Below are 57,671 nucleotides of genomic sequence, written 5' to 3' on the forward strand. Positions count from 1 at the left end.
TGAGCCGCCCCTGCCTCATCAATCACATCAATAGCTTTATCAGGCAAAAAGCGATCGTTTATATGACGTGCTGATAGTTCGGCGGCGGCTGTTAAGGCCGTTTGGGTATAACGGACGCCATGATGCTCTTCAAAGTAAGGCTTTAATCCACGTAAAATCTGCACCGTTTCTTGTACTGTAGGCTCAATTACATCTACCTTTTGGAAACGACGTGACAGAGCATGATCTTTTTCAAAAATACCCCTGAATTCTGTGTAGGTAGTCGCTCCCATACATTTCAATTGGCCAGAAGACAAAGCAGGTTTTAGTAGATTTGAAGCATCTAAAGCCCCACCCGAAGCCGAACCTGCACCAATAATGGTATGTATTTCATCAATAAACAAGACGGCTTTAGGATCTTTATTTAGCTCTTTGAGTACGGCTTTTAAACGTTGCTCAAAATCGCCACGGTATTTAGTACCGGCTAGTAACGCCCCCATATCTAGCGCATACACTTGCATTCCCTTAAGTACTTCGGGAACTTCATCTTTGGTAATGCGTAAAGCCAAGCCTTCAGCTATCGCTGTTTTACCTACTCCGGCTTCACCCACTAATAAAGGATTATTTTTACGCCTTCTGCATAAGACCTGTATCACGCGTTCAATCTCTTTATCGCGGCCAATTAAAGGATCTATACGCCCTTGCTTTGCCTGTTGATTAAGGTTGTTTGTGTAAAGGTCTAAGGGTGATTTTTGCTCTTGTGCCCCCAGTGCCTGCGCCTGTGCGGTAGGCTGCACGGGCTCGGATTCATTAGGCTTTTGTACGCGAGCACTATAAGTGCTGTCTTTTGCCACCCCGTGCGATAAGTAATTCACAATATCTAAACGCGTTACGCCTTGCTGGTGCAAATAGTAAATAGCATGTGAGTCTTTCTCTCCATACATAGCAACCAACACATGGGCTCCATTTACTTCAGTTTTGGTGGTAGAGCTAGATGATACATGCATAATAGCGCGTTGAATAACTCGCTGAAAACCTAAAGTAGGTTGTGTATCTACCTCTTCCTGCCCCTCTACAACGGGCGTATTTTCAGCAATAAACTGCCGTAAGTGCTGGCGTAAATCTGGAATATTGGCAGCACAAGCACGAAGTACATCTACTGCTGCCGCATTATCTAGTAAAGACAGCAATAAGTGTTCTACCGTGATAAATTCATGGCGCGCAGCACGTGCCTCAACAAAGGCCATGTGCAAACTAACTTCTAATTCTTCGGAGATCATGTATCCTCCTTCACGGTAAAAGTAATTTTATAATCATAGTATAAGACATGCCGCTCAATTAAGTTAAGGGGCTTGCTCCATAATACATTTTAATGGGTGCTCTTCAAGCTGGGCGAGCTGATGCACCTGCTGAATGCGAGTGGCCGCTATATCTTTAGGATACACGCCACACAGCCCACGCCCCTGGTAATGAATTGTAAGCATAATGCGCTCCGCCTCATCAGCAGACTTTTTAAATATACCCATTAACACCTCTATAACAAAATCCATAGTGGTGAAGTCATCATTTAACATAATAACCTGATACAAGGGTGGAGGTGCGGTTTTACTCAGCTGCTTATCAAGCAACTTTTCTTTATCAATGGTGGTATTAGTACTCATACTGCTTATAGGTTGATAGTTAAACTAGGTAATTTCCATAGTTGACGTGATAGGTGATTCTTTAGCATTATAAAAGGCATCCGCAAGGCATATATAGGCATACTACCATTTATGTGCCATGCTAGGATTACATACGGTGGCCTTGCGCTCCCGTTATTAGTAATTTTTATCCGTCTAGAGGCAGTAAGCATGTCAGATACCAGTATCAGCAGTCTAAGCAGTGAAAAAATCTCCGGCACCGTAAAATGGTTTAACGATGCCAAAGGCTTTGGCTTTGTTACCCCCGATAGTGGTGGTGAAGATCTATTCGCCCATTTTTCCTCCATCAACATGAATGGTTTTAAAACTCTCAAAGAAGGTCAAAAAATTTTTTTTGAGGTAGCACAAGGGCCTAAAGGCCAGCAGGCGTTAAACATTACAGCAGCAGAATAAACTTCCTCTGACGCCCAAAATTTAAAAATAATATGCATTCGTTTTTCACAGGGCTTTTACGCCCTGTTTTTTACTTTCTATGTTCTCTACTATTGCTCATAAGCGTAAAAGCGCAGGCGCAAGCACAACCACAGCTACCCACCGTAACCCTACAAATAAATAAAAACCTGCTACACGCTGAAGTGGCAGACACAGACTCCACAAGAGCTCAGGGGTTGATGTATAGGCAGTCTTTGGCTCCAAATAGCGGTATGCTATTTGTATTTGATTATTCCATGCCAGCGTGCTTTTGGATGAAAAACACCCCACTGCCTCTAAGTATTGCTTTTATTACCGACGAAGGCATCATTACCAATATTGAAGCCATGCAACCTTTTAGCACGGCTTCTGTATGCCCTCTGCGTCCGGTTAAATACGCCTTAGAGATGGAGCAAGGCTGGTTTGCGAAGCACGATATTTATGCGGGTGATGTGGTGCAGCATTTACCTTAATAGCAAAATCTAAAACCGCTTTCTCTTTTTATTTATGCAAACAGGCCTCATTGCTATTACACACAATGAGGCCTGTTTATGAGTTGCTACAAACCAGTGCAGCTTTGCTTAAACTTTAACTTTTATTCAGCAAAATTTTTAGCAGCAAAATCCCAGTTTGCGAGTTTCCAGAAGTTTTCTAGATACTGCGGGCGAGAGTTACGGCAATCAATGTAGTAAGCATGCTCCCAAAGATCACAGGTTAAAAGCGCTTTGTCTTCTGTGGTCAATGGTGTGGCGGCATTACTTGTGTTCACAATATCTACCGTGCCGTCTGCTTTTTTCACTAGCCACGTCCAGCTTGAACCAAAGTTACCCGCTGCCGCTTTATTGAACTCAGCTTTGAAGTTATCAAAGCTACCCCATTTGGCATTAATGGCGTCTAAAAGAGCACCTTCTGGCTCACCGCCACCGTTTGGAGACAAGCTATTCCAGTAAAACGTATGGTTCCAAACTTGAGCTGCGTTATTAAATACGCCACCAGATGATTTTTTTACAATCTCTTCTAAGCTATCGTTGGCCATATCAGTGCCTTCGATTAGGTTATTGAGGTTGGTAACGTAAGTTTGGTGGTGTTTACCGTAGTGATACTCTAGGGTTTCTTTGGAAATATGCGGTGCTAAAGCGTCTAGTGCATAGGGAAGTTCTGGAAGTGTAAAAGCCATATTTAATTCCTTATTAATAGTTAATATGAAAGGTTAAAGCCAATGATTATAATAAATCATGCTTTTGTTTTAGCTTAACAAGCAGATGGCCTTGTGCCAACTGTATTTGTAACGACTCATTAACGTTAAGCGCTAATGAACTCTTAATAATATTACCTGATTCATCACGCACAATGGCATAACCTCTGTCAAGCACTGCTTCAGGGTTGAAGGCGCTTAATGTTTGTTGCGCTACATGTAAAGTATGCCGCTTTTGGCGCAAAGTGGTCTGTGTAGATTGTAACAAACGCTGTTGCAGCTCGCTAACTCTTTGCTTAGACTCCCAGACCTTGGGAGTACAGCGCTGTAAACGATGCCACGCGTGCTGAAGCTGTTGCTGCTTTTGCTGCAGACGCTGCTGCGGCGATATCAAACGCGCTGTAATTCGGTCTAAGCGCAAACTAGAGCGCTCTATAATTCTAGCCTGACTTTGCTGTAAACGCCTTAATACCCCCAGGAGCTCGGCGTTACTTTGCGCATGGCTAGTACAACAAAGCTCAGCAGCAGCCGTAGGCGTGGGAGCTCGTACATCAGCCACAAAGTCCGCAATACTAAAATCGGTTTCATGCCCTACGCCGCTAATAATGGGAATGGGGCTGGCTTTTATTAACCGCGCTAAACGCTCATCATTAAAGCTCCATAAATCTTCTAAGCTGCCTCCGCCTCGCACTAACAATATCGTTTGCACTTTCGCATCGGCTATCGCTTGACCTAAGGCTTGACACAGCTGTTCAGCGGCTTCTGCCCCTTGTACCGCAGCGGGGTACACATACACCTCCACATGCGGAGCGCGACGACTCATGGTGCTAAGCACATCTCGTAGCGCGGCCGCGGCCAAAGAGGTAATGACTGCTATACGGCGCGGCATAGCCGGCACAGGCAATTTATCTGTAACATCAAATAACCCTTCGGCGGCCAATGCGTTTTTAAGGCGCTCAAACTCAGCGTGTAAATCGCCCACACCAGCGCGCTCCATGCCTTCAACTTGTAGCTGAAAATCCCCACGTGGCTCATACATAGTTACCGTGGCATAAAAACGGTACTTTTCACCCACTTTAGGCACAAAGCCCACCCGCGCGACACGCCCACGAAACATCACCGCTTTAACCGCTGCACGCTCGTCTTTAATTGTAAAATACCAATGACCAGAGACCGCTTGTGTAAAGTTTGAAATTTCACCCTCTACCCAAATACGGCCTAATTGCTGTTCTAATAGTTGAGCCACATGGCGATTTAACTGACTAACCGTTAAACTGTGCGAAGAATTCATTACATTAAAAATATATAGAGAAAATTAAGGGGATACACGTGCTGAGTATTATTCAAGCGGCTGGCTGGCCTATATGGTTTTTATTACTGTGCTCAGTTATTGGTTTAGCGCTTATTATAGAGCGTGGCTTAAGTTTACGCAGTAATCACATTCTTAGCCCCAGTGCTCGTGAGCAGGCGTTTGAACTTGCTAAAGCAGAGCTTATAGACAACCAGCAATTACAACGCTTACAACAAAGCTGTGCTTTAGGCCTAATTTACGCTAGTCTCTTAGCTGTGCGCGAACAACCAGACCTCTTACGCCGCCAAGCCACTGAAGAGGCGGGCTCCATAGTGTATTTTCAGCTCACGCGTTACTTACCCGCCTTGGGCACGGTAGCCGTTATTGCCCCGTTGTTAGGTTTATTTGGCACCGTTGTGGGTATGATTGAAATATTTGCCTCTTACAGTCCTCAAGGCAGCGATCCGTCCCTCTTAGCTAATGGTATTTCCATGGCGCTGTACAATACAGGTTTTGGTATTATTATTGCGGTACCTGCTTTAATTGCCCATCGTTATTACCGTTCTCGTAGTGATTTTCTTCTACACCGTCTAGAAGTAGAGGCCAGTAAACTAAATCGATTTATAGAGCAAACGCATGAACTTCCGCGCTAAACGCCATAATAAAGATGAAATCGCCGTCGATTTCATTCCCCTCATTGATATTTTATTGGTGGTACTCATCTTTATAACAGCTACTACCACTTTTAGTCGTCTACAAGAAATACCCGTTCAACTTCCGAGCGCGGGTGAGCAAAATCTAGCGCAAGACAGTCAAGTGCTTGCTATTAGTCAAGATGGTCAGTACGTGCTTAATGGACGGTATTTAAGTGAGGCCGAAAGCAGCGTGGCAGATGCCCTAGACGCTTTACAAAACAAAGAATCACTTTTAATTTATGCTGATGCCAATGCGCGCCATGCGGCCGTAGTACACGCTCTGGAATCTGCTCGTAACGCCAAATTTGGCAAAATTAGCTTTGCCACGCAACAATGAGTCGTCGCGCCCAACTCGAACACTGGCTGCATCGTCAATGGCATAAGCGTGGCTTATTCAGTGTACTGTTACGCCCTTTTAGCGCCTTGGTTGCTATTTATATAAAAAGAAAAGCCCAGCAGCCTCGTGCTACACTCCATTTTGCCCCCCCTCCCATTATTGTGGTGGGTAATATTATTGTTGGGGGTGCAGGTAAAACCCCGGTGGTATTAGCTATATGTCATTTTCTTAAAGAAAAAGGCTGGCAACCAGGTATTATTAGCCGAGGCTATGGTGTACAGATTGAGGGCGCAGCCCGTATAGGCCAAGGTCAACTCGATGCGTCTCAATTCGGTGATGAGCCTACCCTTTTGGCACAACAAAGCGGTGTACCCATAGCTGTACACCCCAAACGAACCTTAGCCCTAGACGCATTATGTCAATCTCACCCTGAAATTGACGTCATCATTGCCGACGACGGGCTCCAACATCAAGCTTTGCCCAGAGATATAGAGATTATTGTACAAGATGGCCGTGGCATAGCGAATGGCTTACTTCTACCTGCTGGCCCTTTGCGTGAGCATCCAACTAAACTACAACAAGCCGATTGGCTTATTACCCAGTTGTCTGCACAACAAGATTTGCCCTATACTCCTACCCCAGCAAGAGCATCACGCTGTGTGACCATGCAGCTGCTGCCTACCTACTTTGAACAGCTAAGTAGCGGTCAACGGCTTACCGCAGAACGTTGGTTAACGGAGGTACATCAAAATCAAGATTGTATCGCCTTGGCCGCTATAGGGCAGCCAAGCCGCTTTTTCAATATGCTGGAACAATTCGGCATCTCTTTGCAACAGCAAATAACCCTCGCTGATCACAGCCAGTTAGCTGAGTCATCCTTTAGTCAGTTAAAAGCACCTTTATTGCTCATAACAGCAAAAGATGCCGTAAAATATCAATCAATCACAGACTCTCGTATTTGGGTGGTACATGTGGAGCCGCAGTTTTCGCCGTCTACTTGGCTTTATGAATTGCATCAACGCTTACAACACCTTCACGAGATTAAAAATCAAAATAGGGATAAATAACCATGGAATTACACCTACTAGAAGTTTTGGTATGCCCCTTATGTAAAAGTAAACTAGTACGCCAAACTGAGAAAAACCAGCTGATTTGCAAAATAGATAAAATCGCCTTTCCTATTCGTGATGGTATTCCAATCATGCTAGAAAGCGAAGCCACTCCTATCAACCTTGAAGATAGCTAAAATGGCTTTTGTTGCCATTATTCCAGCACGCTTGGCCTCTACACGTTTGCCTAATAAACCCTTAGCAGACATTATGGGTAAACCCATGATTGTGCGTACCGCTGAGCAAGTTAAAAAATCCGGTGCCCGTGCCGTTTATATCGCTACTGATAGCCCACAAGTGGCAGATGCCGTACACGCTTATGATATACCCTACCTACTCACCAAAGCCGAACACCCCACTGGCACTGATCGTTTAGCAGAAGCCATTGAGCTACTAGGCTTAGACGAAGGTGAAATCGTAGTCAATATTCAAGGCGATGAGCCTTTAATCAGGCCTGAGATTATTGACGCTGTTGCTAATCAGTTGCAGCAAAATCCGAACGCAGCCATTGCCACCGTAGCCACCCCTTATCAGCATGATGCCGATTTTTTTAATCCAAATAGTGTAAAAGTAGTATGTGGTCTAAGTGGCCAAGCACTGTACTTTTCTAGAGCCCCTATCCCTTGGTCAAGAGATGCTATGCAGCAAAACCCTCATACCATGGCCTCAGACTTAAATGCTTTACAACATATTGGCATCTATGCGTACAGAGCATGTTTTTTGCGCCAATTCCCTAATTTGCCCCGTGGTCCTTTAGAAATCCATGAATCCTTAGAGCAGTTACGTGCTTTAGAAAATGGCTATAGCATCAGTGTTTATATCAGTCCATCCGCACCTGCACCCGGTGTAGATACCGTAGCTGATTTGAATAAGGTGCGCGAAATTTTTCAAAATCGGTTATAAAGAAAGTTTGCTTATTTTTTATTAACTACGTTCATTAGTAGCTAAATACACCCACAGGAGGACATATGCGTCTAATTTTACTAGGCCCCCCAGGAGCAGGAAAAGGCACACAAGCGGCCTTCATTACCCAAGAATTTAATATTCCACAAATCGCCACGGGTGATATGTTGCGTGCCGCAGTTAAAGCCCAAACGCCTCTAGGCATTGAGGCTAAGAAAGTGATGGATGCAGGTAGTCTGGTGTCAGACGACTTAATCATTGGCTTAGTGCAGGATCGCCTCAAAGAGCCCGACTGTGAAACCGGCTATTTATTTGATGGTTTCCCACGCACTATCCCCCAAGCGGATGCGCTCAAAGAAGCCAATGTAGCTCTAGATTACGTTATTGAAATTGATGTACCTGCCGAAGACATCATTAATCGCATGAGTGGTCGTCGCATGCACCCTGCCAGCGGTCGCTCGTACCACGTGACTTTTAACCCACCCAAAGTGGAAGGTAAAGACGATGTCACGGGTGAGGATTTGGTACAACGCGAAGACGATAAAGAAGAAACCGTACGTCATCGCTTAAATGTATATCAAGAGCAAACCCGTCCATTGGTTGACTACTATTCATCTTGGGCTAAGTCAGGTGATGAAAACGCACCTAAATACTTTAAAATTCAAGGTGTGGGTACGGTAGAAGAAATACGTGCGCGTATTTTAAAAGCTCTGCAGTCCTAAACCTTTTTTAAATCCGGCATTAAGCCGGATTTTCATTACTCATTGCATTACTTTGGGGAAAGCAGATCTGATGATTATTCAAGACAAAGTATTTATTGTTACAGGTGGCGCATCTGGGTTAGGTGCTGGCACGGTTAAAATGCTAGCAGAAAAGGGGGCTAAAGTGGTTATTGCTGACCTCCAAGATGAAGCCGGTAAAGTCTTAGCCAATGAATTAGGCCAAACCTATGTGCACTGCGATGTAACCAGCGCTGAAGACGGCCAAAAAGTGGTGAATACCGCCTTAGAACTAGGCCCACTTTTTGGTTTAGTCAACTGTGCGGGCGTAGCACCAGCTGCTCGTACGGTAGGCCGTGAAGCCCCCCACGATTTAGACCTATTTAAGAAAGTCGTCGATATCAACTTAATCGGGACCTTTAATATGTGTCGTTTAGCCGCCTTTGCCATGAGCAAAAACGAGCCTGAACCCACGACTGAACGTGGTGTTATTATAAATACCGCCTCGGTGGCAGCGTTTGATGGCCAAATTGGCCAAGCAGCTTATGCGGCCTCTAAAGCTGCTGTAGCTGGCATGACACTGCCCATAGCACGTGATTTATCTCGCACGGGTATTCGTTGCGTTACCATTGCCCCCGGAATTTTTGGTACTCCTATGATTTTTGGTATGCCCCAAGAGGTACAAGACTCCTTAGCAGCAAGCATTCCTTTCCCTTCCCGCTTAGGCCGTCCAGAAGATTACGCTAAGCTAGTATTTAGTATTATTGATAACGAAATGCTTAATGGCGAAACGATACGTTTAGACGGCTCCATTCGCATGGCACCAAAGTAATACTATGGGTTTATTACGCTCAGCTGCATTAATTAGCGGCCTCACTTTAATATCGCGCATCACGGGATTGATACGCGATATTTTAATTGCGCGCAGCTTTGGTGCTGGCCCTCTGAGTGATGCGTTTTGGGTGGCCTTTAGAATTCCTAATCTATTACGACGTCTATTTGCTGAAGGCGCTTTCTCTCAAGCTTTTATTCCCATTTTAGGAGAAGTACGTAGTAACGGCACCGAGCCTGAAGTAAGGCAGTTATTAGACCGGGTGGCCCTAACGCTTACTAGCGTACTAATGCTAGTAACAACACTGGGCATATTAGGCGCACCTTGGGTAGTGAGCGCTATGGCTAGCGGTATGACGGCTGCCAATAAACAAACGGAATTTGAAGCCGCGGTCTGGATGACGCGCCTCATGTTTCCTTATATTGTATGTATGTCTTTGGTAGCACTGGCTTCTGGCATATTAAACACATGGAGTCGCTTTGCAGTACCGGCCTTTACTCCTATTTTGCTAAATCTTGCCATGATTTTAGCCAGTGTATTTGCCGCACCCTATTTTGACCCCCCTATTTATGCGCTAGCTGTGGGGGTGATGATAGGTGGTATTGCACAACTAACAGTGCAATGGTTAGCGTTAAGCCGCTTAGGGCTTAGGCCACGTTTTTCATGGCGCGTCTTTCAAGCATGGAGTGATCCTTACGTTAAACGCGTAATAAAGCAAATGTTACCCGCTATTTTAGGGGTTTCAGTCGCCCAAATTTCTTTATTGATCAATACAAATATAGCCACTTGGTTACAGTCTGGTAGTGTGACGTGGCTATCTTTTGCAGATAGATTGATGGAATTTCCTACGGCTCTTTTAGGTGTTGCTCTAGGTACGGTACTATTACCTAAGCTATCTGCAGCCTACGCCAAGGCTGACGTCAATGATTATGAAGCCTTATTAGACTGGGGCTTACGCCTAGTGGTGATGTTCGGTGTGCCTGCAGCTATCGGTTTAGCACTGCTTAGTGATGGTTTAGTGGCCACGCTTTTTAATTATGGCGCCTTTACCGCCGAAGACGTAACACAAACTCAAACCGCGGTGATGGCATATTCCGTAGGCATATTGGCTTTATTAGCGATTAAAATTTTAGCACCTGCTTTTTATGCACGCCAAGATATCAAAACACCCGTACGCATTGCCATTGTAGTGTTAGTATTAACGCAACTTTTAAATTTGATTTTAGTGCCGCGCCTAGCGCATACTGGCTTGGCGCTGTCTATAGGTTTAGGGGCCAGTATTAATGCACTCTGTTTATTATATTTATTGCATAAACGCCACATTTATAGGCCCCAATCAGGTTGGTTACGGTTTATACTAAGGTTAATCCCCGCGCTTGCCGTAATGACCTCTCTTTTGCTGGTGGCCAATCATTACATTGATTGGATAGCACTGGCTTACGCTCCGTGGTTACGCGCTTTATATCTATTAGCAGTAGTAGGTATATGCGCACTGAGCTACGGATTTATGCTTATTTTATTTGGCTTTAGACTGCGTGACTTTACAAGTCATCGCCCCTAATATACAATTACAGTCTTTGCCAATTAAACCTTTTACTTAATTTACTTGATATAAATATGGCTAATACAGCACAAGCTCGTAAACGCGCTCGCCAAGCAGATGCGCGCAACAAACACAACGCCAGCATGCGCTCCATGATGCGTACTTCCATTAAGCGTGTACGTGCGGCAATAGAAGCCGGTGATCAGGCCGCTGCTAATGAGGTTTTCAGCAAAGCGTCCAGCATGATTGACCGCGTTGCTGATAAAAACATCATTCATAAAAACAAAGCGGCTCGTCATAAAAGCCGTCTAGCCGCAGCTATTAAGGCAATGGCCTCCTAAAGTAACTAGGTTTAATTGGCCTAGTTCAAAAAAGGTGCTTAAACATAAGCACCTTTTTTGTATTTAAATTACTCCACCTCTACCCCTGTAGTTTGTAAATCATTATCTTTTGCAAAACCACATACAAAGCTCCACGCTAAGGGCTCTAACTCTCTAAGCCTCACATCTACCACCACACAACGCACGTCATTGATTAAGCGCGGTACCACGTAGGGTGAATATGTGGCATGGCCACCTTTTGAGCCTTCTGGCCTAAATTGAGCCATGACTCCCGCAAGACGCTCTGCCCAATCGCTGGGTCGAAAACGTTGGCCAGAAGATGTTACGCCATGAATTACAAGCTTTGTCGTCATAGGATTCCAAGGTAAATAACGCCAAAAGGCTAATGGATGCAAGCGAGCATTATATCTTATTGCATAGATTGCTCCTACTCATTCTCTATAATAGTCCAACACCTAAGACTAGTCTGCGGGCGGACTTTACTCTATTATAGATCTTTGGCTTATTATTTTTCTTATACAGCTTAAGGTCTAGCATGCAATCAACGGCTTCTATCCGACACTATTTACAGTTTAACGACTTATCTAAAGACGAAACCCTTTATCTATTGGATAGGGCCCGTCTTATCAAAGACCGTTTCAAACGCTACGAGCCCCATCTAACATTACATGACCGTACCCTAGCAATGGTTTTTGAAAAGGCCAGCACACGTACGCGTGTCTCTTTTGAGGCCGGCATGTATCAGCTAGGCGGCTCCGTCATTCATCTCACCACTAATGATTCTCAGCTAGGTCGCTCTGAACCCATAGAAGATACGGCGCGTGTTATTTCACGCATGGTAGATATTGTAATGATCCGCACCTTTGGTCAAGAGCGTATAGAGCGGTTTGCCGAATACTCACGTGTACCCGTGATAAACGGTCTCACAAATGAATACCATCCCTGTCAAATCCTAGCCGATATATTTACCTTTATAGAGCATCACGGTTCTATTGAAGGTAAAACGGTGGCCTGGGTGGGCGATGGTAACAACATGGCATACACATGGCTGCAAGCTGCTGAAACACTGGGGTTTAAGCTACACATTTCTGCTCCAGAAGGTTATAAGCTGGATCGTGATCTTATAGGCAATCCTAAGCCTAACGTTTTTGAAGAGTTTGCTGATCCTATGGAAGCGTGTAGAGGCGCTCACTTAGTCACTACAGACGTCTGGACAAGCATGGGTTTTGAAGATGAAAACGAAGTACGTCGTAAAGCGTTTGCGGACTGGTGTGTGGATGCAGAGATGATGGCGGTAGCAGCACCTGACGCCCTATTTATGCATTGCTTGCCTGCTCACCGCGGTGAGGAAGTGACGGCAGATGTGATTGACGGTCCACAAAGTGTGGTGTGGGATGAGGCTGAAAACCGTATGCATGTACAGAAAGCCTTAATGGAATTTTTAATTTTAGGATTTCAAAACTAAGGTTTTTACGTGTATGTTCGCCACCTTTTTTTTAATTTTGCCCGATTTTTTACTCATGGCTTTAGGGCTTATTTTATTAAGGTGGCAGTTTCTTCCACCTGTTTTTTTTACAAGCGCTGAAAAACTCGTTTATTACGTCTTATTCCCTGCGCTGCTTTTTTCCTCTATGGCTAAAAGCGAGCTCAGCCTACAGCAAATATCCACGCTAGGCTTAGCTACGGCTTTAGTGATGCTTGTGGGTGCCATTGTTGCCTTTTTGGCCCTACCGGCCTTAAAGCCTGATCGCTTACGGCATGCCTCCGTCACTCAATGTGCCTATCGATTTAATTCCTATTTAGCTTTTTCTATTGCCGGCGCAATGGGGGGTCCTACCGCACTTAGCGCTATGGCAGTGATTGCGGTAATCGCCGTCCCCTTAGGTAATCTCTTTGCGGTATCCACATTGGCCCAACAAAACAAAAGTCGCTTATTAGGCCCTTTAGTAAAAAATCCGTTAATTTTAGGTACCTTAGCTGGTTTAGCGTGGAATTTAGCCAATTTACCTTTGCCTGAGTTTATCGCTTTAACTTTAAACCGCTTAGGCTCTAGTGCTTTAGCCATTGGTTTAATTTGCGTAGGCGCCTCTTTCTCTTTATTTGCATTACAAGGGGCGCAACGCTTAGCAGGCTGGATGATAGCAACTAAGCTTCTCATATGCCCCATTGCGGCGTTAATAATTAATATTTTTATGCCCCTAAATGCATTAGAGCAGCAAATGCTGCTGCTCTTTGCTGCTCTACCTTCCGCTTCTAGTACGTACGTGTTAGCAGTACGTATGGGCGGTGATGGCAAGCTAGTGGCTGTTACTATGTCTGTATGCACATTGGCAGCCGCTATTACTATGCCTCTTTGGTTAATGATTACATTCTAGGCATTTTTATCGTTCTTATCATTTTTAAGCTGTGGGATAGCAGAGCCTTCAGCGGGAGCTAATAAACCCACTTGACTGTAGGTAAAGAGCTTATCGCGCGTATCAGTAATGTCTTGATTGCGCATCGTGAGCTGACCAATACGGTCACGTGGGCTAAAGGTGTTATCGCCCTCTTTTTCCATAGTGAGGCGCTCCGGACGGTAAGTGAGATTATCTGAAACCGTATTAAGAATGCTGTAATCATTACCCCTACGCAGCTCTAAAGTCACCTCACCAGTAATAGCGCGGGCAATCCAACGTTGTGCGGTCTCACGCAGCATAATAGCTTGAGGGTCAAACCAACGGCCTTGATAAAGCAGGCGACCTAAACGCAAACCATTTATACGATATTGCTCTATGGTGTCTTCGTTATGAATACCTGACACTAAACGCTCATAAGCAATGTGCAATAAAGCCATGCCAGGGGCTTCGTAAATACCACGGCTTTTGGCTTCAATAATGCGGTTTTCAATTTGATCACTCATACCTAAACCATGGCGACCCCCAATACGATTGGCTTCGAGCATAAGCTCAACTTGATCCGAGTACTCCACTCCGTTTAGGGCTACTGGCACACCTTCGTGAAAACGAATGGTGATTTCTTCTTTTTCTATTTTTACATCATCACGCCAAAATGCCACGCCCATAATAGGCTCTACAATGTGTAGACTGGAGTTTAAAAACTCTAAGTCTTTAGCCTCATGGGTAGCGCCCAACATATTGGAATCGGTGGAATAAGCCTTCTCAGAAGACATTTTATAATCAAAACCGTATTTTTCCATGTACTCAGACATTTCAGCTCGACCACCTAGCTCGTCAATAAACAGTTGGTCTAACCAAGGCTTATAAATTCTGAGTTCAGGATTGGTCAGCAGACCATAGCGATAAAAACGCTCGATATCATTCCCTTTATAGGTACTGCCATCTCCCCAAATGTTAACATCATCCTCTTTCATGGCGGCGACCAACATAGTACCGGTTACGGCACGGCCAATGGGAGTGGTATTAAAGTAAGTAACACCTGCCGTAGTCACATGAAAAGCGCCACACTGTAAGGCGGCAATGCCTTCTGCGGCTAGCTGTTGGCGGCAATCAATCAGCCGAGCTTTTTCAGCACCGTACTTTAAGGCCATGCGAGGAATGGCGTCATAATCAGACTCATCAGGCTGACCTAGATTCGCCGTGTAAGCAAAAGGGATTGAGCCTTTGTTACGCATCCATAAAATAGCGGCGCTGGTATCTAAACCACCGGAAAAAGCAATGCCCACCTTCTGGTTAACAGGAATATTCTCTAAAATCGTTGTAGTCATAATGAGTCCAGGTATACGTAAACAGTACACAAAGTATAAAAATAAATAATCTACCTATTATATCGCTCATTGCTTAGGCTTTCAGCAAAGAATGTTATGCTTAACATTTAGCATGGCATAATGCTAGATATTTTATTATTTTGTTATTGATTTGGGCTCTATAGAGCATGACCAGCACACACATTACTCAAACCACCCATTGCTTTACACTCCAACAATTACGCGCGGCTACCCAAGCGGGCGGTGTAGCTGGCGTATCCTTAAAAGGCCATGGTAATGGTTTTTTTATTCAAATTCAGCTGCGCACCGGCCAACAAGCTGTGTTAGTTACAGCACGCAGTAACGCACCCCGTATGTTTAAAGGTCCGGCTCAAGCATTTAGCTTGTTGCGCGGTGTGGGGATTGTAACGGGTAGCTTTGATGTTACGCATTACACGCCCGAGCAGCAGCAAACGGATAACATCAAAAGCAGTAATAAAATCACAAAAAAGACTGCTAAAAAGAAGCCACGTGCGAAGAAGATTTCTACCTTGGCTCCCACTACGGCCCCAGTAATTACTGAGCCAGACACCGCCCAACCTTCTCTAGTTGATCCTCGTATTCAAATCGACGAAGATGAAACAAAGCGACTCAAAAAAGAGCAAAAAGAAAAACCCATGGTTGTACAACAAAGCCTTATTTAAACTGAGCTCTTTCTTGAGCAAGAGCACGCTGTTTCAGACGTCTAAAGGCAACTAATGCCAACATGGCAAACACAGCCGCCATACACACTGCACTAATAGGGCGTGTTAAAAACACCGTCATATCACCACGGGATAATAATAAAGCGCGCCTAAAGTTTTCTTCCATCATGGGTCCAAGCACAAAACCTAAAAGCAAGGGCGCTGGCTCAAAACCTAAACGTGATGAGACAAAACCAAACAAACCTATGACTAAAACTATACCCACATCAAATAGATTATTATTTGCGCTATATACCCCTATGCATATAAAAAATAATACAGCGGGGTAAATAAGCCTATAAGGCACCGATAACAGCTTAACCCACATCCCTACTAACGGGATATTTAAGAACAACAGCATCAAATTGCCTATCCAAAAGCTCGCAATTAGCCCCCAAAATACCGTAGGGTGATCTGCCATCAGCTGCGGACCCGGTTGAATATTATGAATCATCATGGCACCCAACATCAGTGCCATCACCGCATCGCCCGGAATCCCTAAGCTTAAAGTAGGAATAAAGGCAGTTTGTGCGGCGGAGCTATTGGCAGATTCAGGCCCTGCTACCCCCTCAATCGCCCCTTTACCAAAACGACTAGGATCACGGCTAGTCTTTTTTTCAACGGCGTAAGACATAAAAGAAGCGATGGAGCCACCCGTACCCGGTAAAATACCAAAAAACGCCCCCAGACCGGCACCACGACCTATGGCCGGTATGGATTGCTTCAGCTCTCCCTTTTCTAGCCGCATCGCGCGCCAACCAATTTTTGATTTGCTCACAGCACTGCCTGTACCCAATTGATTAGCATGAGATAACACATCTGCAATACCAAATAACCCCATGGCTACAGCCACCACCACTAAACCGTCTTGCAATTCAGGAATGCCAAAAGTAAAACGTGAGACGCCTGTATTAATGTCAGTACCCACTACCCCCATAATTAACCCTACAAGCACCATGGCTATACCTTTTAATGGCGCTCCAGTCGTTAGTGTAGAAGCAGCTAATAGCCCTAATAACATCAAGGAAAAATACTCAGCGGGGCCAAACTTAAATGACAACTCTACGAGCATAGGCCCAAAGGCCATGATCATCATAATGCCTATAGTTGCTCCGGTAAAAGAAGAAATCATGGCAATAAGTAGTGCGGAACCGGCTCGCCCCTGCTTGGCCATGGGGTGCCCATCTATACACACCACTGCATGGGTGGGTGTGCCAGGAAGATTTAAAAGTATGGTGGTGGTAGCCCCGCCATAACTGGTGCCATAGTACAGACCTGCCAACATCATTAAAGCACCTGCAGGATCTAAGCCGTAGGTGACGGGTAGCAACATAGAAATAGCGGCTAAAGCGCCGATTCCAGGCAGTACTCCTATTAAATTACCTATAAATACCCCAATAAAGGAGTACATCAAATTATTTAATGACAGCGCTGTGTTAAAGCCTAAAAGAATGTTATCTAACATGAATTATTATCCCCAGCGCAGTAAAGGAAATTGCATTTGTAAACCATAATGGAAAACAACTATGGCCATCGCTGTTAGGACCAATGCCACAAGGAGCGCTGTTTTGACTGAGTTTTTTTTGTCGGCTAAAGAGGCGACAAAAGCTAAAACAAAAGTAGCAGGCACCAGCCCCCCATAACGACCTAAAATAATAAACAACAAAATGGCGACAATAACTAAAAGCCAAGCACGGTATTGTGGCACAAATACCGCGGTAGATTCCGTGTTTTGGGGCTCTGGAGGGCTAAGGGCAATGAGCAAGGCCACCAACATGAGACCAGCACCTAATAAAAGCGGAAAATAACCAGGACCCATACGCCCCAATGAGCCCACCTTATAGTTCAAGCTGCCTAGTACTGTGGCCATACCAATAAACAGCATTAGGAGCGCCGGTGCCAACTCCTTTTTATTTATCCCAAATTTCATTGCAAAAAGCCCGATATAATGGCTGAAAAATAGATCATTATATCGGGCTACAGCAATCTGTGCTCTGTCTTCTCCAAGAAAATGAATTGCTAAAGCCGTTAAGCCATAGAAACTCTCGCAGGCTGCACTACAGGAGTTAACGCACTAAGTAAATAATCCATTAGCTCTTTAACTGGAGCAATGGCTTTGCCTAAGGGTAATTTTTCAGAACCACGGAAAAACAATCCACGTTTAACATCACCTTCTAAGGCATAAGCTAATTGTCTATCAATACAAAACTGGCCACTTTTAGCAACCCCATCACGCAGGCCGCAAAAGGCCAAGCAATCAAAGCCTTCGGAACATTCGCGCTCAGTGGCCACTTGTTGTAGTTTAGATTCTTTGTGTAAATAAGAATCTAACCAAGGTGTACGTACAGCGCGGGCGGGTAAACCAGCAACACTCATAAAAGTCACAATGTCTTCGGGCTCCGCTTCAACGAGGACTTTTTTGAAATTTTCATGAGCATCCCCCTCTTCCGTCACCGCAAAAGCACTGCCTAACTGCACGGCGCTGGCACCTGCAGCTAATAAGCGTTGCACTTGCTCGGGACTATGAATGCCACCAGCTACAATCAATGGAATAGGCGCAATACCTAGTTTCTCAAACACCGCTTGCGTTTGACTCAAAGCGATTTCGTATTGGTAATTTTCATTATCAGCCTGCGACATATCGGCTAGGCCTAAATGCCCGGCAGCAAACTTGGGGTTTTCAATCACAATGGCATCAGGTAGACGATTCTTACGCATCCATTTACGTATTACTAGCTGAATGCCTCGCGCGTCAGATAAAATAGGAATGAGTGATATCTCAGGAAAATCCGCAGCTAGCTCTGGTAAATCCAGAGGTAAGCCAGCTCCCACTACCACCGCATCAGCACCACTTTCGCACGCTTGGCGAATGTACTCTGGATAAGCAGATACCGCTTTCATTATGTTAACGGCAATAGCACCATTACCTGCCGCTATGACTTTAGCGGCTTTAATTTCACGGTCTAAGGCCTCTAAATTGCAGGCATTAATATTTTCTTTAGATGCATCTTGAACGGTACGCGCCATAAGATCAGGATGATGGCGACGCAAATCCACACTGGAAATAGTGCCCATTCCCCCTAATTTGGCTACATTACCCGCTAAACGCTGGGCTGACACCCCCACTCCCATGCCGCCCTGCACCAAAGGTAGAAGGGATTTATTTTTCATTTGAAAACGCTGAATTCCTTTATATAACACCGCACTATCCTTAAAATTAGTTAGCTATATCTATAGCTGATAGTGCTACTATGCCTATAAAAAAACAAAGCAACCTTAATGTGCATCAAGGTTGCTTCATTTACATCAAAATAGCGTCAAGAAATACAACTAGTACATACCATGAAAAACGGCGTCTTCCGGGCCAATATGTGAAGGTGGAGACCACGTTACATCGCGCAGTGAATGCTGCACTAAGTTCTCCACACCCAAGAGCACAGCAAAAATCGCCATACGTACAGGAATACCATTATCGGCTTGACGGAAAATCGCTAAGCGCGGATCGTGATTTAAGTCCACGCTAAGATCATGAGCATCTTCGCGGCTATCGCGCGGTAAGGGGTGCATAATAATCACATCTGGTTTGGCATAGGTCTCAATCAATGCTTTATTGATTTGAAACTCTGCACTATACCCTTCTAGTTGCTCTTCACTAAAACGCTCTTTTTGTACTCGTGTGGCATAGATCACATCGGCTTTTTCTAGACTAGCTGTCATAGAATTCGTTTGTTCAATGGTGTGATCACCACGGGCTGCTACGTACTCGATAATTTCCGCTGGCATCTCTAAGCCCGGGGGCGACACCAAAGTAAAAGTAAGCCGCTTGTAAAGACTGAGCATTTTCATCAAGGAATGTACGGTACGACCATATTTCAGATCACCAGTGATGGCAATGTGTGCACCATCTAACAATTTACCTAAGCGTGAGAACTCAGTCAGTATGGTATAGAGATCAAGCAATGCTTGACTAGGATGCTCACCCGCGCCATCCCCGCCATTAACGACGGGGATATTCGTCGCTGCAGCAAACTCCGCCACCGAACCTTGCTCTGGATGACGTATTACCATGGCGTCTACATAACCACTCATCACGCGACTGGTATCATAAATAGATTCACCTTTAGCCATAGAAGAAAAAGTAAACCCGGTGGTATCACACACCGAACCACCTAAGCGACAAAAAGCTGCACCAAAACTTACCCGAGTACGCGTACTGGCCTCAAAAAACAAATTACCTAGCACTGCCCCCTCGAGCACTCGCGACACCTTTTGCCTACGGGCTACGGGCTGCATAATGTCAGCAATACGCACTAGCTCTTCCACAGACTCACGCGTGAACTGCTCTACAGAGAGCAGCTGATGTTTACCGGCAATCGCAATACGATCACGTAAAGGGCCACTTTGGGAGTTCTGTGCATATTTTGCTAATAAAGCTTCGTTTTCTACGATCTCCGTCACAAAACGCTGCACTACCTCGGGCATACCACGGTACTCTTGAGAACCTTCAGGCAACAACCACGTATCTAATGCTCTACGCTTAACACCTATACGCGCAGCAAATACATCGCGCGTTAAATTGAGTCGACGCATCGCGTCACGTAAAAAAACCTGTTGAGAAACAGCCATAACACTAATCCAAAAATATACGCAATGCGTATAGTTTAGCGCGTAGCTATTCTCAACAGGTGATTTTTACTGCTTTATTTTTTGTGTTACTGCACAAAAACAACAATTACATAGGGTTAGCGTCTTGACCAGCAATAATTTGAGCTGCAGTAATAGCATTATCTTTAGTGCCCACCATAAACACTAAACGGCCTTCATCAATGGGCTCCGAATAACCAGGAATAGCTAATAAAGTGCCATCAACCACTAAGGCTAAGCGCTTACCTGGGTTATTTTGTGTGATGAGAGCAAGACGTTGGGCCGCATCCTCTTTTAAGGTTAAGGCGAGTAAACCATCTCCTTCAGCAGATGTGCCTGCCTCTATGCTGGCTAAATCATTGCGTGTGAGAAAAGGCTCTGGCTCCATGTACAATCTGTTTGAGCTATCAAGATCCACTTCTACCCAATCACTTTGGGGATTTACATCAGCTAAGAAGACGAGTAAGGGCTCAGCCATTTGCGCCTCAGGCGCCTGGGTAACTGGCTCTGTACGCTCAGCTTGCTCTACCCCAGGAGTGGTAGAAGGTGCTGCAACATCACCTCCGGACGGCGGAGTTTGACAAGCCGCCAATGCTAATAAGGCCACGGGCGCGAGAATACGACTTAGGGTTTTTAACTTAGGCATATATACCTTCCTCTTCTTTATAATAGTAAATTGTGCTTACCGTAAAAAGTTTAACAGCATATGACGCTAAGCTCTATCATAGCCATCACTTGAAAGCTTAAGTAGTGTGAAAATTAAGGCTTGACTTGAATAAAGACCGTATCTAGCAAACTATTTGTCGATGCTTGTATCAGCTCGATACGATGCAATCCTACCTGTAAAGGCCAAGCAAACTGTGCAGCATTTGATATCAGCTTACCATTTATTTTCCACCGCACGCCATCACCGAAGGCGATGTTTGTACGCAAAACAATACGCTGCTGGGCTGGTGGAATATCAGGATCAAAGGCATAAATAGCTTGATTCAGTGGCGTTATAATACGACTTTTATCAACATTATTTGATGATAAACGTATCTCTTGACGTTCAGTGCCGGCTAAAAAACACTCTTGGCGCGGCGGCTCGCTATGATTAATAAAAGAAACCTGCGTACAAAGCACAGCTTCGGGTAACTCTGGCGCAAACGAACCGCTGCCTGTGTCAAGCACTGTGGATGTGTGCAAAAATTGCATAAGCGCTTGCCAAATAGGTCCCGCCCCACTTACTCCAGATACATCGTGCATAGCGGACCCATCGGTATTTCCTACCCATACCCCTACGGTATACTGCTCACTAAAACCCACGGTCCAATTATCACGCATATCTTTAGAGGTGCCTGTTTTCACAGCTGTCCAAAAAGAGGTGTTTAATACACTATCCAAACCAAAAGTAAGCGCCCTAGCGGTGTTATCGGCCAAGATATTTTGAATAATCCATGTGGCCCCCTCAGGCGCAATTCGTTGCTCGCTAGTCTCACAGCCCAAAGTAAAACAAGCCGCACTATACAGACCTAAATTTGCCAGACTTCTATAGGCATTAGTGAGTTGCCATAAACTCACCTCCACTCCACCCAAAGCTAAACCTAAGCCGTAATAATCGGCGTTATAGGGCAAGTCAAAACCCAGTTGTTGCAAATAATTTTGCAAATCATCTACTCCCACTTGAGCTAATAAGCGCACTGCAGGAATATTCATAGAACTCGCTAAGGCTACCCGGGCAGATACCCAGCCCATAAACTGCTCATCATAATTTTGTGGCACATACATGCCATACGGAGTACTAAATTGTGCGCTGGTATCTGCCAATAATGAGGCGGCGGTAATTCGCTTCTGCGCAATTGCGAGCTGATATAAAAAAGGTTTTAAGGTTGAGCCAGCCTGACGTTTAGCTTGCACATGATCATACTGTGTTGCCTGTGATTGCTCACTACTGCCCACATAAGCGATGACCTCTCCGGAGGGATTATGCAATACCAACACCGCTGCATCCTTTGCATTACTGCCATCTAAGTCTAAAAGGTGGCGTTGCATAATAATTTGCGCTTGCTGCTGTACTGTTTTATCTATGCTGCCATACAGTAAAGGCTGTGCGTCGTGCTGCATAATAAAGCGCGCTGCATGCGGGGCCTCTTGCGGGTTGCCCCAAGCTGGCTGAGCTAGGCGCTTCAGAGCCTGTTTATTGCGCCACTGTTGTGCTTGGCAATCTGCTTGTGGATTAATACTGCGCCATAAAATACAACTCCGTTGCTGCAACCGCTCTAAGGCCGCATTGGGACTAGGTAACATGGCTACCGCTAAGGCCGCTTCAGGCAAAGACAGAGCAAAGGCTTGCTTTTGCCATAACACCCGCGCCATCGCATCTACCCCTACCAGTTCTCCTTTAAAAGGCACCAAATTTAAATAGGCTTCTAAGATTTGGGCTTTAGACCAGTGTTTTTCTAATTGTTGTGCTAACCGGGCCTGCTGCCACTTAGCTGACCAACTACGCTGCCCTACTCTCCGTCCAGACCCTAAATTCAACAAGTCGACTAACTGCATACTAATGGTGGATGTGCCGCGTAAAGAATGCCCTCGTATAGCAGACCAGCCCGTGCCAGCTACAGCATACCAGTCCACGCCCCTATGCTCGTAAAAGCGTCTATCTTCGGCGTGTAATAGCACTTTTGTGAGCGCAGGAGAAATCGCGCCAAGACTTAACCAGTCGCCTTGACGTTGCTGCCAGTTAGTACGCGTGTGCTGCAACAAATTGCCGTGCCTATCAAACAATAACTGGTCAGAGTTGCTATGCTGCGCTTTTACCTCAGTAAAGCTCGGTATAAGCCATGACTCTGACTCTGCCTGCGTTGTGGTGTTTATTATTAATAATAAACCTAAACCCACTAAACAAAGCCATTGCCTAAGGGGCGGCATGAATGGTTATACCCGCTACAGGCAACTGCGCTTGCACACTGGCATCATACAAAGACTCAACGGTAGTAGGAGGCAACTCAAACTGCCCCGCCGTGTTTATTCGCACTTGATAACGTAAAGTAGACTCACCTGCTGGTAAATACTCAATATAAGCTCGGTAACCCGTATATAAACGTTCTATATAACTGGGACTAAGCCGTGGAGAATCCTGACGATTAGAGACGCTATCTAACACTACCGCCCCCGCAGGAATAGCATCGTTAATAACAGCCCACACACTGCTGTGTTCCGCATTGATAGTGAGCTCCACCTCGTAAATATCCCCAACGTGCCATTGCCCCGTTTGCGCTTGCGCTATGGCATTCACCGTGCGCGTCATTTTATAACCATTAAAATTTGGCTCTAGTATGGGTACTGCCGCTTCAGCACGTAATTGCACCCATACAGGCATCTTGGTATCTGAGTTGGCTTGTTCTATGTGAACTGGAGCGTTTTGCTCCCATCTCCAGTCTGTGGTGAAAGGAGGCTGAGCTTGTTTCTGACTCTTATTCCCCACTGCATACAATACCCTAGTGTTAATAGAAGACGGCGGATCCACCTGCTCTAAAGCCAATAAAGCCCAACTGTTTTCAGTAGTCGTACCCCAGCGACCCCTACGTTGCTGCGCTAATAATCCGTGCACTAAGGCTGGTATATGCTGCTCCCATTTCGGGTTATCGGCTACGGCTAAAAGTAAGCGGGCCTGATTAGTAACAGGACTCACCATCAAAACAGACATACGGTTTAGGGCATTGTCATTACTAAACATCAGCGTAGAACCGCGTGACACTAAGCGTGCTAATAATGTTTTTTCAATTTGCTCTAAGCGTGAGGAGTCTTGCACCACGCTTAACCCATCTATAAGCGCGGAAGTAGGCCATTGCGCAATATCCAAAGCTATAACATCTAAGCGATGCGTCGACACCATCTCGTACTGTGCCAAGGCATCTAAAGCGGCCAAATAAAAAGCCACTTGCTCTATGGCATTAGTACGAGGCTGATCACGTCGCCCTTCTACATAATTATGTAAACCTTGTAATAACGTTTGCGCTAGCGGTTTAGGCAGTTGGGTTTTCGCAGGCGCATAAGCACTAAGGCTTAGAACATAAGCATTTAAGCCAGCGCTACCTTGTAAATGCGGACTAGGAAAGTAACGTAAGAGGTTATTTTTATCTAAATAACTGGGTAGCTCTTGCATGAGATTTTGCCATTGTACTTCATCGTGCAAGGCCACATATTTAGACGCTTGCTGCTCAAAGCACGTGTAGGGGTATTGCTCAAACCAGGTTTTTACAGCGCTTTGATCACCCAAGGATTGCTGCACTCCTAATTGCACCTGTCCTAAATAGTTATTTCTGTACTGCATCGCACCATTGGGTAATGGCACGGACATGACTTGCGATTGCTCTGCTAATAAACGCTGCCACAACACTTGCTGCGTTCGTATAGGGACTTGTGCTTGCCACGCTTGAGTAAATTGTAGGCTATCTACCACCTCATCATTAGCTATATTGCGTGCGCTAAGCGTCCACTGCACTCGCCCATCATTTGCTCCTAACTGAGCAGGCATTTTCACTGTTTGCTTGAAAGTATGGCTGGCTTGAGCAGCAATATCTTGAGCGTCAAACGCTAAAGTAAATACTAACTCATCATTAATTCTGGCTTCCGCAATTAAAGCCACCGTCATAGGCTCTTTTTCCCTATTACGCACCGTAAATACCGTTTCATAAGTATCGCCAGTACGCACTACCGCGGGCAACCCAGACATGATTTGCACAGGTTGATGGGTTTGAATTTGTGCCTTAGCCACGCCAAACTGGCTACCCCCACTGTCTACCAATGCCACTAGCTCGAACTGCGTAATACTATGGTTTAAAGGCACCTCTATGATGGCCTCACCTTGAGCATCTAAGAGCACATCCGTGCGCCATACTAACAAGCTATCCAAAATCTCACGGGTAGGAGCACCGCCCCCACCTCCTCCTGCGGGCACGGCTTTACGACCATAATGCCGTCTGCCAATCACCTCTGACTGCATGGTAGCTGTTCGCACCCCGTAGCCCACGGGGGGATACATAGCATCCAGTAAACTCCAGCTATTATTTGTCATCAATTCTAAGAGAGCTTGATCTACACCAACTAGAAGCACAGAAGCTTGAGCAGCGGGCTCACCATTTGCTAAGGTAGCAGCCACGTTAAGCTGAGCCGTCTCACCTACTTGATAAACGGGTTGCTCAGGCTTCAATTCCACCTGAATAGCGTGCGTGGTAGTGGGTACCTTTAACTGAGCGATGCCATACCTAAAACTGGGCTTAGATAAATCAATAGCCGTGGTGGGAGCCGGCGCCACGTCTGCGCTATTTTTATACGCTTTATACCACGCCACAGGAGACTTCCACCCACCATCTAAAAAGCTTTGCCAGGTGGCAGGATAAACACGCCCCCGTAACGCCAATACGGACACATACACATTGGGGCCCCAATTATCGCCTACGGTTAGCTCAAAGAAGGGATCATCCCGTTCTAGAATTACCACTTCGGTATGTAATACCTTGTCTTGCTCTACCGCTACTAAAGCCGTGGCCTCAGCAAAGGGCATGTTGACTTGAAAGCGTACTTTTTGTCCTGGTTCTGCGGTTTTCTTATCAGCGATAACATCTATACGGTCATGATTATCACCATTTATTACTGACTCTTCCCCCCCTAGCCACAAAGACGTTTCTGTAATGTAACGGTGCCCTTGCTTATCTGCACTACTGCTATGCAATATGAGCTGACCACCATCCGCTACAGTTATATCACAATGCCATTCCCCTTTAGCATTTGTTTGGGCTTGGCAAAGCTCGCCTATGTCTTCGATTTGCTCTTCACTATCATAACGATAAAAACCGCCTACCATACGCTGGCGCGTGGTGTAGTAACGCTGCTTTTGCCCTGTGACTTCTACCCGTTGCTCCGCTATAGGCTGCCCTTCTGGATCGATGACTACGCCTTTAACTGTAACGCTATTGCCTTCTTCCCAATAAGGATGGTTTACGCCCACTACCACTCCCGCTGGCCAAAGCGTTTGGCGTTGCTGCACACTTTGTACTTGACCATTGGGGTCCATAAAGCTGGCTTCGACCACTAAATCTTGGACTTCAGCCGTAGGCGCCAACCTAATAGGAAGCTGAGCGGCTCCGTGCTCATTTAAACGTAAAGGCATTTTATCTACGATTACAGTAGGCCGTAAGTGTTCTGCTTTGGTAGTGAAGCGGTATTCTTCGTAAGCGGTAAACGTAGGACTGCTGTTTTGTTTGAGGGCACTAATTTGTACAGGCTGCTCTGCAGCCACGCCACCTGAAATATAGTTTAACTGTAGATCTACTAACGCTTCTTTAGCCGCGATTAAAGCAGCAGACTCTACGCCTGCCACATTAATTTTACCGGTTAAATAAGGACGCTTAAACGCTTCCACATAAAAGGATGCACTATTAAATTGATGCTGTGCTCCCTGTAGCCACACTTGATATTGCCCCAAGGTGGTATTTTTTGCTAAGTCTACTGTGCTAAGAGCATACCAACCACCTGTGGGATTGCGTTGCCACTGCAAATCTTGAGTGATTTCATCGCCACTGCCCACATGCCGAATCACTAAATCAGGCAACATCTGATCTAAAGATTGTGTGGCTGTTGGGCTACCTCGCCAATAATGCTTTAAATGGACGGTCTCCCCCGTTAAAAATAAGGGCCTATCAGTTACGGTATGTGCAACTTCAGATTGATCTGTCCCATAAAAATACGGCAAATTAAAACGCCAAGACTCAATGCCTTGATCTGCATTGCTTAAAACAAAACTGCTGTCATCGCCTTGAGTGGCGGTAATAAACAAACCGCTTAGCCCCGTCTCCGGGCAGTAACTGTCATCAAAAGGGTGATTGTCTGCTATCCAGCGACCTTGCGTATCTGTACGCCCTGAAGCCAACAGCACGCCGTCACAACTTAATACCGTTATATCGGCATTCGGCACCACCTTACCTGTATCTAAACGGGTTACCCACACCAATAATTGATTGGTGGATAATTTACTGTGCACCGCTAAGTTTGTAACCAAAGCCGCTGTAGGCACATACCTCGTACTGTTATCTTCCTCATAAGTTTGTCCGAGCTGAGCCGACTGAGCTTCTACGATATGCAAGCCCGCCCCTTCCAAGGGCACTCCTATGAGCTCTATGTGTTTGTCTTGAACATTAGGAGCAGCGGGTAATATGAGCTGCTGAGTTTGCGCCATGGTATTTGGCTGTTCAAATAAAGAAATAGTTTGAGAATCTGTGTTTTTAACGTGCACATACCAATCAAACATGCTACGTGGCGTATTAACCCGCAATTGACGTACTTGGCCAGCGGATTTTTTTGCATCAGCTGTTAGCAAATTGGGCTCTACACCACGTAGAGCTAAAGGTAATAATGCTGGGGTATCTGCATAACGCTCTAAAACGCCAATGCCTTCATGGGTAAATTTCAATAAAGGCGGTAAGGCTGCTGTTTTTATAGGCTGTTGAAAAAAATCAGGATTAGCAAGGCTGCGTCCGGCATCGTCTTTAAGTTGTTGCCAATCCGTGGGCAACTGCCAACGCAACTCGGCGTGCGGCAACTTTGGGGCGGCAAAACTGAGTCCATCAATAAACGTCTCAGGCTCTATAAGCTCTTCTGGGTTTAAAACCGTATTATCAGGTAATAGCAGCCGCAGCTCGTGGGCTATGTGTGCAGACACAGGCGCCGAAAAACGCAGTTGTAAAGGCCGTAATGGATTGCAATCGGCGGTGCTTTTGGTTTTCTCACAAAGTAGCTGTGCCCGTAAAGGACTACGCACCGTAAACGATAAACCAGTTTGATCGGCGGTAAAAGCCTGTGGTACTAAATTATGCTGAGCCGCATCAAACAACTGTAAACGTACTGTAGAACCGGGAGCCAATCGTTGGGCACACTGCGCCACCACATACTCCTTGGCCGTCTCAGGCCCATAACTATAACTTTGTTCAGTAAGTAATGCGTGAGCAGATTCAGGCGCTAAAGAAATTAAAGGGATTTGTTCACCCACCACACTGCTTTGGCAGTAACTATAGGGTAAGATGCTTGCTTTATTAACCGGTTGATTAAAGCGTAGAATAAACGCTTGATCTTCGGCTACATCACCATAGTAAGGCTGTACAGTTTCGATTTGCACCGCTTCGGCACCTGAGCTGCACGTGGCCCAAAAAGAACCTATCACCAAAGCAGTCATGCGTAACCATGCTTTTAACTGCTGTGTACGCATTGCTTTTCAACCCTTTGGCATACAGTCTCAGGTAGTAAAACCGCCGCTGCCTCATCAATAATAATCATGGCATTGGGGTGCTGTTTAATAATGGAAGCAGGCATGGACTCATTTATAGTACTGTTATAGAGATCTAAGGTGACTTGCGCTTTATTTGCACCTGTTATTAAAAGCAAAATGTTTTTGGCCTCCATAATATCCTGCAAGCCCAAAGTAATAGCATGGGTAGGGACTTGCGCCATAGAGTCAAAAAAACGACCATTATCAATGCGTGTACGTTCAGAAAGCGCAACCACATGCGTACGGCTTTGAAAACAAGTACCTGGCTCATTAAAGCCAATATGGCCATTCGTACCTATACCTAAAAGTTGCAAATCAATGCCACCGGCTTCGACAATATATTTAGAATACATTTGGCATTGCTCAGCTAAGTCTGTGCATAAACCATCAGGCAAAAAACTTTGATGTGGAGCAAAGGCTAAGCGATTAAATAAATGCTCGCGCATATAATAATGATAGCTTTGGGGGTGATCTTCCCCTAAACCTATGTATTCATCTAAATTAAAAGTGGTGAGGCCAGAAACATTAATATTTTGCATCGCCACTTCACGTATAAACTGCTGATACACTGGCTCCATCGTACTGCCCGTGGCCAAACCCAATACCGCATTTGGTTTACGTTTAATCAAATCGATAAGCTGCCCTGTTACGTACTGGGCAATAGAAGCAGGGTTTGGAAAAATAGAAAACATAGCGACGCAGCACCTATTAATCAAAAATTCAAGATAAGATATTACACTCTTACACCCGGAATTGTCTTACAAATAGTTTGTAAGAGGGGTGTATTTCTTTATTAATTACTTTATTTACTACTTAGTTACCACCATGAACCAATCCAGATCCCCTCTTGCGAATTTATTACGTTTTGCCATTTGCCTGACTTACTTTTTTGGCGGCATTTTAGGGTTATATGTATTACTACCCGCCACACAGGGGTTTATGACTTCATGGTTAGCGATTACGTTATTTGGTTTTATGCTAGGTCAAAACATCGTGGCCATTTATGGTTCTTTTACTTTTTTTAAGAATAAACCCAGTGGTGGCCGCTTACTATACTGGCTTTCCTGGACTAGTGTACCCGTCTTTTCCTCCGAATTGATTTCATACCATAGTATTATTGGTCTAGGTCTAGTACCTATGATGAGCTTTGATCCCCATAATTATGGTATGTATTTACTTTTCGAATATGGCTATAACGGTGTGATGAGCTGGTTTCCAACTTATGATTCGTATCAATTAGGCATTAACTTAGTGCCTTTGGTGTTTATAGGAGTGATTAGACAATTAATTAATGTTAATGAAACTTGAGTTTGCTAAACCACTTGGAGTGGAGATTATGACTAAACATGAAGCCGTAAATCGTCAAATAGTATTAGCAAGCCGTCCACACGGTGCCCCTACTGATAGTAATTTCAAGCTACTTGAAAGTCCTATACCTCAGCCTGAAGATGGGCAGGTATTATTGCGTACTTTGTATTTATCTTTGGACCCTTATATGCGAGGTCGTATGAGTGATGCGCCCTCATATGCTCCCTCTGTAGCCATTGATGAGGTGATGGTGGGAGGCACGGTTTCGCGCGTAGAAGTGTCCAAAAACACCAAATTTAACGTGGGCGATTTAGTGGTTGCAGCGGCAGGTTGGCAAGAGTATGCCTTATCTGACGGCGACGATCTAATCAAGCTGGATGCCACCATGAGTCGGCCCTCCACTGCTCTAGGTGTCTTAGGTATGCCTGGTTTCACCGCCTACATGGGTTTACTGGATGTTGGTCAACCCAAAGCGGGTGAAACCGTAGTCGTGGCGGCAGCAAGTGGCGCGGTAGGTTCTATTGTGGGTCAAATAGCAAAAATCAAAGGTTGTCGTGTCGTTGGCATCGCCGGTGGCCCTGAAAAATGTGCCTATGTGGTGGAGGAATTAGGTTTTGATGCTTGTATAGATCATCGTAGTGCGGATTTTGCTACCCAGTTGGCTTCAGCATGTACGGATGGCATTGATGTGTATTTTGAAAACGTAGGTGGAGCCGTCTTTGATGCAGTACTCCCTTTACTGAATATAGGTGCTCGTGTGCCAGTGTGCGGTATGATCGCACACTATAACGATACCGCCCTACCTGAAGGCCCTGATCGTCTGGGCTTATTAACCCGCACTATTCTAACTAAACGCTTGAAGTTACAAGGCTTCATCATCTTTGATTACGCCCCACGTTATGACGAATTTTTCACTCAAATGAATACGTGGGTGAGTGAAGGTAAAGTGCGCTTTAAAGAAGATATCGTTGACGGTTTAGAAAATGCCCCTCAAGCGTTTATAGGCTTACTCGAAGGTAAAAACTTTGGCAAACTTGTGGTGCAAGTTGCTCAACCTTAAGAGTACAAACCGTTAATTTTTCAGAGCTTGGTGAGTGACTGTGGATCACGAATACGATGACGGCGGGAAAATTGACCCGTCTCCGCTTTCTGCGCTTGCTTAAGTGCAGACTCGGCCACCGATGCAGGCGAAGCCAGACCCAGTTCCTGCAACGCGGTTTGCGCCTGCTCTGCCCGTGCCTCGAAGGAGCGCAAGGCTGTCAAGGTTTGCTCATCGAGGCGTCCCTTAGACTCGAAGTATTTCAATCGCGGATAACGTCCTGCTAACGCGACTCCCCAATTAAGTGCGGGATTCCACCATGAGTTAATTTCTCGTCCCTTACCGGCCAGATGCTGTTCTAGCACGTCATCGAGAGCTCCATTCAATAGCTTCAGATCGAAGGCGGCGCCGGGCACCGAATCATTGGGCACAGCACTATAGGCGTCAACGCCCGTGCTCGAAGGTCCGGTTCGGGTATCTCTATAGCGGGCGAGAGTCATCATATCGCTGGCCAGCACCGGTTTATTAACCGGCAGACGAGCCGCCTCGGGATCGCCCATCAGCTGGCCCCAAGACATACGAATGAAGGTGTGTTGGTCTTCCATCCCGGGATGCGTGCATCGAAGTCCAATAGCATAGGCTTCTAGGGGCTCTTGCAGGAACTGAAACCCAGTATAGCGCGCCCAGCGAACCACAAGAAACTCATGTGAAGCGGCACCGGGAAGATGGAAATTAACCTCTTGTAGGTAGTCCAGCACGATCTGCACCTGCTCGTCCGACAGTTCAATGTCTTCGTGCAGCGGGTACATCCCTTCAAAGGTGTTGCGCACCGGCCTGGGGCGCTCGGCAATGTAAGCATCGAGCTCGGCTTGGGTACGTGGGCGTGTTTTCTTAAACATCATAAAACGACTTCCTTTTTCTTCTTGCGAATGATCAGATCAGCTGATTGCGGTCATAGAAATCCGTGTCCTCAAAATAGCCACCGCGACCCTCAAGGATAATATCGTAGCGATTGACCACCTCAATACGCTCCAACCACTTCAGGCTACGAAACCCCGTCGAAGTTTCTAAGCGCAGGCGCACCGGTCCGCCATTTTTGGCCGGAATCTCACCTTCGTCGTTGAGCTCATAGGCAATCAGCGTCTGCGGCATCTTCGCCTCAACCATGGGTGTGGATACGTAGTAGGTGCCCCCCTCGTAGAGAACGTCATCGCGCCCCATGTTCTGGAAGCTGGTGTACACCACGTCCGTTGCGCCGGGCAAAGGCTCTGCTAGCTCCAAAAGGGCTGACACGGGAATACCGCGCCACCGCCCGATGGAAGTGAAACCCTGCACACAGTGGTGAAGCGTGGTCTGCGAATAGCCCGCAGCCAGCTCGCGAAGTTCGGCAATGGTCAACGTCATCGGGCGTTCTACGTAACCACCGATCTCGAGCACGTAGTCGTCTTCGTAGCAATTAGCCATCAACGCCAGATACTCTTCGGTTTCTGGTGGTCGTCCGCTGCCACGGAAGTTCTGCGTGGTGTTTTCCAGACCCACGTCTTTACCCGTGATATTTGAGCGATCGTAGTGCATGCGCGCGGGCAGCTTATAGAGCAGATTCGACCACGGCCGCACAATAATATTATGCAATCGCTCAACGGCACGGCCGTCTGCTAAGGTCCACCGCGTGACCACCACGTGCAGAACGATAATTAAGAGGAGTCCGATGCTAAAAATAACGCCACCCAAAACAGGATTATTGGAGTGTCCCAATACCATTTTTGATGTCTCGTGCAGGTAGCCGTGAAGAAAGACCAAGGGCACGTGTATGACGAAGAAGACCACGTAGCCAACCAAGCATAAAAAGTGCGTACTACGAATCACTTGGCGGCCGCCAAGTGCACGGGTTATACGCGAAAAATGGTTGGCAATGGCAGGCGACTGAAAAGCGCCAGTCAGGATGACTAAAGGCGTCAATATCAGCATCACAAACCCGTAAGACAATTGCTGCAGGGCATTAAACACCATGCCATCTACAGACTGTGGCATGGTGAAGGCAAGGTAGGCCAGCATATCCTGACCCGCCTGAGTAAAAGTGTCCCAGCTGGTGGGCACGTAGCGCCGCCACTGACCGGTGGCCAGCAGTAATACGAAGTAGATGATCCAACAGCTCACAAAACCCGTAACGGTTATGAAATGCCAGTAACGCCCAAGACCAAGCAGGCGACGCCCAGGCAACGAAATACGGGGAGAATAGTCGCTGTCCTCCCCGCCCACCGTATAATATTTGTGTTTTGGCTCATTCTGAACGGTAAACTGCGCCCACGAGCTACCAGGCACGGTGTGCTGCGAGCGGTAAAGTTTAGGATAGGTTCCCAGAATTTCTAGGCCCGAGCGAACAAGGAACGTAATGAAGATGATGTTGAGAAAATGCTCCACACGAAGCCACCACGGAAATCCGAGATCCATTGATAAACCTTTGTTAGTCCATAAAATGTTGATTGTCGGGAGCAGCAACGATCATCCCGTATTGCAGTGCCCAAAAAAGCACAAAATAGGCGATGGAAGCAAGCAGCGTTAGATTCCAAATCGCGGCGGAAACCACACTGGCACCATTCCATACATAAGGAGCGTGGCCCAGCAGGCCACCAATGTAGACTAAAAGGGAGGACAGCGCGATGAGTAATCCCCATTTCCAGATACGCGCAGAGCTCATCAAGCCAGCGGCGACGAACACCACGGCAGCCCCGCAAATAGCCCACAAAACTGGGGTCGCGAAAAGAAATGGCTCATGATTCGAAAACGCAATTGCTGCCGAAGCGGCACCGACCACAGCGATCACTGCAATGAGTAGCAACCGAGTAGTCTGCGGTAAATTGATACGTATGTAGCGCAAAAACGGCGCACGTTTTTTGCCTGACTTAATGTGCTCAAGAACTGGCTGAGTTGCGTTTTTAGTGCCACGAAAGTCCACACCCGCACGCAAAGCGGGAGAATTGTTGTCTTCCATTGCTATATATTGCCTCCATCGAAGATCATTAATCGTCAGTCGGTGTTCAGCACCGCTACTAATGCTACAACAGGAAGAGTGTCTAGTAATAGAAATCCCCGCCATAAATGGCGGGGATTTAAACTTAATCTACTAATTAATATATTGATTAGTATTAGATGTTATCAAACTGATTCATTGTGTTGTCGGCACCGCCTGCTTTCAGTGCAGCATCACCCGAGAAATATTCTTTGTGATCGTCACCGATGTCCGAACCAGCCATGCGCTGGTGGCGTACTGTAGCGATTTCGTTACGAATTTCGCGACGCTGAACGCCTTCCACATACGCCAACATACCGTCATCACCAAAGTAACCTTTTGCCAATGTGTCGGTAGACAAGGCGGCAGTGTGGTATGTAGGTAAGGTAATTAAGTGATGGAAAATACCGGCTTCGCGAGCTGCATCCGCTTGGAAGCTACGAATACGATCATCCGCCTCTTTACAAAGTTCTGTCCCATCGTACTCCGAACTCATTAAGCGATCGCGGTTGTACTCAGACACGTCTTTGCCCTGCTCTGCCCAGTCATCATAAGTTTGCTGACGGAAGCTTAGAGTCCAGTTAAAGCTTGGGCTATTGTTGTAAACCAGCTTCGCGTTTGGTACTTCCTCGCGAATGGCTTTAACCATAGCAGCAATTTGACCAACATGAGGCTGCTCTGTTTCAATCCAAAGTAAATCAGCGCCGTTTTGTAAGCTAGTAATACAATCAAGAACTACGCGATCAAAACCAGTGTCTTTGCGGAACTGGAATAAGCCGGACGCAAGACGACTAGGTTTTAAAAGTTTACCATTAGCTTTAACCACCACATCACCGTTATTAATGTCTTCGGCACTTTCAATGTACTCGCCATCTAGGAAGCTGTTGTACTGATCACCTAGGTCGCCGGGCTCATTAGTCACAGCAATTTGCTTAGTTAAACCGGCACCCAAGGAGTCTGTACGAGCAACAATCACGCCGTTATCTACGCCTAATTCTAAAAAAGCGTAACGTACAGCGTTAATTTTTGAGAGAAACTCCGCATGAGGAACGGTAACTTTACCATCTTGGTGACCACACTGCTTCTCATCCGATACTTGGTTTTCTAGCTGAATTGCACAAGCACCCGCCTCAATCATTTTCTTAGCCAATAGATAAATGGCTTCTTCATTCCCAAAACCAGCGTCAATATCAGCGATAATAGGCACAACATGCGTTTCGAAGTTATCGATCTTATTGAGGATCTCTTTTTCTTTGGTGCTATCACCTGCAGCACGAGCCTCATCTAATTCACGGAAGTAATCGTTGAGTTCAACCGCATCGGCCTGCTTTAAAAAAGTATATAACTCTTCGATAGTGTCAGAAACAGTCGTTTTCTCGTGCATGGATTGGTCAGGTAAAGGGCCAAACTTAGAACGAAGTGCCGCAATCATCCAACCAGAAAGATATAAATAGCTTTTTTTGGTAGAACCAAAATGCTTTTTAATCGAAATCATTTTTTGCTGGCCAATAAAACCATGCCAGCAACCCAAAGATTGGGTGTACTGAGAACTATCCGCATCGTATTCAGCCATATCTTTGCGCATAATATCTGCAGTGTACTTAGCAATATCTAAACCTGTTTGAAAACGATTTTGTAAACGCATACGAACAGCCGACTCTGCGTCAATGGCATTCCAAGTGGAATGTTCACCGATCGTAGAGGAGAGGCGTTCAACGTCTTTCAGATACTGAGACATAGTTTTGTTCCTGTAGAAAGTTAATAAGAAATAAAATCTTTGTTGTTAGATAGTCTAAGCTTATTTTTCCAATTAATGAAACTTTCAGTCTCTTTTTCTGGAGAAAATGCAAAATACAGTTGCTTTTTTGTGAATTTTCCATAATGTGGATATAGCTTTCACTATGGTGACAAAATCCCACTATTTTCTGTACTAATGCAGGATTTTTTCGTATAAATAGAACACATCGAAAATAAAAAGGAAATTCAGGAATCTCATGAAACAATCCAAACTGACTTACTTAGCAGCCATCGTAGCTACTGCAACGCTTGCTGCTTGCTCCACCCCTTTAAGCTCTCTCAAGCAAGTTGAAAAACAAACTGCACTCTCTACTCAGCAAAACTTACAAGCCTATCACTGGGATTTAGTTAGCACTATTAGCTCAGAAGGCGATACCACTCCCGCTTGGATTTCCAATGACCCCGATTTTAGTCAACCACTAAGCCTTAGCTTTACTGAGAATCGTGTGGCAATTCAAAACCTGTGTAATCCGTTAATGGCTGGCTATGCCATTACAGAACGCGATATTGATTTCAGCCAAGTGGCTAGTGGGATGCGTATGTGTGCTGATCCACAACTCATGCAATATGAGCAGCAAGTGGGCCAATTACTGCCTACTGCCACGGACTGGTCTTTAGCCATCGCAGACCAAAACCAAGCAGATGCTCCTGCGCCTATACTCACTTTGCATTTTGAAAATGGAGATAGCTGGCGCTTAAAAGGCGAGCCTACTAATGAAACAAAATACGGTGCGCCAGCAGAAACGGTTTTTTTAGAAATAGCACCTCAACCCGAGACATGCCCTAACAGTGGTGAAAACTGCTTAAAAGTCCGTAATGTTAACTATGATGATAATGGCATCAAAACCAGTGTGGGTGAATGGACATTTTTACAAACCAATGCCATTGAAGGTTTTACACACCAAGCAGGCGTAATGAACGTATTACGTGTGAATCGCTTTCCTATTAAAAATGCCTCCACCGATGCAGCACAGTATGCTTATGAGTTAGATATGGTGGTAGAAACCAGCGGAGCTTTTTGAAGTTAAATTAAATGAAACCTTCTTTAGATGTATATAACCGCATCCCTCATATAGCGGATGCGGTTAGTTATATAAATAAATTAAAAAGCCCTCAGGCTTTAAAATTAGCCGCTCAACTGAGTAACTTTCAACTTGTAGAGCTCTTAGATAATCCAGAGCTCAAGCATGGAGTTGTTCTAACTAATTACTTAACAGAAATTGGTAATTCCGATGTCTTAGACCACGTGGCCGAAGACCGTATGGTGGTGTTATTAAATGATCTGGATGCCCCCCAAAGACAGAAAACACTGGCTTTGTTGAGCCAAGCTTCGCGCTCTTCTATTTTACGCCTGATGAGCTTTCCCGAAAACAGTGCGGGCAGCATCATGACGACGGAGTTCATCCAAGTCCCTATCACATGAACGGTAGGTCAAACATTAACCTATATTAAAAAAGTAGAAAGCACCCGCGAAACCGTTTATGCCATCTACGTAGTAGACGAGCAAGAAAAACTCCGCTTCGTTCTGCCATTACGTAAACTGGTTTGCGCCGATGCTGAGCTGCCCCTCGCCGAATTATGGGCTTCCGATCAAAGCCCTGTCACCATTGATCCTTATGCGAATCGTAAAGACGTGGCCAGACTCATTCGTAGACACGACTTTTTAGCCTTACCCGTAGTAGATGCCGAACAAGTGATCGGAATTGTGACCGTGGATGATGTACTTGACGCCCTTATTGATGAAGCTTCGGAAGATTTAGGACGTTTCGGGGGTGGTGAACATATTGATCAGCCCTATTTAGACGTGAGCTTTAAAACCATGCTACGTAAACGGGGTGGCTGGTTAGCGGTTTTATTTTTAGGTGAAATGCTCACAGCTAGTGCCATGCAGCATTACGAAATGGCCTTGGAACAAGCCGTGATATTGGCGATGTTCATCCCGCTTATTATGAGCTCGGGAGGTAACTCGGGATCTCAAGCCACCTCCTTGCTTATCCGTGGCTTGGCCTTAGGAGAAGTACAACTTAAAGACTGGTGGCGTGTGTTAATACGTGAAATGCCTACTGGTCTCACCTTAGGGGCAGGCCTGGGGGCCATTGGTTTTATACGCATCCTCATTTGGCAACACACAGGGCTCTTTGATTACGGTGAGTACTATCTACTCATAGCCTTTACCATTTGGATTTCCCTAATAGGAATTGTGACTTTTGGGTCGAGTATTGGCTCTATGCTGCCATTTATACTGCAGCGCGTGGGTTTTGATCCCGCCAGTGCGTCTGCACCATTGGTAGCTACCTTAGTAGACGTATTAGGTTTAATTATTTATTTTTCTACCGCTACCTTAGTGTTAACTGGGACAGTATTATAAAAAGGTGGGTCCTCCCCACCTTTTTATTAATCATTAATTAATCACACCACACGCCATGCGCGCACCGCCACCGCCTAAAGGCTTAGGATGATCGGAGTGATTATCACCACCGAAATGCACCATGAGCGAGTGGCCACGCAAATCATCTACATTATCAAGCCGCGGTGCAAGCACAGGCTGTACGGCTTCGCCATTCTCACCCACAAACAGCGGGGGTAAGTCACCCATATGACCTGTGCCCCATGGCTCACCATGCTGACCAGCTCCTTCTGGATCCCAATGACCCCCCGCAGCACCTGCAGGCACTTTCTTGCCATCTACTTCTGATGGCTCACAGCTCGGGTTTTCATGCACATGAAAACCGTGTAGACCGGGTTCTAGATTTTGCATAGCCGGGGTAAATACAAGACCATAATCAGAAACGGTAACCGCTACATCACCTACCTGCTCGGTGGTACCGGTTTCATCAACCAAAAACATAGGCACCATGAGAGTGTCTGCCTGCACCGCTGTGGCGCTAAAACCCATCGCTATAGCCACTAATGACATAGAAAGAATTTTTTTCATACTGTGTACTCCTTAACTATTATTTATTAACAAATGCCGTTCTATCTTAGGATTATTCATTCATCAATGCTACCCTATATATCTCTATTGAGTAATTAATCCTAAAGTAATCCTATAAGATTCGCTTATGCCAAAGAACGCTACCCCCTACTGTACAAAGAATTTAAATCTGCGAGCACCCCTGCTCGCTTTTTTATTTACTTTAATAAGCCTGCTTTTTAGCTCAGGGACTTTTGCGCAGAACGAAACTGCTGCCACTGAAAACCCTGAATCTCAGCTTAGCTATGACGCTCTGGCCGAAGTGCTAGCTAATGACAAAGTACGCGATAAACTCATTAATGAATTACGAACCTTAGCCAAAGAAAATGCTACAGCAGAGCAAGGGACTACTGTAATTACTGAACCAGCAAACGGTCTAGCATATCAACCGGCTATTAACGAACCCAATCGCGTTGTGGCACACCTACAAATGTTTGCTCAAAACCTACGTAGTGATGTGATGAAATCTTGGGAAATCGTACGCCCTTTAGGTAGTGGTGATGTACAACATCTACAAAAAGTGCGCTTTTGGCAAACCGCGCTCTTTAATCTGCTCCTCACCATCATCACGGTTATTTTCGCTTATCTGATTAGCCGCCGGCTGGCGCATCCACTATTTACCCATATTGATAAATGGGCGCAACGCCAACCTTCTCAAGCTCAGTTAGATAAAGTGCAACATGCACAAAACAAACGCCATATTGAGCGTGAACAGCTCGCCGAAGCAAGCAAAGCGCAGCAAGAAAAAGAACTAACTGAGCAGCTAAGTGATAATGTCAGCAGCGAGTTTGCTCACATTCAAACAGAAGAGGAAATCACTACAGACACTCCTCCCATTCCCCAAGCTTCTGACACACATCGCGTCTTAAACCAGTTCAAAGTGCGCTATCAGCAAATGCGTAAGCTCGCTGCTGTGATCTTTGCTTTTGCTATTGATGTGCTCACTTTTGTAGTAGCTGCTTTAGTGGGTTATGTGGCGGTATTAGCCTTACCTACTGCACAAAGCGCACAGAATGCTACCTTGCTAAGCATGCAGTTTTTAACGGCTTTCTTTGCCATAGAAATGGTGAAAACGGTGAGCCGTGCTATTTTCTCCACCCGTTATGATCATTTACGCTTAGTGCCTATTAGCAGTAAAGACGCTAACTACTGGAATCGTTGGGTGGCTACGGTAGTTACTGTGGGTGGATACGGTTTATTAGTGCTGGTGCCGGTTTTAGAAAATGTGCTGTCTGCAGCGCTAGCAAATGTGGTGGGGGCGGTATTGATTTTAGCCGTCTACATTTATGCTGTACGCGTGTTGTGGAGCAAAAGAAAATCCGTTACCGATACACTTTTACATTTAGCTGAGAACACGGAAAACTCCCAAAGTGCTTTTATGGGTAGTGTATTACGTATTACTGCTAAGCTTTGGATATGGTTGGCCCTACTCTATTTCACTGTGCTCTTTGTGGTCACCCAAGCAGACCAACAAAACGCTTTGGGCTTTATGGCTAATGCCAGTGCTCAAACCTTATTAGCCATAATCGTGGGGAGCGTTCTCTCCTTACTCTTAAACTCCTTGGTAACATACCGTTTGCACTTATCAGCGCACTGGAATCAGTCTTTTCCATTACTTGAAGAGCGCTTAAACTCGTATCTTCCCGCTATTTTTCGTGTAGTGCGTATTGTGGTATTTGCTGGCGTATTACTCAGCATTTTTGATGCATGGCAGCTACTTAGTCTAAAAACGTGGTTTAGCTCCGCGCAAGGCCAAGCCATGTTAAGCACGCTTATACGTGTAGCATTGGTACTTATTATTTCTGCTTTAAGCTGGACGGTACTCGCCAGTATTATTGAACACCGTCTTGCTAGCTCCGGCAGCAAAATGCCAACTGAGCGCGAAAAAACGCTACTCATGCTATTTCGTAACGCTTTAGCCATTGTCATTGTTACCCTTACAGCGCTTATTGTGCTCTCACAATTTGGCATAGACATAGGTCCACTGATTGCTGGTGCGGGGGTGATTGGTTTAGCGGTTGGTTTTGGGGCGCAGAAACTAGTACAAGACGTGATTACCGGCGTTTTTATTCAGCTTGAAAACGGCATGAACCAAAACGATGTAGTGGAAGTGGCAGGCTTATTTGGCGTGGTGGAAAAGCTCACCATTCGTTCAGTAGTCATTCGTACCTTAGATGGGGGCTACCATTTAGTGCCTTTCTCTAGTATTGATTGTGTGGCAAACCATACGCGTGACTATGGCTATCATGTAGGTGAGTACTTTATCAGTTTAGATCAATCTGTGGATGAAGCGGTTGTACACTTAGAGGCCGCTTTTGAAGATTTGAAAAAAGATGAGGAAGTTGCAGATGCTATCTTAGAAGATATGACGATTCCTGGTGTGTCTGCTCTAGGCCATGAGGGTGCAAGAATTCGTACCCTCATCAAAACCACGCCCGGTATGCAATGGGCAGTACAACGCAGCTTTAATCGTTTGGTTAAACAGCACTTTGATGCTGCTGGTATTGAAATCCCCTACCCGCAGACCGTGCTACACTTCGGCCGCAATAAAAACGGCACCGCCGCTCCCGTAAATGTACATATGGTGGATGCGGTGGCTCAGGCGGCTAATCACAATAATTAATTAGCGCTGATAGACGTTGTGCGGCTGAGTAAGAAAACCATCACTAAGCCACACAACGCAAACGTCATGGTCGCCACCCACGCCCATTGCCACCCCCCTAAGAGACTCACTACCCAAGCCACCACAGGGGCGCCTATAAATTGCCCCATGGCGGAACACTGCTGCACCCAGCCTACGGTAGAAGAGGTGGTTTGTGGGGTAGGAGCGAAGCTAACGGCTAATACAAAACATGTGGCAGGTATTAATCCGCCGACTATAGAAAGCAAAAGGACTGCAAAAAATTGTGCCGTGGCCCCTAAGCCCAGACCAAAGGCCACAAAAGCTGTAATGATCATGGTAATAAAACCAATAGTCATTAATACCGGAGCACTAACCGCTTTATACAGTAATCGACCGGCCATCACATTACCAATAATATTAGATCCTGCAATTAAAGCGGTTAAAAACCCGGCAGTAGGTCCAGAGATATTAGCATTGGCATAAATAGTAGGTAAAAAGCCAATCACAGCAGACCATTGCGCCGCATAAACTCCAAAAATCAAAGCCACTAACCAGACGGACTTAGCACCCAAGGTTGTGGCAATCATACTAATAATAGAAACCCGTTTTACTTTATACTCTGCCTTATCTTGAGGAATCAAAACCAGTGCGAATAAAAACATTAACAAAGTAACACTAGCTAACAGCAACCAAAGAGTACGCCACGAACTAATACTAATTAGCCAAGAACCTCCTAACAAAATAATCACTGCGCCAGCGGGCATATAAGAACCCCATAGCCCCATAATACGGCTAAGAGCATCTGCAGGAACTAAACGTTTAATAAGGGCAGGAACTGGCAAGACCACCATAAGAAAGCCGCACCCTTCTATGGCGCGGCTAAGTAAAAACATAGTTTTAGAATGAAAGAAAGTGGTATTCAATGAGGCCAAACTTAAGATGGCTAAACCAATCAGAATACACCGACGTAAGCCAATACGTTCTGCAAAAAGCCCAGTGATTAAGCCTAAGGTCATGCCTGCAAACTGCACGCTGGATAATAAAAAACCAGACTCAACCAAATTAAGATTTAACTCACGTTGGAGTGACGGAAGTGCTGGGGGTAATTTCCAAACATGAAGTGCAGCACAAACACCCACCAACACCAAAAAAAATGCGGTTAATATGGGCTGCTTTTGATTAGGCGGTAACATGCAGCTTAGTGCCTACCATTCCACTTAATGCCAACTCTTGGGGTCCCGTCATGGCGGAATCAATTAACCCTAAAATAGTGGCTTCTTGCCCTTCTAATACCTTTTTAAGTAATGCATTATCTTTTTCTTGCATCAGCACGGCATTTTCAATGGCTAGGCTTGCACCTACAACGCCTTCAATAGAACCTGACATATATCCTCCTGATCTAATTGATCTAAAAGTACTCTACACATAACTGACGCATCAGTTACAACTCTAGTATAGCGTTTAGCTAAAACGAATTATACTCAGCGTACAATTTTGCTAGGCAACCAAGTAGAGATCTCTGGTATGGCAGCAATTAACACCAAGGTCAACGTAACAGCTACTAAAAAGGGAGCAACTGCTCTCACTAAAGCCCCCATTCCTACATTTGACTGCCCCATAACCACAAATAAACCAGGCCCCACTGGGGGAGTAATCACGCCTACGGTAGTGGCTACGGCAACAAGAACACCAAACTGTATGGGATCTATGCCTAACTCTGCAACCACAGGCATTAATATAGGAACTAAAACAATAAGTACACTAATTGTTTCTAAAAACAAACCTAAAAATATTAATAATGCAATTACCAACAGCATAAATATAAAGGGTGACTGAGTCAGCATAGTTATGCTTTGCACAAGCTGATCAGGAATACCTTCAAAAGTCAAAACCCAACTCAATAACGTTGCTGCGGCAATTAAGCTACAAATAGTGGCGGTTAATAGACAAACTGAAATGAATATTTCATAAAGATCTTTTATTTTAATGTCTTTATAAGCAAAGCAAATTAAAAAAGAAATAAGAGCTGCTACCGCACCCGCCTCAGTAGGGGTCATTACGCCAGCTGATATACCTACAATTACAAAAATAGGAATTAACCCAGGTAAAATTCCATCTATTAAAATCTTTTTAATGGTTTTTTCTCTTTTCTTATCTCGTTCTACCTTCGGAACTCTACTACCTACTATGCTATAAATAAATACTACAATACATAATGCAATAAAAATTAAAATTCCGGGTAGGATTCCTGCTATAAATAAAGGCGCTATAGGCTGCACTGAAACAACAGCATAAATAATCATTAGCATTGAAGGCGGGAATATTGGTCCTAGCAAACCTCCTGACACGGTAACAGCACAAGAAAAACTTTTCTCATACCCTTGCTTTTCCATCTCAGGCACCATGATACGACTCATCACGCCTATCTGTGCTAAGGCTGAACCCAATATAGAAGCTGCCATGGCATTAGTTATGAGATTGGCATACGCCATGCCTCCACGTAATCGCCCTACCGCCAACTCAGCTACAGCAATAAGTCTTTGTGTTAACCCCCCTTTATTCATGACCTCACCCACCAATAAGAACAAAGGTATAGCAAGTAGGCTATTTATATCTAAAGCACTGTACAACTGCAAAGGGACGGCATCAAAAAGTATAGATAAATCACTCACTGCCATGAAGACAATAGCAGCAGCCAAAATAGATCCAAAAATTGGAAAGCCTGTAAGCAATAAAATAAAGAAAAGAATAAGAACTATCATGCAATCTCCTCTTTATTTTTCAAAAAGAAATGATTAAGAAAAATAACTATTTGATGAAATAAAAGTAAACTAAAGGCAATAGGAAAAGAAGCATAGGTATACCATTTTGGTAGATTAGTAGTGCCACTCATTTCCATTTGAGTATCTGCTCTTAAAACCCAATCCCAAGAATAATATACTAAGAAAAAAACAAGAATTAAAAAAAGAAAATCATTAGCTATTTTCAATACAAAACTATATTTATCACCTAGTGCTATTAATAGAAAATCAACACTTATTAAACCTTTAGATTTTGCAAGACAAGAAAGCCCAAATGCAGTAATAAATATTAAAAACTGCACTGCGATCTCTTCTGCCCAAAAAATAGGAGAGTTAAAGAAATATCTAAATATAACTTGAGATATCATTATTAGAGATAGAGATAGCCCAAAAATAAACAAAAGAATTTTTTCTATTTTATTAAAAAATGTATCTATCTTGTTTAAAATAGAAATAAAAGCCATAACAAACTCTCCAAAAAATACTCTCTATAAATATAGAGAGTATGTAGGTTTATTATTAATTTTTTAGCTCATTAACCTGATTGTAAAACTTAGCTCGTAATGGATTACTTTTTATGTATTTTTGAGTAATTTCCTCACCTATGGCCATAAAGGGCTGTAAGTCAATCTCTTGAATCTCTATACCATCTTCTTTTAAAAGCGCTAAGTTATTTATGTCTGCCTCTATAGCTCGCTGAAAACCCCATTTCTCAGCATCTTTAATAGATTTTAACAACATGGCTTGCTGCTCCGCATCCAAACGCTCCCAATAACGCTTTGAAGCAACAATAACACCCATAAAAGCCATTTGATTAGTTAAGCTTAAATAAGGTGCTTGTTGATGCAGCTTCATACCAACTAAGGCATCTAAGTCCACATCAACCACGTTTAAGAGATTGGTTGTTAAAGCAGGAGCTACTTCGGATAAAGGCATTGCTGTCGGTGCAGCACCGTTAGCATTCCACCAATCATTAAAAATAGAGCTAGGGAAAGCACGTATTTTTTTATTTTTCAAATCCTCAGGACTAGTAATAGGTTCAGTAGCTAAGATATGGCGCATACCCGCAAACACATAACCAAGACCAACCAAACCTTGTTTGTCTAGGTTGTCTAACATCTCTTGCGCGGCCTCTAGTTCTGTGGCTTTGGTTGCGTCCTCTACATCGTCAAATAGATAGGGCAAAGACCAACCTAATAATGACTCTTCACGATTCGCCACAAAAGCACCAGTTAAAATACCTAATGGCATGGCCCCAGACTGGAGCAAATTAACCATTTGTGCTTCACTTCCAAGCTTGCTTAGAGGGTTCACATCCACCTTAAACTTACCATCGCTGTTTTTCTGTACATTTTCATCAATTTTCTCAGCGACCTGGTGCCAAACATGCGTAGGTGGCGTTACGTGCCCTAACTTTAGTGTTTGTGCCTGTGCTCCTACAGTTAAAGCAAGACCAGCACCCATTAAACAAAGATTTACCCAGTATTTTTTCTTCAAGCTTTTCATCATATCCCTCTCCTTTTTTACTTTCAAATTCAACTAATATTGTACTATACAAATATTTTAGAAGTGATTAATCTACTCGTAATTAATCTAAGCAGTTTTTAGCACTCCATCCATAGAGCCATTGTAGTGAATCATAAAATTGCTCTTGAGTACGCCCAACCCACATTGAGTTTCGTACTAAGCGATCAACCCCTTTGGCGTGATAAATACGCCCCATCTCTCGGGCTGAATATAAGACGCGAGCCGTTCGGGGGATTCGAACTTGCTCATAGTGAAAGAATGCTTTTTCAAAGTCAAGGTCATGCGCTTTAACAGCAGCTCCTAAGGTGACTGCATCTTCCAGCGCTTGACAGGCACCTTGCGCTAAATATTGGGTCATTGGGTGAGCGGCATCACCTAAGATAGTAATTCTGCCCTCACTCCAATTCTCAACGGGATCTCGGTCTGCAGTAGCCCAACGTCGCCATGAGTCTGGCTTGTCTAGCATTTGTAAAGGCAGCTCATGAATGTCTTTAAAGTAAGAAAGCACCTCTTCTTGACTGCCTTCGCTAACACCCCACTCCTCTGTTTCACGGCTATGAAATGTCACGACTAGATTATATTGACGGCCACCACGCAAAGGGTAATGCACCAGATGACAATGTGGACCAGCCCAGACTACCGGTGCATTTTGCTGCAACTCCATAGGCATATTTTCCACATCAACTACAGCACGATAAACAACATGGCCAGTGACCTTAACCTCATCACCAACAATTTTACCTCGCACGACTGAGCGCACGCCATCACAGCCTATCAAGGCAGCGGCTTTATGCTCATAGCCATGTTGATCGATGGCTGTAACGCCTTTTTCATCTTGCCAAAGGTCACAGATTTCAGTTGAAGTTTTAAAGCTAATATTCGCGTTTTTCTCTACCGCTTCTAAAATGGTTAGATGAAGATCAACGCGGTGAATGACTGCATAAGGGTTACCAAATCGCGCCTGATAGGGCTGCCCAACATCGATCTCTACAATAGGCTTAGCATCGATCGCATCCATCATTTTCAGGTGTTGAGTAAAAACGGACCTATCTCTGGCAACATTTCCAACACCTAGCGCATCTAGTGCAGCAAAAGCATTTGCTCCCAACTGTATGCCTGCGCCTATCTCACCTATTTGGTTGGCTTTTTCTAATAACTCGACTTGAACACCTTCCTTAGCTAGTGCTAATGCTGTGGCTAAACCACCAATACCACCACCTACAACAATTACCTTGGCTAAATTTTTTGCAGTCATAACTCATCCTCTTCTAGGCAATAAAATCAGGTTGTTTTTTTGGTTCAGCTTTTTGAAAAGCAGGATGAGTAACCGCATGTTTATAAACACGAAGCAACCGAGGGAAAGGACTTAAATCACACCCCATACGCTCTGCATTAGCAAGCTGCGGTATTAAGCAGCAATCAGCTAAGGTGGGATTATCACCAAAACACCAATCCCCCTGACGATGTGCTTTCAAGAGCCGCTCAGCCATAGCTAAGCCTTCATGTACCCAATGCTCATACCACTTTTTCTTTTGTTCATCAGTAATCTGCAGCTCCTCTTGTAAATAACGCAAAACGCGTAAGTTATTAATGGGATGTATATCACTGCTAATAACTGAAGAGAACTCCAGCACTCGCGCCCGTAACTCAGGCTCCAAGGGGATTAACCGAGGCTCTGGATAGCGCTGGTCTAAGTAATCAATAATAGCTAAAGATTGTCCCAGTACAAAACCATCATCATCTAAGGCGGGCACGGACGCCGAAGGGTTAACATTGGTTACATAATCCGCATCACGGTTTGCTTGTGTGCGAATATTCACCCCTTCGTAATCGTAATTTAAGCCTTTTAAGGCCAAAGCAATACGAACTCGGTAAGAGGTGGAACTATTAAAAAAACTATAAAGTTTCATAAAAGAACCTCTTAAACTACATTTACAACTAAATCGCCTAAGCCCTCTACCTGCACACGCATTTGTTCCCCTTTCTCAACCGCGCCTACTCCTTCTGGCGTACCAGTAAAGATTAAGTCACCGGGTTCTAAGGCAAACAAAGTCGATAAGTAAGCCACGGTTTCAGCCACTGACCAAATTAATTTATTAACGTCACTTAACTGTTTTTGCTCACCATCTACTGTTAATCCAATGGCTCCTGAACTAATATGACCCACTTGTTCTACTGGATAAATAGGCCCCATGGGTGCAGAAAAATCAAAAGCTTTACCAATTTCCCAAGGACGCCCCATCTCACGCATTTGCATCTGCAAATCACGACGTGTCATATCAAGACCAACAGCATAGCCCCAAACATGATCAAGCGCATCATCCACACTAATATTGACTCCGGCTTTACCAATAACAGCAACTAGCTCGGCTTCATAGTGCAAATTATTGGTTTTAGATGGATAAGGCAGATCATACTCTTCGCCCTCAGCCACTGGCACCACAGCATCAGCGGGTTTACAGAAGAAAAAAGGAGGCTCTCTGTCTGGATCAAAACCCATTTCTACCGCATGTGCAGCATAATTACGTCCTACACAATACACACGGCGTACCGCAACTTCTTTTTCGCTATTAACTACGGGAACCGTCGTCAGTGCTGGTGGGGTAAAAACATAAGTCATAATCATCAACCTTATAAAACTAAAACGAAATAATAAATAGGTGTATTACTTACTAATCATCACTCTCGTGACTCACGCAACAGATTTAAAGCCTGTAAGACTGGCCTATCTGAATAACTAAATAGTACCGCATCTGTGATCGCATCTAAACGTACTGCAGCCCAAGATGGCACCACAAAAATATCTCGTGGTGAAAAAGAAAATGTTGAATCATCAATATGGACCACACCTTCACCTTCAACTACGCTATACACCGTGGCATCAGTAGAGCGATAAGTGCGCCCTGTAAAACCCGCAGGCAAAAACTGCATGAACGTTGCCATAGTTGGCATAGGCCAACCGCCCGTGGTGGGGTTAATATAACGCAGCTTCACCCCGTCCCATTCATCTACTTCCTCAAAACGATAAAGCTGTTCTAAGGCTTCACGCGTTCTACTGTAAGGATAACTAAATATGGGCGAGGTGGGGTCTGTGACCTGATGACGCACTGGCATCATATTATGGCCAAACTGAGAGTAACTTAGGCCCTCAGGACGTTGAATTTCTTGCATATCTTGGCCTAAATTTTCCGCAAACCCCGCGTCTAACTGCACTAATAAAGGAATATCTAAGCCGTCTAACCACACCACCGGCTCGCCCCCGTCTGCCAAACGGGGATTCCCATGATCATGCCAATTCCAAGATGGGGTAATGATGAAATCCCCTGGAGTCATCGAAGTACGCTCCCCATTCACTGCTGTCCAAGCGCCTTTACCTTCCATCACAAAACGCAAAGCAGACTGCGTATGTCTATGACTAGGTGCGATTTCTCCAGGCAAAATAAGTTGCAAACCTGCATAAAGCGTTGAGGTAATACTGGATTTTCCGGGTAACCCTGGGTTTTCTAATACCAGCACCCTACGTACCGCTTCTTCGGCGCTTATAATCTCTCCTGCCTGCATGACATAGGGGCGTAGATCTTCATATTTCCAAATCGTAGGAACAACCTTAGGGGTGGGCTGAGGGGGTACTAAATTACTAAGTGATAACCACAATGGAGCCAAGTTTTCTTGTTTTAATTGCTGATAATATGTTGCTCTTTCTGTAACCATGTCTTCCTCCTAATTCACTTTTACTTCATTAAGTATGCATACGTAGGTATTACATGTAAAATTACATTTTCATATAACCTATAACAAACAGATCATGGCTACCGACTGGACTCAACGCATACGACTACGCCATCTCACCATTATTACTGAGCTTGCCCAGTCTGGAAACATAAGCCAAACTGCGGCGGCTTTAAATATGACACAGCCGGGAATATCGCGCTGGCTTAAAGAGCTGGAAGAAGATATAGGGCTTATTTTATTTGAACGTCATGCGCGAGGATTACGTCCAACTATACATGGAGAAGCTTTGGTGGCGCATGCATATAGAATTCTTGCTAATTTAGATCTTACCAAAGATGACTTAAGTGCCCGCCACCATGAAGGAGGGGGTGTGGTGAGAATAGGCAGTACGGGAGCAGCCACGGCAGAAACAGCTCCTATAGCCATATTAAAACTACTCAAACAGCTACCTAGAACCAAAGTCTCTTTACTTGAAGGCACTATGGATCATTTAATTAAAAAATTAAATTTAGATCAACTAGACATAGTTATTGGCCGCTCCGCTCCTGAGCTTATTCATCATGACATTTGTTTCGAAACGCTTTATCTGGAGCCTTTGCAATTTATAGCAAAGAAAAACCACCCTTTAAGCCACCACCCAATAGTAAGCTGGGATGATGTTTTGAAATACCGGTGGATTATATGGCCTAAAAACACCCCTATACGCCAAGACTTGGAACACGCTCTGATTGCAGCCCAACAAATTCTACCGGCTGATTATATTGAGTCAAACTCCACGCTAATGAATATTACTTTATTGAATAATAGTGACTACATTAGCATTGCTTCTGCACGCACAGCGCATAGGCTCTGTCAACTTGGTGCTATAGATGTATTAAATCTCTCTTTGACAGGCCTAGGTTCTGTATCTATTTTTTGGAAAAAAAATCATAACCGTTTGCTCATTACTCAAACTCTACACGCTTTTAGAGAGGCAAGTTTGAAATAACAGCGCAGTCATAGTTAAGCTAAGGCTTACCAAAGCCGCCCCCACCCGGAGTTTTAATCACAAACACATCACCTGCTTGCATCTGAGCAGAACCGGTGGCTGATAAGGTGATACGGCTACCGTCAACTTTTTCTACGTAATTAGCGCCCACCTCGCCATTTTCACCACCTGCTAAACCAAAAGGAGGAACGCGCCTACGATTGGCTAAAATGGAAGCGGTCATGGGCTCTAAGAATCGAATACGGCGGGTGCCGCCATTACCACCATTAACTTTACCAAGCCCACCACTATTAGCGCGAATTTCAAAACCTTCTAAAACCACTGGATAGCGCCACTCTAAAATCTCAGGATCGGTGAGGCGCGAATTGGTCATGTGAGTTTGTACTACATCAGTACCAGCAAACAACTCCTTTTCACCATTCTCTCTGACAATCATCCCGGCTCCTGAACCGCCAGCAATGGTTTCGTAATACTGGTATTTTTCATCCCCAAAAGTGAAGTTATTCATGGTGCTTTGAGAAGCAGCCATTACTCCCAGCGCCCCATATAATGCATCGGTAATGCACTGGGATGTTTCTACGTTTCCGGCAACGGTAGCTGCTGGATATTGCGGATTTAGCATACATCCTTTAGGAATAATCACCTCTATGGGCTTTAAACAACCTTGGTTCATAGGAATTTCATCATTCACTAAGGTTCTAAATACATACAATACAGCAGCCATACAAACGGCAGCGGGTGCATTAAAATTACTCTCTAACTGAGCAGATGTACCGGTGAAATCCACCTCGGCACTACGCTGGGCTTTATTAACTCGTACGGCTACTTTTATTTGCGCTCCGTTATCCATCTCATAACAAAACGTGCCGTCTTGTAAAGCATCAATCACTCTACGTACTGACTCTTCGGCATTATCTTGCACGTGTTGCATATACGCTTGTACGACTTCTAAACCAAAATTACTCACCATACGGTTAAGCTCTTGTACGCCTTTTTCATTCGCCGCCACTTGCGCACGTAAATCCGCTAAGTTTTGATCAATGTTACGAGCTGGATAAGGGCCACTGCCTAACAACTCACGCAGTGCCTCTTCACGCATTTGCCCATTTTCTACCAGCTTAAAATTATCAATGAGTACGCCTTCGTCTATCACGGTCTTGCTATCGGGTGGCATAGAACCGGGGGTAATACCTCCCACATCAGCATGGTGCCCACGAGAGGCTACAAAAAACAAGATTTCATTGCTGTGTTCTTTGAAGATGGGAGTCACTACTGTTATATCGGGTAAATGAGTACCTCCGTTATACGGATCGTTCAGCACATAGGCATCACCCGGTTGCATCTTCCCTTGGTTTTTACGAATTACCGTTTTGATGCTCTCCCCCATAGAGCCCAAATGGACTGGCATATGTGGTGCATTGGCAATTAGATTCCCATCAGCATCAAATAAAGCACAAGAAAAGTCCAAGCGTTCTTTAATATTGACCGAAAATGCGGTGTTAGCTAAGGTAGCTCCCATTTGCTCCGCAATAGACATGAAAAGATTATTAAAAATCTCTAACATCACTGGGTCTACGCTAGTGCCAATGGCATATTGCTGAGTTTTGGCATGGGTGCGGGTCAATAACAATTCCCCTCCGCTCAGTAAATCTAATTGCCACTCAGGCTCAATCACTGTAGTACCATTACTATCAAACACAATCGCAGGCCCCACAATACGCATGCCTGTTCTTAAGTCTTTCCGATCATACACAGACGTGTCATGGCTCTGATCATGGGAGAATAACTCCACAGTAGCCTTGGCAGTGGGTGGGTCTACTAACTCATCACTCGCCAAAGTGGTAGGTACTTGCTCACCACTCAAGCCAATTACCTCTACTGATACCGCTTCAATTATTAAGGCTTTATCATGCATTAAAAAGCTATAACGCTGTAAATAAGCAGCATTGAACTGTTCTACCATGGCTTCAAGGGTATCAAAATCCACTAAAATGGCGGAATCCGTACCGTCATAGCGTAAATGCACTCGCGGTAAAACCTGTATTTTCTCTGCACGTACGCCCTGACTTAAGACTTCCTCACGCGCCTCTGCCGTGAGCTCTTTAAGACGTTGCACACAGCTGGGGATATTTTCCTGCTTCAAAGCAAGTTCCACACTACTTTCTCGCATGGCGGTAATGTCGGCTAAACCCATGCCATAGGCGGATAACACCCCTGCAAATGGGTGAATTAGGGCACGACTCATTCCTAAGGCATCTGCTACTAAACAAGCATGCTGCCCCCCTGCACCCCCGAAAGACACCAAGGTATAGCGGCTAACGTCATAACCACGTTCGATAGATATTTTCTTGACTGCACTGGCCATATTCGCTACAGCAATATGAATAAAGCCTTCAGCCACTTGTTCAGGACTAGATTGCACGTCGGTTTGTTCGTAAATAGTATGAGCTAATTCCGTAAACTTTTGCTTAACTAAATCCACATCTAAAGGTTGATCTGCCTTCGGACCAAACAACGAAGGAAAATACTGAGGCTGTAATTTGCCCAACATCACGTTGCAATCGGTGACAGTTAAAGGACCACCGTTTCTGTAAGCCACGGGTCCCGGATACGCCCCCGCGGAATGAGGGCCCACACGCATTCTAGTACCGTCAAAATGAACAATGGAACCCCCTCCCGCTGCCACCGTATGAATATTCATCATGGGTGCACGTAAGCGCACCCCTGCCACTACGGTTTCAAACACGCGCTCAAACTCACCGTCATAATGCGACACATCGGTAGAGGTGCCTCCCATATCAAAACCGATGAGTTTGTCTGAGCCCATAGCAGCAGCAATGCGCGCCATGCCCACAATGCCTCCTGCCGGCCCTGATAAAACTGCATCTTTGCCTTGAAAATGGTCTGCGGCTGTGAGCCCGCCATTAGACTGCATAAACATTAAACGTACGTCATCTAGCTCACTGGCTACTCGACTCACATAGCGGCGTAATACAGGGGATAAATAAGCATCTACTACAGTGGTATCACCTCGCCCTACGATTTTCATGAGAGCACTGACTTGATGTGATACCGATATCTGCTCAAAGCCAATGTCTTTTGCCAACGCGGCAAGTTGCAACTCATGTGCTTCATAACGATAAGCATGCATCAATACAATGGCAATGGATCGGTACCCTACCTCATAGGCTGCTAGTAATTGTTGGCGAGTGTAATCCTCATCTAAAGGGACTTCTATGGTGCCATCAGCGCGTACACGCTCCCGCACTTCGTCTACACGGCCATATAACAAATCAGGTAAGACGATATGACGATTAAATAATTGCGGCCGTGCTTGATAAGCAATACGCAACGCATCTTTAAAGCCTTGAGTGATAAACAGCACCGTATCATCACCCTTACGTTCTAATAAGGCATTGGTGGCAACCGTCGTACCCATTTTTACGGCGGCAATTTGCTCTGTAGGAATAGGTGCATCTAATGCCAGACCTAAAAGCTGGCGAATCCCCGCTAAGGCAGCATCAGGGTATTGCTCCGGGTTATCAGACAACAGCTTAAAAGTTAACAGCTCCCCACTAGGCTGTTTTGCGACGATATCTGTAAAGGTGCCACCACGGTCAATCCAGAACTGCCACTGCTCTTCTTTTAATTGTGTGTTGTTAACAGCTTGTTTCATGCGAGTCCCCATAAAATCACTTATCTATCTAAAGTTTGCAGGGAGCCCAAGCTAAACTCAAGTAATTTTTATTTACCCCAATTGATGCGATTAGCGTATCAGTCTTAGAAAGCTGTTAGCGTCATTGTTTAGCAAAAAATAGCGTTGAGATTTTACGGGAAAACCCTTGATACAGACCGTTAACTACGGATTCACTAAAGCTGATGATGATAGCAATTACTCGACTTTGTCTGTAATGGCACCTTCAGAAGCCGAACCCACTGTTTTGGCATACTTAGCTAATACTCCCCGTTTTACGTTTGGCGCTGGTGCCGTCCAAGCCTGTAACCGTTTTTGAATGATTTCATCTGAGAGCGCTATATTTATTTCGTTATTTTCAGCATCAATAATAATGGTATCGCCGTTTTCAATAATGGCTATTGGTCCACCTACCATCGCCTCTGGTGTGATGTGCCCAACAACAAAACCATGACTACCTCCAGAGAAACGGCCATCTGTAATTAAGGCCACCTCATTACCCAATCCCCGCCCCATAATGGCAGAAGTGGGTGAGAGCATTTCACGCATACCTGGCCCACCTTTAGGGCCTTCGTACCGAATCACCACTACATCGCCCGCTACCACCACCCCAGATAAAATAGCGGCCATGGATTCTTCTTCCGAATTAAAAACCCGGGCTTGACCTTTAAATTTAGTGCCCTCTTGGCCACTAATTTTAGCGACCGCCCCCGTTGGAGCTAGGCTGCCACGTAATATACGCAAATGGCTATCCGCTTTTAGGGGTTTATCAAAAGGCATAATAATGTCTTGACCTTCGGGATAATCGGCTACCTCTGCTAGATTTTCTGCCAGCGTTTTACCGGTAACAGTGAGACAATCCCCATGCAATAAACCTTTATCTAGTAGACGTTTCATTAAAGGGGCAATACCACCAATTTTAATCAGATCCGACATCAAGTACTTGCCAGAAGGGCGTAAATCAGCCAAAACGGGGACACGCTTGCCTATTTCCGTAAAATCATCGAGATTTAGCGCTACGCCTACGGCATCAGCCATAGCTAACAAATGCAACACTGCATTAGTAGAGCCACCACAAGCAATAACAATGGTAATGGCGTTTTCAAAGGCTTGACGTGTCATGATATCGCTAGGCTTAATGTCATTATCTATAAGCCAGCGAATGGCTTGGCCTGCGCTTAAACAGTCATCACGTTTTTCTGGGGAGGTGGCTTCTTGAGCAGAGCTATTAGGTAAACTCATTCCTAGCACCTCAATAGCCGTAGCCATGGTGTTTGCTGTATACATGCCACCACAAGAACCGGGCCCCGGAATAGCGGTTTTCTCAATGGCGATCACTTGTGATTTACTCATGGCTCCCCGCGCATTTGCCCCCACAGCCTCAAAGACAGAAACAATATCCGTGTGATTTTTACCTGGCTGAATCGTGCCACCATAAATAAATAAAGCCGGACGATTTAAGCGCGCCATAGCCATTAAGCATCCCGGCATATTTTTATCACAACCGCCAATAGCAATCACCGCATCAAAACCTTGACACCCCACTACCGTTTCAATGGAGTCCGCTATCACTTCACGCGACACCAAGGAGTACTTCATGCCCTCATAACCATTAGCAATGCCGTCAGAAACGGTGATGGTGTTAAATATAACGGGTTTTGCATTCGCCTCATAAACCCCTTCAGAAACAACCTCCGCTAAGTCATTAATATGCATATTACAAGGTGTCACTTGACTACCAGTAGATACCACCCCCACTTGCGGACGCGTGAAATCCTTGTCTTCGAAACCAACCGCGCGCAGCATCGCTCGTGCTGGGGCTTTTTGAATACCATCAACAAGAGCTGCTGAATATTTTCTACCCTTTTCGTCTTTCTTAGTCATGCTGTCTCCAATAATGTTTGATTTTAATTAAACTGCGCCTGTAACTCCCTAATATCTTGACTTTGGGGCCGGCGTATAGTGAAGCGAATATCAATACGTCTGTTTTCACTGAGCTCTTCTTCGGTGTTTTGCTCTGCAGTGACAGGACGGGTATCGCCATACCCACTGACTGAAAAAAGCGGTGTTTGATCGCTATTTTTCATTTTGTCTAAACGACTGTTTTCAGGTAAATGACTATTCCAATATTGCCACAAAGAAATTGCCCTAAAGGTGGAAAGTCCCCAGTTACCTTTGCCCATCATGCCATTAAATGGTCTATTATCAGTATGACCTTCTACAAACACAGTGTCTAAGTAATCCGCACGATCACCTTTAGTCATCACTTTATGCAGCACTTCACCAATTTGATAAGCGGTGTGTTGGTAAGCCTCTTGTATTTCATAATCAGCGGTATCAAAACCCAATAAATGATTAGGAATACGCAAAACGGTATCGTTTTCGCTCACCACAACAATAACACCCCGCTCTCTTAGTTCTTCTGCTGCTTCTTGAATGATGGTTTTACGCACATATTCCGCCTGCTGTAAGACTTCAATCTCCTCATCTAAAAGCTGCACTTTACCAGCAAGCTCTTGGACTTGGTCTTGTAGATCTTCTTCTGTCTCCATGAGTTGCACCATCAACACCACAGCCGCTAAAATGAAAATGACCACCAAGGCAGACATAATGTCTGAAAAAGACATCCAGTATGGATTTTCCTCATCTACAGAAGCATCAGACTGGTACTTACGCATACGGATTTACCTTGTCTTCACTGTCAAGAGCCTTGCCTATTTCACGGCTCACCGACAATAAATCCCTAGAAATTCCACCTAATTGGGTACTGCTAGCCGCCAAATACTTACTGCTTGCACGCATAGCATCAATGGCTTGCTCAAAATGCTGAGTCAACTCTCTGTGCTGGGCCACCATCTGTTGATTTTGCTCTGAACTGGCTTTAGTTATTTGGCTCAGTTTTTCTAAAGAACCATCTAACCGTTCTGCGGCATGGCCCATCTCTCTGGTTTGGTTTTGGCCTGCCTGAGTCATGCCATCCATAAATTGTCCCACTAAATTTTCTAAAACCTCAGAGGATTGCTGTTGGCTATTTTCCACCAAACGATCTATGGCTGGCTTCATAATGCTCTCTAAAGCAGTCACTAAAGCCTCTTGCATTTGCTCAGACAAGTTATGAACTGATTTTTCTAACTCTTCCCCGATTTTTTTGTGCAAGGTTTGTAGTGCCTCTTTTGACTGCTCACTAGAGTCTTCAATATGAATTAAGGCCTGCTCACTAGAAACAGTAGGGAAAAGAAACGATAGGGTATTATTTAATTGGTTTAAGTACGCCTTGATGGCACGCTCAAAAGCACGCTCTACAAACCCAGCTAGCAAACTTAAAAAAACGCCCCAAATGGAAGTAGTAAAAGCAACGGATGCACCACTAATTAAAGTACCAATGCCTGCCCTTAATGTGGCGGTATCACTAGCATTAGCATCCAAACCACTTAAACCAATGACCAAGCCTAAAAACGTCCCTAACACCCCAATGGCTACCAGCATACTGGGCACTGACACTATCAGCCTATTTCCACTTAGCCAAGGCGCTAGCGTTGTGGCATTAAAAAAGTAATGACTATCAACGGTGCTGAATAAACGGGTATGCGTTTTGTTGCTAATAAGGCTTTGATCAAAGCCCAACCACGCTCTTTTTAAAATAGCATCTGTGCTTTGCGCAAAGTAGCGCTTAAGTTCTAATTTATGTGAAAAAAAAGCTGCTGCCTCATTATTGGTACTATTTA

The 57,671-nt window shown here is 44.9% G+C and carries 52 protein-coding genes and 1 pseudogene (2 of these 53 running past the window's edge); 21 read left to right on the forward strand and 32 right to left on the reverse strand.

The genetic code is table 11. The features are described 5' to 3' along the window. Positions 1-1,259: the 5' portion of an ATP-dependent Clp protease ATP-binding subunit ClpA gene (gene clpA / locus AC2UZJ_RS00510; RefSeq protein ID WP_486948162.1), read on the reverse strand. Its footprint begins 1,087 nt before the window's first position; 1,259 of the gene's 2,346 nt are visible here — the first part of the coding sequence; its start codon is at positions 1,257-1,259; the stop codon falls past the left edge of the window. A 63-nt stretch (positions 1,260-1,322) separates the two neighbouring features. Next, positions 1,323-1,640, reverse strand: a complete 318-nt coding sequence (gene clpS / locus AC2UZJ_RS00515; RefSeq protein WP_486948163.1) for an ATP-dependent Clp protease adapter ClpS — start codon at positions 1,638-1,640, stop codon at positions 1,323-1,325. Between the two features lie 189 nt (positions 1,641-1,829). On the opposite strand from clpS, the gene AC2UZJ_RS00520 reads away from it, so the two are divergent. Together AC2UZJ_RS00520 and AC2UZJ_RS00525 are read left to right on the forward strand one after the other, a co-directional pair. After that, positions 1,830-2,072 carry a cold-shock protein gene (locus AC2UZJ_RS00520; protein ID WP_486948164.1) on the forward strand — a complete coding sequence of 81 codons (243 nt, stop codon included), beginning with the start codon at positions 1,830-1,832 and terminating at the stop codon, positions 2,070-2,072. Positions 2,073-2,164: 92 nt separating this feature from the next. Then, positions 2,165-2,563, forward strand: coding sequence for a DUF192 domain-containing protein (locus tag AC2UZJ_RS00525; RefSeq protein WP_486948165.1), 399 nt, complete (start codon positions 2,165-2,167; stop codon positions 2,561-2,563). A gap of 122 nt (positions 2,564-2,685) precedes the next feature. Here the strand turns inward: AC2UZJ_RS00525 and sodB are convergent, their stop codons facing one another. After that, positions 2,686-3,267, reverse strand: coding sequence for a superoxide dismutase [Fe] (gene sodB, locus AC2UZJ_RS00530; protein WP_486948166.1), 582 nt, complete (start codon positions 3,265-3,267; stop codon positions 2,686-2,688). A 46-nt stretch (positions 3,268-3,313) separates the two neighbouring features. Further along, a complete protein-coding gene (gene xseA / locus AC2UZJ_RS00535) occupies positions 3,314-4,576 on the reverse strand; it encodes an exodeoxyribonuclease VII large subunit (RefSeq protein ID WP_486948167.1) in 1,263 nt (420 codons plus the stop codon). A gap of 38 nt (positions 4,577-4,614) precedes the next feature. On the opposite strand from xseA, the gene AC2UZJ_RS00540 reads away from it, so the two are divergent. The 9 genes from AC2UZJ_RS00540 (at position 4,615) to rpsT (ending at position 11,055) form a co-directional block, all read left to right on the forward strand. Continuing rightward, a complete protein-coding gene (locus tag AC2UZJ_RS00540) occupies positions 4,615-5,229 on the forward strand; it encodes a MotA/TolQ/ExbB proton channel family protein (RefSeq protein WP_486948168.1) in 615 nt (204 codons plus the stop codon). Further along, the gene (locus tag AC2UZJ_RS00545; protein WP_486948169.1) at positions 5,213-5,608 is read left to right on the forward strand and encodes an ExbD/TolR family protein; all 396 of its coding nucleotides are present in this window, start codon (positions 5,213-5,215) and stop codon (positions 5,606-5,608) included. Before AC2UZJ_RS00540 ends, AC2UZJ_RS00545 begins: the two co-directional genes overlap by 17 nt. After that, a complete protein-coding gene (gene lpxK / locus AC2UZJ_RS00550) occupies positions 5,605-6,675 on the forward strand; it encodes a tetraacyldisaccharide 4'-kinase (protein ID WP_486948170.1) in 1,071 nt (356 codons plus the stop codon). The genes AC2UZJ_RS00545 and lpxK overlap by 4 nt, the downstream gene beginning before the upstream one ends. A gap of 2 nt (positions 6,676-6,677) precedes the next feature. Beyond that, positions 6,678-6,854: a Trm112 family protein gene (locus tag AC2UZJ_RS00555; RefSeq protein ID WP_486948171.1), complete on the forward strand. Its 177-nt coding sequence runs from the start codon at positions 6,678-6,680 to the stop codon at positions 6,852-6,854. 1 nt (position 6,855) lies between these two features. After that, positions 6,856-7,620 carry a 3-deoxy-manno-octulosonate cytidylyltransferase gene (gene kdsB / locus AC2UZJ_RS00560; protein WP_486948172.1) on the forward strand — a complete coding sequence of 255 codons (765 nt, stop codon included), beginning with the start codon at positions 6,856-6,858 and terminating at the stop codon, positions 7,618-7,620. A 65-nt stretch (positions 7,621-7,685) separates the two neighbouring features. Beyond that, positions 7,686-8,342, forward strand: coding sequence for an adenylate kinase (adk, locus tag AC2UZJ_RS00565; protein WP_486948173.1), 657 nt, complete (start codon positions 7,686-7,688; stop codon positions 8,340-8,342). A 70-nt stretch (positions 8,343-8,412) separates the two neighbouring features. Beyond that, complete coding sequence (locus AC2UZJ_RS00570) at positions 8,413-9,171, forward strand: 3-hydroxyacyl-CoA dehydrogenase (protein ID WP_486948174.1); 759 nt, start codon at positions 8,413-8,415, stop codon at positions 9,169-9,171. A gap of 4 nt (positions 9,172-9,175) precedes the next feature. Then, complete coding sequence (gene murJ / locus AC2UZJ_RS00575) at positions 9,176-10,732, forward strand: murein biosynthesis integral membrane protein MurJ (protein ID WP_486948175.1); 1,557 nt, start codon at positions 9,176-9,178, stop codon at positions 10,730-10,732. Between the two features lie 56 nt (positions 10,733-10,788). After that, complete coding sequence (gene rpsT, locus AC2UZJ_RS00580) at positions 10,789-11,055, forward strand: 30S ribosomal protein S20 (RefSeq protein ID WP_486948176.1); 267 nt, start codon at positions 10,789-10,791, stop codon at positions 11,053-11,055. A gap of 68 nt (positions 11,056-11,123) precedes the next feature. On the opposite strand, the gene AC2UZJ_RS00585 is transcribed toward rpsT, so the two are convergent. Next, the gene (locus tag AC2UZJ_RS00585; protein WP_486948177.1) at positions 11,124-11,408 is read right to left on the reverse strand and encodes a DUF3579 domain-containing protein; all 285 of its coding nucleotides are present in this window, start codon (positions 11,406-11,408) and stop codon (positions 11,124-11,126) included. A gap of 182 nt (positions 11,409-11,590) precedes the next feature. Between AC2UZJ_RS00585 and argF the strand changes: the two genes are divergently transcribed. Then, positions 11,591-12,520: an ornithine carbamoyltransferase gene (gene argF, locus AC2UZJ_RS00590; protein WP_486948178.1), complete on the forward strand. Its 930-nt coding sequence runs from the start codon at positions 11,591-11,593 to the stop codon at positions 12,518-12,520. A gap of 13 nt (positions 12,521-12,533) precedes the next feature. Beyond that, entirely contained in the window at positions 12,534-13,430 is an 897-nt protein-coding gene (locus tag AC2UZJ_RS00595; protein ID WP_486948179.1) for an AEC family transporter, read from the forward strand. Here the strand turns inward: AC2UZJ_RS00595 and argG are convergent. Continuing rightward, complete coding sequence (gene argG, locus AC2UZJ_RS00600; RefSeq protein ID WP_486948180.1) at positions 13,427-14,779, reverse strand: argininosuccinate synthase; 1,353 nt, start codon at positions 14,777-14,779, stop codon at positions 13,427-13,429. The genes AC2UZJ_RS00595 and argG overlap by 4 nt on opposite strands. A gap of 167 nt (positions 14,780-14,946) precedes the next feature. On the opposite strand from argG, the gene AC2UZJ_RS00605 reads away from it, so the two are divergent. After that, the gene (locus AC2UZJ_RS00605; RefSeq protein WP_486948181.1) at positions 14,947-15,462 is read left to right on the forward strand and encodes a hypothetical protein; all 516 of its coding nucleotides are present in this window, start codon (positions 14,947-14,949) and stop codon (positions 15,460-15,462) included. Here the strand turns inward: AC2UZJ_RS00605 and AC2UZJ_RS00610 are convergent. The 8 genes from AC2UZJ_RS00610 to nagB all read right to left on the reverse strand — a co-directional run bounded on the left by AC2UZJ_RS00610 (position 15,455) and on the right by nagB (position 29,145). Continuing rightward, a complete protein-coding gene (locus AC2UZJ_RS00610; protein ID WP_486948182.1) occupies positions 15,455-16,966 on the reverse strand; it encodes a tripartite tricarboxylate transporter permease in 1,512 nt (503 codons plus the stop codon). The genes AC2UZJ_RS00605 and AC2UZJ_RS00610 overlap by 8 nt on opposite strands. A gap of 6 nt (positions 16,967-16,972) precedes the next feature. After that, positions 16,973-17,431, reverse strand: coding sequence for a tripartite tricarboxylate transporter TctB family protein (locus tag AC2UZJ_RS00615; protein ID WP_486948183.1), 459 nt, complete (start codon positions 17,429-17,431; stop codon positions 16,973-16,975). 98 nt (positions 17,432-17,529) lie between these two features. Beyond that, positions 17,530-18,672 carry an NAD(P)H-dependent flavin oxidoreductase gene (locus AC2UZJ_RS00620; protein WP_486948184.1) on the reverse strand — a complete coding sequence of 381 codons (1,143 nt, stop codon included), beginning with the start codon at positions 18,670-18,672 and terminating at the stop codon, positions 17,530-17,532. 159 nt (positions 18,673-18,831) lie between these two features. Beyond that, positions 18,832-20,127, reverse strand: coding sequence for an aspartate carbamoyltransferase (locus AC2UZJ_RS00625; protein ID WP_486948185.1), 1,296 nt, complete (start codon positions 20,125-20,127; stop codon positions 18,832-18,834). A 106-nt stretch (positions 20,128-20,233) separates the two neighbouring features. After that, positions 20,234-20,791 (reverse strand): SecDF P1 head subdomain-containing protein, encoded by a 558-nt coding sequence (locus AC2UZJ_RS00630; protein WP_486948186.1) that lies wholly within the window; start codon positions 20,789-20,791, stop codon positions 20,234-20,236. A gap of 113 nt (positions 20,792-20,904) precedes the next feature. Next, positions 20,905-23,058 (reverse strand): penicillin-binding protein 1C, encoded by a 2,154-nt coding sequence (gene pbpC, locus AC2UZJ_RS00635; protein WP_486948187.1) that lies wholly within the window; start codon positions 23,056-23,058, stop codon positions 20,905-20,907. Then, complete coding sequence (locus AC2UZJ_RS00640) at positions 23,045-28,393, reverse strand: alpha-2-macroglobulin family protein (protein WP_486948188.1); 5,349 nt, start codon at positions 28,391-28,393, stop codon at positions 23,045-23,047. The genes pbpC and AC2UZJ_RS00640 overlap by 14 nt, the downstream gene beginning before the upstream one ends. Then, positions 28,375-29,145, reverse strand: a complete 771-nt coding sequence (gene nagB, locus AC2UZJ_RS00645) for a glucosamine-6-phosphate deaminase (protein WP_486948189.1) — start codon at positions 29,143-29,145, stop codon at positions 28,375-28,377. The genes AC2UZJ_RS00640 and nagB overlap by 19 nt, the downstream gene beginning before the upstream one ends. 133 nt (positions 29,146-29,278) lie before the next feature. Here nagB and AC2UZJ_RS00650 point away from each other — a divergent pair, with 133 nt between their 5' ends. Together AC2UZJ_RS00650 and AC2UZJ_RS00655 are read left to right on the forward strand one after the other, a co-directional pair. Next, positions 29,279-29,761 (forward strand): hypothetical protein, encoded by a 483-nt coding sequence (locus tag AC2UZJ_RS00650; protein ID WP_486948190.1) that lies wholly within the window; start codon positions 29,279-29,281, stop codon positions 29,759-29,761. Positions 29,762-29,789: 28 nt separating this feature from the next. Continuing rightward, complete coding sequence (locus tag AC2UZJ_RS00655) at positions 29,790-30,821, forward strand: NADP-dependent oxidoreductase (RefSeq protein WP_486948191.1); 1,032 nt, start codon at positions 29,790-29,792, stop codon at positions 30,819-30,821. Positions 30,822-30,841: 20 nt separating this feature from the next. Here AC2UZJ_RS00655 and AC2UZJ_RS00660 read toward each other — a convergent pair whose 3' ends face one another. The 4 genes from AC2UZJ_RS00660 to AC2UZJ_RS00675 form a co-directional block, all read right to left on the reverse strand. Then, positions 30,842-31,702 carry a hypothetical protein gene (locus AC2UZJ_RS00660; protein ID WP_486948192.1) on the reverse strand — a complete coding sequence of 287 codons (861 nt, stop codon included), beginning with the start codon at positions 31,700-31,702 and terminating at the stop codon, positions 30,842-30,844. A gap of 31 nt (positions 31,703-31,733) precedes the next feature. Next, positions 31,734-33,251, reverse strand: coding sequence for a molybdopterin-dependent oxidoreductase (locus AC2UZJ_RS00665; protein ID WP_486948193.1), 1,518 nt, complete (start codon positions 33,249-33,251; stop codon positions 31,734-31,736). Between the two features lie 13 nt (positions 33,252-33,264). After that, a complete protein-coding gene (locus tag AC2UZJ_RS00670; RefSeq protein WP_486948194.1) occupies positions 33,265-33,792 on the reverse strand; it encodes a hypothetical protein in 528 nt (175 codons plus the stop codon). A 154-nt stretch (positions 33,793-33,946) separates the two neighbouring features. Continuing rightward, entirely contained in the window at positions 33,947-35,548 is a 1,602-nt protein-coding gene (locus AC2UZJ_RS00675) for an isocitrate lyase (RefSeq protein WP_486948195.1), read from the reverse strand. A 256-nt stretch (positions 35,549-35,804) separates the two neighbouring features. Here AC2UZJ_RS00675 and AC2UZJ_RS00680 point away from each other — a divergent pair, with 256 nt between their 5' ends. From AC2UZJ_RS00680 to mgtE, 3 genes and pseudogenes are all read left to right on the forward strand, one after another. Next, positions 35,805-36,629, forward strand: coding sequence for a DUF4377 domain-containing protein (locus AC2UZJ_RS00680; RefSeq protein WP_486948196.1), 825 nt, complete (start codon positions 35,805-35,807; stop codon positions 36,627-36,629). Between the two features lie 11 nt (positions 36,630-36,640). Further along, positions 36,641-37,030 carry a magnesium transporter MgtE N-terminal domain-containing protein gene (locus AC2UZJ_RS00685; protein ID WP_486948197.1) on the forward strand — a complete coding sequence of 130 codons (390 nt, stop codon included), beginning with the start codon at positions 36,641-36,643 and terminating at the stop codon, positions 37,028-37,030. Between the two features lie 12 nt (positions 37,031-37,042). After that, positions 37,043-37,975 (forward strand): annotated as a pseudogene (mgtE, locus tag AC2UZJ_RS00690) (magnesium transporter); the annotation flags it as partial. Between the two features lie 33 nt (positions 37,976-38,008). Here the strand turns inward: mgtE and sodC are convergent. Next, a complete protein-coding gene (gene sodC / locus AC2UZJ_RS00695; RefSeq protein ID WP_486948198.1) occupies positions 38,009-38,542 on the reverse strand; it encodes a superoxide dismutase [Cu-Zn] SodC in 534 nt (177 codons plus the stop codon). 127 nt (positions 38,543-38,669) lie between these two features. Here sodC and AC2UZJ_RS00700 point away from each other — a divergent pair, with 127 nt between their 5' ends. Continuing rightward, on the forward strand, positions 38,670-41,204 hold the full coding sequence (locus tag AC2UZJ_RS00700; RefSeq protein ID WP_486948199.1) for a mechanosensitive ion channel domain-containing protein: 2,535 nt from the start codon (positions 38,670-38,672) through the stop codon (positions 41,202-41,204). On the opposite strand, the gene AC2UZJ_RS00705 is transcribed toward AC2UZJ_RS00700, so the two are convergent. The 9 genes from AC2UZJ_RS00705 to gtdA all read right to left on the reverse strand — a co-directional run bounded on the left by AC2UZJ_RS00705 (position 41,201) and on the right by gtdA (position 49,243). Then, complete coding sequence (locus AC2UZJ_RS00705) at positions 41,201-42,397, reverse strand: MFS transporter (RefSeq protein WP_486948200.1); 1,197 nt, start codon at positions 42,395-42,397, stop codon at positions 41,201-41,203. The genes AC2UZJ_RS00700 and AC2UZJ_RS00705 overlap by 4 nt on opposite strands. Further along, positions 42,384-42,590, reverse strand: a complete 207-nt coding sequence (locus AC2UZJ_RS00710; protein WP_486948201.1) for a hypothetical protein — start codon at positions 42,588-42,590, stop codon at positions 42,384-42,386. Before AC2UZJ_RS00710 ends, AC2UZJ_RS00705 begins: the two co-directional genes overlap by 14 nt. A 95-nt stretch (positions 42,591-42,685) precedes the next feature. Beyond that, a complete protein-coding gene (locus AC2UZJ_RS00715) occupies positions 42,686-43,966 on the reverse strand; it encodes a TRAP transporter large permease (RefSeq protein ID WP_486948202.1) in 1,281 nt (426 codons plus the stop codon). Next, on the reverse strand, positions 43,963-44,469 hold the full coding sequence (locus AC2UZJ_RS00720; protein ID WP_486948203.1) for a TRAP transporter small permease: 507 nt from the start codon (positions 44,467-44,469) through the stop codon (positions 43,963-43,965). Before AC2UZJ_RS00720 ends, AC2UZJ_RS00715 begins: the two co-directional genes overlap by 4 nt. A 55-nt stretch (positions 44,470-44,524) precedes the next feature. Beyond that, entirely contained in the window at positions 44,525-45,514 is a 990-nt protein-coding gene (locus AC2UZJ_RS00725) for a TRAP transporter substrate-binding protein (RefSeq protein WP_486948204.1), read from the reverse strand. 79 nt (positions 45,515-45,593) lie between these two features. Then, positions 45,594-46,787, reverse strand: a complete 1,194-nt coding sequence (locus AC2UZJ_RS00730; RefSeq protein WP_486948205.1) for a 3-hydroxybenzoate 6-monooxygenase — start codon at positions 46,785-46,787, stop codon at positions 45,594-45,596. 13 nt (positions 46,788-46,800) lie between these two features. Beyond that, positions 46,801-47,442: a maleylacetoacetate isomerase gene (maiA, locus tag AC2UZJ_RS00735; RefSeq protein WP_486948206.1), complete on the reverse strand. Its 642-nt coding sequence runs from the start codon at positions 47,440-47,442 to the stop codon at positions 46,801-46,803. Positions 47,443-47,453: 11 nt separating this feature from the next. Beyond that, a complete protein-coding gene (locus tag AC2UZJ_RS00740; RefSeq protein WP_486948207.1) occupies positions 47,454-48,152 on the reverse strand; it encodes a fumarylacetoacetate hydrolase family protein in 699 nt (232 codons plus the stop codon). Positions 48,153-48,211: 59 nt separating this feature from the next. Then, positions 48,212-49,243: a gentisate 1,2-dioxygenase gene (gene gtdA / locus AC2UZJ_RS00745; RefSeq protein WP_486948208.1), complete on the reverse strand. Its 1,032-nt coding sequence runs from the start codon at positions 49,241-49,243 to the stop codon at positions 48,212-48,214. A 94-nt stretch (positions 49,244-49,337) separates the two neighbouring features. Between gtdA and AC2UZJ_RS00750 the strand changes: the two genes are divergently transcribed. After that, entirely contained in the window at positions 49,338-50,252 is a 915-nt protein-coding gene (locus AC2UZJ_RS00750; RefSeq protein WP_486948209.1) for a LysR substrate-binding domain-containing protein, read from the forward strand. A 19-nt stretch (positions 50,253-50,271) separates the two neighbouring features. Here AC2UZJ_RS00750 and AC2UZJ_RS00755 read toward each other — a convergent pair whose 3' ends face one another. The 4 genes from AC2UZJ_RS00755 to zorA all read right to left on the reverse strand — a co-directional run. Next, positions 50,272-53,928: a hydantoinase B/oxoprolinase family protein gene (locus tag AC2UZJ_RS00755; RefSeq protein WP_486948210.1), complete on the reverse strand. Its 3,657-nt coding sequence runs from the start codon at positions 53,926-53,928 to the stop codon at positions 50,272-50,274. Positions 53,929-54,144: 216 nt separating this feature from the next. Continuing rightward, the gene (gene ilvD, locus AC2UZJ_RS00760; protein ID WP_486948211.1) at positions 54,145-55,830 is read right to left on the reverse strand and encodes a dihydroxy-acid dehydratase; all 1,686 of its coding nucleotides are present in this window, start codon (positions 55,828-55,830) and stop codon (positions 54,145-54,147) included. Positions 55,831-55,853: 23 nt separating this feature from the next. Further along, positions 55,854-56,624: an OmpA/MotB family protein gene (locus AC2UZJ_RS00765; RefSeq protein WP_486948212.1), complete on the reverse strand. Its 771-nt coding sequence runs from the start codon at positions 56,622-56,624 to the stop codon at positions 55,854-55,856. Next, positions 56,617-57,671 carry the 3' portion of an anti-phage ZorAB system protein ZorA gene (gene zorA / locus AC2UZJ_RS00770; RefSeq protein ID WP_486948213.1) on the reverse strand. The gene runs 181 nt beyond the window's last position, so the window shows 1,055 of its 1,236 coding nt (coding positions 182-1,236); the start codon falls outside the window, past its right edge — the gene reads right to left on this strand; the stop codon is at positions 56,617-56,619. The genes AC2UZJ_RS00765 and zorA overlap by 8 nt, the downstream gene beginning before the upstream one ends.

The sequence above is a fragment of the Paenalcaligenes sp. DL 309 genome, assembly GCF_057475285.1.

Coding starts and splice junctions, on each gene's coding strand:
- argG (WP_486948180.1), bottom strand. CDS start 14,779: ATGACTACAACGATTTTAGAGAATATTCCTGTTAACCAGAAGGTGGGC.
- maiA (WP_486948206.1), bottom strand. CDS start 47,442: ATGAAACTTTATAGTTTTTTTAATAGTTCCACCTCTTACCGAGTTCGT.
- AC2UZJ_RS00665 (WP_486948193.1), bottom strand. CDS start 33,251: ATGGATCTCGGATTTCCGTGGTGGCTTCGTGTGGAGCATTTTCTCAAC.
- AC2UZJ_RS00660 (WP_486948192.1), bottom strand. CDS start 31,702: ATGATGTTTAAGAAAACACGCCCACGTACCCAAGCCGAGCTCGATGCT.
- AC2UZJ_RS00700 (WP_486948199.1), top strand. CDS start 38,670: ATGCCAAAGAACGCTACCCCCTACTGTACAAAGAATTTAAATCTGCGA.
- AC2UZJ_RS00655 (WP_486948191.1), top strand. CDS start 29,790: ATGACTAAACATGAAGCCGTAAATCGTCAAATAGTATTAGCAAGCCGT.
- AC2UZJ_RS00765 (WP_486948212.1), bottom strand. CDS start 56,624: ATGCGTAAGTACCAGTCTGATGCTTCTGTAGATGAGGAAAATCCATAC.
- AC2UZJ_RS00720 (WP_486948203.1), bottom strand. CDS start 44,469: ATGGCTTTTATTTCTATTTTAAACAAGATAGATACATTTTTTAATAAA.
- adk (WP_486948173.1), top strand. CDS start 7,686: ATGCGTCTAATTTTACTAGGCCCCCCAGGAGCAGGAAAAGGCACACAA.
- clpS (WP_486948163.1), bottom strand. CDS start 1,640: ATGAGTACTAATACCACCATTGATAAAGAAAAGTTGCTTGATAAGCAG.
- xseA (WP_486948167.1), bottom strand. CDS start 4,576: ATGAATTCTTCGCACAGTTTAACGGTTAGTCAGTTAAATCGCCATGTG.
- AC2UZJ_RS00630 (WP_486948186.1), bottom strand. CDS start 20,791: ATGCCTAAGTTAAAAACCCTAAGTCGTATTCTCGCGCCCGTGGCCTTA.
- AC2UZJ_RS00570 (WP_486948174.1), top strand. CDS start 8,413: ATGATTATTCAAGACAAAGTATTTATTGTTACAGGTGGCGCATCTGGG.
- argF (WP_486948178.1), top strand. CDS start 11,591: ATGCAATCAACGGCTTCTATCCGACACTATTTACAGTTTAACGACTTA.
- AC2UZJ_RS00625 (WP_486948185.1), bottom strand. CDS start 20,127: ATGGCTGTTTCTCAACAGGTTTTTTTACGTGACGCGATGCGTCGACTC.
- rpsT (WP_486948176.1), top strand. CDS start 10,789: ATGGCTAATACAGCACAAGCTCGTAAACGCGCTCGCCAAGCAGATGCG.
- pbpC (WP_486948187.1), bottom strand. CDS start 23,058: ATGCCGCCCCTTAGGCAATGGCTTTGTTTAGTGGGTTTAGGTTTATTA.
- kdsB (WP_486948172.1), top strand. CDS start 6,856: ATGGCTTTTGTTGCCATTATTCCAGCACGCTTGGCCTCTACACGTTTG.
- AC2UZJ_RS00640 (WP_486948188.1), bottom strand. CDS start 28,393: ATGCGTACACAGCAGTTAAAAGCATGGTTACGCATGACTGCTTTGGTG.
- lpxK (WP_486948170.1), top strand. CDS start 5,605: ATGAGTCGTCGCGCCCAACTCGAACACTGGCTGCATCGTCAATGGCAT.
- AC2UZJ_RS00585 (WP_486948177.1), bottom strand. CDS start 11,408: ATGACGACAAAGCTTGTAATTCATGGCGTAACATCTTCTGGCCAACGT.
- AC2UZJ_RS00595 (WP_486948179.1), top strand. CDS start 12,534: ATGTTCGCCACCTTTTTTTTAATTTTGCCCGATTTTTTACTCATGGCT.
- AC2UZJ_RS00750 (WP_486948209.1), top strand. CDS start 49,338: ATGGCTACCGACTGGACTCAACGCATACGACTACGCCATCTCACCATT.
- AC2UZJ_RS00555 (WP_486948171.1), top strand. CDS start 6,678: ATGGAATTACACCTACTAGAAGTTTTGGTATGCCCCTTATGTAAAAGT.
- gtdA (WP_486948208.1), bottom strand. CDS start 49,243: ATGGTTACAGAAAGAGCAACATATTATCAGCAATTAAAACAAGAAAAC.
- AC2UZJ_RS00705 (WP_486948200.1), bottom strand. CDS start 42,397: ATGTTACCGCCTAATCAAAAGCAGCCCATATTAACCGCATTTTTTTTG.
- sodC (WP_486948198.1), bottom strand. CDS start 38,542: ATGAAAAAAATTCTTTCTATGTCATTAGTGGCTATAGCGATGGGTTTT.
- nagB (WP_486948189.1), bottom strand. CDS start 29,145: ATGTTTTCTATTTTTCCAAACCCTGCTTCTATTGCCCAGTACGTAACA.
- AC2UZJ_RS00615 (WP_486948183.1), bottom strand. CDS start 17,431: ATGAAATTTGGGATAAATAAAAAGGAGTTGGCACCGGCGCTCCTAATG.
- AC2UZJ_RS00545 (WP_486948169.1), top strand. CDS start 5,213: ATGAACTTCCGCGCTAAACGCCATAATAAAGATGAAATCGCCGTCGAT.
- AC2UZJ_RS00730 (WP_486948205.1), bottom strand. CDS start 46,787: ATGACTGCAAAAAATTTAGCCAAGGTAATTGTTGTAGGTGGTGGTATT.
- murJ (WP_486948175.1), top strand. CDS start 9,176: ATGGGTTTATTACGCTCAGCTGCATTAATTAGCGGCCTCACTTTAATA.
- AC2UZJ_RS00710 (WP_486948201.1), bottom strand. CDS start 42,590: ATGTCAGGTTCTATTGAAGGCGTTGTAGGTGCAAGCCTAGCCATTGAA.
- AC2UZJ_RS00650 (WP_486948190.1), top strand. CDS start 29,279: ATGAACCAATCCAGATCCCCTCTTGCGAATTTATTACGTTTTGCCATT.
- AC2UZJ_RS00520 (WP_486948164.1), top strand. CDS start 1,830: ATGTCAGATACCAGTATCAGCAGTCTAAGCAGTGAAAAAATCTCCGGC.
- AC2UZJ_RS00670 (WP_486948194.1), bottom strand. CDS start 33,792: ATGGAAGACAACAATTCTCCCGCTTTGCGTGCGGGTGTGGACTTTCGT.
- AC2UZJ_RS00675 (WP_486948195.1), bottom strand. CDS start 35,548: ATGTCTCAGTATCTGAAAGACGTTGAACGCCTCTCCTCTACGATCGGT.
- AC2UZJ_RS00680 (WP_486948196.1), top strand. CDS start 35,805: ATGAAACAATCCAAACTGACTTACTTAGCAGCCATCGTAGCTACTGCA.
- AC2UZJ_RS00610 (WP_486948182.1), bottom strand. CDS start 16,966: ATGTTAGATAACATTCTTTTAGGCTTTAACACAGCGCTGTCATTAAAT.
- AC2UZJ_RS00620 (WP_486948184.1), bottom strand. CDS start 18,672: ATGAAAAATAAATCCCTTCTACCTTTGGTGCAGGGCGGCATGGGAGTG.
- AC2UZJ_RS00605 (WP_486948181.1), top strand. CDS start 14,947: ATGACCAGCACACACATTACTCAAACCACCCATTGCTTTACACTCCAA.
- AC2UZJ_RS00740 (WP_486948207.1), bottom strand. CDS start 48,152: ATGACTTATGTTTTTACCCCACCAGCACTGACGACGGTTCCCGTAGTT.
- AC2UZJ_RS00725 (WP_486948204.1), bottom strand. CDS start 45,514: ATGATGAAAAGCTTGAAGAAAAAATACTGGGTAAATCTTTGTTTAATG.
- AC2UZJ_RS00715 (WP_486948202.1), bottom strand. CDS start 43,966: ATGATAGTTCTTATTCTTTTCTTTATTTTATTGCTTACAGGCTTTCCA.
- ilvD (WP_486948211.1), bottom strand. CDS start 55,830: ATGACTAAGAAAGACGAAAAGGGTAGAAAATATTCAGCAGCTCTTGTT.
- AC2UZJ_RS00755 (WP_486948210.1), bottom strand. CDS start 53,928: ATGAAACAAGCTGTTAACAACACACAATTAAAAGAAGAGCAGTGGCAG.
- sodB (WP_486948166.1), bottom strand. CDS start 3,267: ATGGCTTTTACACTTCCAGAACTTCCCTATGCACTAGACGCTTTAGCA.
- AC2UZJ_RS00685 (WP_486948197.1), top strand. CDS start 36,641: ATGAAACCTTCTTTAGATGTATATAACCGCATCCCTCATATAGCGGAT.